The organism is Streptomyces saintjeani, assembly GCF_055409605.1.
The window spans coordinates 4,745,975-4,802,679 of record NZ_CP189624.1; the positions used below are offsets into that span (position 1 = coordinate 4,745,975).

Sequence of the window (56,705 nt, forward strand, 5' to 3'; positions counted from 1 at the left end):
TGGCCGCCGAGGGCGAGGCCGTTCCGGTACGGCAACTGCGGCGCGACGTCTGGGGGTTGGCCGACGAGCCGCGCCATCTGGCCCAGCGCAACCGCAACGAGGTGCAGAAACGCGTGCTGGAGCTGCGGCGCGCCCTCGACCCCCGGCAGGACGGCACCGGCGCCCGCGTCCTGCGCACCGAGCAGCACGTCACCGTGCACGGCACGGAGTCGGCCTACCGGCTGGCGCTGCGGCCCGGGGAACTGGACAGCGCGCGGTTCACCGACATCGTCCGCGCCGCGCTGCTCGACCCGCCCGCCACCGCCGCGCACCGGCTCGACGAGGCGCTGTCCCTGCTCTACGGCCGTCCGCTGGCCGAGGTCGACGGCGAGGGGTTCGCGGAGCCCTTCATCCGCCGCCTCACCGCTCTGCGGGACGCCGCCCGCCGTGAACTCGTGAGCGTCCAGGCCGACTTGGGGCATCCCGAACTCGCCCTGCCGGTCGCCGAGTCGATCGTCCGCGACCATCCCGACGACGCCGGGGCCGCGCGCACCCTGGATGCCCTGCGGGCCGCGCTGCGGGCCCGGCACGGTGCCGAACTCATGCGTCATCGGGTGCCGTTGCCGGGGCAGCGGGCCGATGTCGTGCTGGTCCGGGGCGACTTGTTCGAGCAGACGGACTCCAACCTCGTGGTCGGTTTCACGGACACCTTCGACACCGAGTCCGATCAGTCGATCGTCATCAGCAGCGAGAGTGTGCAGAGTCAGCTCGTGGAACGGCTGTTCGCCGGGGAGCGCCGGCTTCTGGACGAGAAGCTCAGGTCCGGGCTGCGTACGGTTCGGGCCGTCGCGACCGAGAGTGCTCGGGCCAAGCCCCGGGGGCGGCGCGTGCGGTATCCGGTGGGTACCACCGTCGTCGTCCCCGTGGACGGTGGACGGCGGGTGTTCGCGACGGCGTACTCGCGGCTCGGCAACGACCTGGTGGCCCACTCCGGGCATGACGATCTGCGCGTCAGCCTGGAGAGTCTGTGGGCGTCGGTCGCGGTGCACGGGCTGTTCAAACCGGTCGCCGTTCCGCTCATCGGGTCCGGGCTCGCGCGGGTCACCGATCTCGACCGGGGGCAGCTTGTGGGGCTGATCGTCGACTCGTTCATCGACGCGTGTCGCCGTTATCCCGCGCTCACGCCCGAACTCCGCATCGTGGTGCGCCCGGAGGATCTGGCGAGAACCGATCTCTCGCCGGTCGAGAGACGGTTCCAGGAGTTGGTGCCGGATCTGGAGCGGGGCTCGGACGGGCCGACTCTGGCTTGCTGAACGGGGTTCGGCTGAAGGGGGTTCGGCTGAGCGGGGTTCGGCTGGACAGGGTTTGACTGAACGGGGTTTGGCTGAGCGGGGTTCGGCTGGACGGGGTTCGGCTGGACGGGGTTTGGCTGAGCCGGCGTCGTCGTACCGTCCGTTTCGGTCCCAAGGTGAGGCCGGGCGGCGGGTGTTGGTTCCCGCTCCCCGGTCCGGTGGGTTCCTCCGCATCTCTGGGCTCCCCGTCCGCGGCGTCGTCCCACCGGTCACGCGGTCCGCCACCGCCGCCCGGCCTCACCGGACTCCACTGCACCGCACCCGCCGCTTCCGCGGGCACCCGCCTTCCGCTTCCGAACCGATTCCGATGTGTGGGGTCGGGCGGTGTCGGCTGGGCCGGGTCTACCGGCGGCGCGTGCCGAACTCGCACCACACCACTTTCCCCGGGTGCCTGCGCTCCGCGCCCCACTTGTCCGCCAGCGCCGCGACGAGCAGCAGGCCCCTCCCGCCGTCCTCCCTCGGCACGGGGACGACCGGCAACGCGCCGTCCCCGCTGTCGTGCACCTCCACCCTGACGCCGGCGTCTCCGTGTGGGCGCAGGCGGAGCAGGAAGTAGCGGCCCGGGGGGACGCCGTACCGGAGCGCGTTCGTGGTGAGTTCGCTGACGCACAGGAGTACGTCGTCGAGGGGGGCCTTAGTGTTCCACGTGGTCAGCGTGGTGCGGGTGAAGTCGCGGGCCGCGGGGATCGAGCGGCGGGTTCGCGAGTAGAGGCGTTCGCGGGTGGTGGGGAGGTGGGTTTCCACGTTCATGGGACGAGGGTTGCGAGTGGTGGTCATCATGTGGCAGTGGCCTGGCTGGTACATCGCGTTTGTACCAGCGCGCGCCAGTGAGAAATGGCGTGCGGATGGGGAGTTGGGCGGCATGGGAGCGAAGAAGCCCCGGCGTAATGCCACGGCACACAAGATGGTCGGTTCCGCGCTGGCCGCGCTGCGGCACAAGGCCGGGTACACGCAGGAAAAACTAGCGCAGGCGTTCGGTATCAGTTTGGGCAGCCTGACGTCGTACGAGCAAGGGAGACGGCCGCTTCCGTTGGATACGGCGGAACAACTCGATGGGTTCCTCAATACGGGCGGGGTGTTGGCCCGGTTGGTGCAGCATCTGCCTGAGGTGGATCTGATCGCGTTGTGGGCGGAGGAGTTCCTCAAGGAGGAGATGAGGGCACTCTTCATCTCCTCGTACGAGGTTCAGGTGATCCCTGGCCTGCTTCAGACCGATCGCTACGCGGAGACGATGTTCCGCAGCCGCGTACCGGTTTACAGCGAGGAGAAGATCGCGGAGCTGGTGGCAGAACGCGCCGAGCGTCGAGCGATCCTGCTCCGCAAGGAGCCGCCGATCTCGTGCTTCGTGATCTGGGAGGCTGCGGTGAGGGCACGTGTCGGAGGGCCGGACGTTTGGCGGGAGCAGTTGCAGCACCTCCGGGAATGCTGCGATCTACCCAACATCATGATTCAGATCCTGCCGATGGACCGAGCGAGTCACGCGGGGTTCGGCGGCTCGTTCGTCCTGCTGGAGACCCCGGATAACGACCGGCTCGCCTACACGGAAGGACAGCGCGGCAACCAACTGATCTCGAACTCGGAGGACATCGCTCTGCTCACTCAGAAGTATGGGATGCTGCGTTCACAGGCCCTCAACCCCGATGAGACGAGGGCAGAGCTGGACCAGATTCTGGGAGAGCAAGGGCGATGAGCAGCACGGCACTTCGGTGGGCCAAGTCCAGCTACAGCAGTGGCGAGGGCGTGAACTGCGTGGAAGTCGCCTGCGACTGGGTCAAGTCGAGCTACAGCACCGACGAGGGCGCCAACTGCGTCGAGGTTGCCGCCCACACCGCCGCGATCCACATCCGCGACTCCAAGACCCCCGAAGCGCCGTACCTCACCATCGATCCCGTCACCTGGACCGCGTTCCTCCACAGCACGGCCAACTGATCAGCCCCGCGCCCCTTCGCGTGCGGCCACCTCATGCTTCCGCTCGGCGTCGGCCATCTCCGCCTTGATGGCCTCGATGCGCTCGCGCTGCTCGGGGGTGATGTCGGCCGTCAGGTCGGCCATGGTGCCGAGTCTCATCTGTCCTGGTCCTCCTTGGCGGGCTCTCACACGATCCAGGTGTAGTTCTCGTCCGTGACAGGGTCCGACAGAGCAGCCAGCGCGGGGCCGATCGGCGGGAAGAGCGGGACGGCTGCGGTCGTACGGTAGTTGACCCACTCGATGGTGCCGATCTCGTACGTGCCGTCGGGCTGTTCGTCCAACTCCCGGTCTCAGGACGTCAGGGGTTCTCGCGGGTCTTTCGGAGGCGGGCGCCCAGCAACTCGGCGATATCGTCGCCGAGTCCGAGATCGGGATAGATGCCGAGCCAGGCGTCCAGCTCAGCGGAGAGGTCCGTATCGATGACCTTTCCCTGGAACCAGCGCACTTTGAACAGCAGGTTGCTTATCGCGTTGAGGTCGTCGCCTCCCTCGACACGGACCGCGCGGTCGAACTCTTCCTCCTCCAGGCCGGCGGTCAGCGCCTCCAGGTAGCGTTCGCGTTCCTCTGCGGCGATCTGCAACGCCCGTGTGCGGGTGAGTGAGAAAAGCTCAAGTGCTCGCCCGACTATGTAGTCCGCTTGCAGGTTCGGGGGAATCTCCTGTGCGCCGTCCTCCATCGCCTTGCGCGCGAAATTCACGTACTCGTGGGCGATGAGATCCCAGCGGGGGATCTCCAACTGGCGGTCGATGAAGTCGAGCAGCCGTGACGCGAACCAGACCCGCATCGTGGTATCGACGTCCGGTTCCTCGTTGACCGGGTAGGAGTCCGTGATGGCGATGTCCAGCATGACGAGAACCCAGCGAGCTCGGCGCCCCGGAGGCAGCGGCGGCGACAACCGCCACAGGGCAGCCGAGAGTTCGGAGGGGTCGAGCCGGATGAGCATCCGGTAGTCGGTGATCAGACTGTTCATGAAGTGGTCACTGTGCGTAGGGCTGGATGGCTCCGCCAGGAACCGGTACGCCCGCCCGGCGGAAAGCGTCGACGCCTGACTGAAGGAAAGAGTCAGGGACGTCGAGATCCAGCAAGGGATAGTAGTGACCACTCTGGTCGCTTATCATTTTGACCTTTCCATTCTCGAAGATCACGTCTCCGGCCCCCTGCACCGGCTTCCCTCGGAACATCACCGAGTGCTTGATCTTGCCGGACGCTTCGTAGAGGATGCGCAGTTTTCCGTTGGCCCCGACGGCCCACAGGTATTTTCCACCGCTTGTCACTGCCTCGTCGAACGCCTTCGTTCCCGCATCGACGGGTGCCACTCCCGCCGCCTCGGCATCGGCCAGTTCTCGGGCAAGGTACTCCGCGTCGTCGAATTGGTTGGGGAAGAGACGCGGCTGCTTCCCCGCGTTCTCCACCGCCGACAGCGCGGAGGGTGAACCACCGGAGAAGATGCCTGACAGGCCGCCGCCGAGTGCGCCGAACAGCAGGTCGCCGGGGGTGACCGGCTCGCACATGGCTGTGTCGAACGCCCAGGCGTACGCTGCGCCGACGCCAGCGTTTACCGTGGCGGAGGTCACGGTGGCCGCGGTGGTGCCCGCTTCGAGGCCCAGGAATTCCACAGCAGCGGCGCCCGAGGCGGGCATGAGGAGGCCGGCTCCGATGCCGTAGAGCGCGCTCTTTCCGGCGGCCCTGCCGAGGCCGCTCCAGCTGAAGTCGTTCTGGTGGCCGAGGGTATAGCTGATGCCGCCGAAGACGCCTCCGACGATGCCGCCGACCGCCGCACTCACGCATGAGGGGCAGGCACCGGAGGGGTCGGTGAGCGTGGTCGGGTCGTCGTCGGCGTACGCATACGCCGAGATGGCCGGTTCAGCCAGGGAGCTTCCGGCGGGGTCGGTGCTGGTGAATCGGCCGGTGCTCGGGTCGTAGGTGCGGGCCCGGAGTTGATAGCCGAGTGCTGTGCCCGCGGGGTCCTGGTACTGGCCGGTGTAGGCGAAGGGGTTGGCGGGCGCGCTGGTGGTCAGTGCGGTCGTCTTGGTGGTGCCGTAGGCGTCGTACGCGTAGGTGTACTGGTCGACCCCGGCCGCGCTCGTCAGGTCGGTGACGGAGCCGGACAGGCCGTGGTGGTCGTAGAAGTTCCCAGCGCTTGTGTGGAGCAGCTCGGGTTCGCCGAGCGGGTCGTAGCGGTAGTCGGCGATCAGCGTGCCGGAGCCATTTGCCTCGTCTGAGACCTGGGGCAGCGGGTTGTTGACATCCCAGTGGGTGGTGCGGGAGAGAGTGCCGTCGGTGCGGGTCGTGGTGCGGTTGCCGGTGGCGTCGTAGGTGTAGGCGTAGGTGTGGGAGCCGACGGTGGCGGTGGTGAGCTGTCCGGCGGCGTTGTAGGCGAAGGTGTTCGCGCCTGCGGTGGTCTGGGCGCCGTCGGCGTTGTATTTGTAGGGCGTGGTGGTGGAGCCGGTGGTGCTGGAGGTCAGTTCGTCGGCCGCGTCGTAGGCGTAGGACGTGCTGGTGGTGGTGGCCGAGGTGCTGGCCGTCTTGGTGAGGCGGTTGCCGACCTTGTCGTAGGTGTAGGTGTTCTTCGACGAGCCGGTGGGGCAGCTGGTGGAGCCTGAAGGGGCGGTGCACTCGGACAGCAGCCGGCCGTTGGCGTCGTAGCCGTAACTGGTCGGCGGCGCGGTCGTGCCGCTCCGTACGGGCGACACGGTGGTGAGCCGGCCGTTCGCATCCCGGGCGGTGGTCCAACTTGCCAGAGTGGCAGTGGAGTTGGCCGATCCGATGGTGGCGAGCCGTCCGGCCCGGTCGTAGGTGCGCGACTCTGTATATCCGTTGGTCGTGGGGAGTGCGGTGGTGAGCAGGTTTCCGGCGGCGTCGTACGTGTGTCTGACGGTGGCCGAGTGCGCGGTCTGGGCCGTGATCTCGTCGTCGGAGTTGTAGGCAGTGGCGGTGGTGCCGTCACTGTAGGTCGTCCCGGTCGGCAGGCCTCTGCCGTTGTAGGCGGTGGTGATTGTCTGGCCGCGAGCGTTGGTCGTGATGGTCGGGTTGCCGTCCACGTCGTAGGCCTGGGAGACGCTGCGGCTGAGCGGGTCGGTGGTTTTCGTCAGGCGGTGGGCGGCGTCGTAGGCGTAGGCGGTGGCCTTGCCGAGAGCGTTGGTCGCGCTGGTGATGTTGCCGTCGGCGTCGTAGGAGCGGTGCGCGGTGGCGCCGGTCGGATCGGTGACGCCGATCACGCGCGTGCCCTACCGTGACGCCATGAGCGATCACCCCGAAGCCCCTGTCCCCGCCTTCGAACCCCCTTACTACGTCTCCGTGTTCACCACCGTCCGGGCTCAGGATCAGGACGGCTACGCCGAAACCAGCGCCCGGATGGAGGAGTTGGTGAAGGGCATCCCCGGTTATCTGGGGATGGAGCACGCGCAGACCCCGGGCGGGCTCGGGATCACCGTCGGGTACTTCCGGGATGCCGAGGCCCTCACCGAGTGGCGGAACGACGAGGAGCACCGCGCCGCGCAGAAGCGGGGGCGGGAGCAGTGGTACGAGAGTTACTCGCTGCATATCGCCAAGGTGGAGCGGAGCAGCGGGTTCACGCGGGGATAGAAGTGGGCCGGACCGCGAACGGGCGGAACATCGCCCGGAGGGTTTCGTGGTCCGGGGTCCAAGGGGTGCCGGGGCGGGTGCGGGTGAAGTGCTGGGGGTTGTTGAGGAAGGGGACGTAGACGCCTAGGGTCAGGTCCAGGAGGGGGTCCACGGATGTGTAAGTGGGCGGCGGAGCCTGGCAGTTGGCGAACAGCGCCGTGAGGAGCGCGCTCGTCGAGGGAGGTGTGGGGTTCGTGAGGTGGTGGATGCCGGTCACGCCCAGGTCGCTCAACTCGTGGGCCTCGGCCGCCACATGGTCGACGGGGACGATGTCGAAGGGCTCGTCGGGGAGCGCCCGGACGCAGGGGCGAACCGTGGGCGGCACCGCCCGGTAGTACGCCGAGAGGAGTTGCTGGATCTTGTACGCCCCGCTCGGCGTCCCGGGATACGCCAACGTCCCGCTGTGCCCCACGACCACCGACGGCCGCAGCACCCGTACGGGAACGTCCCGCACCTCCAACAGCATCCGCTCAGCGGCGATCTTGCTCAACTCGTACGGCGTCCGCGCCGCCGAGGGCGCCGCCGGGACCTCCCCGACCGCGCCGGTCGCCGTGCCCGCGACGTACGCCGTACTCAGGTAGTTGAACCCCTCGGCGTCCACGGCACGCGCCAACTCCAGCATGCGGCGCGTGCCTTGGACGTTGGTGCGGAAGGTCGTGCGCCAGGTGGAGTAGCGGAAGTGGAGGACGGCGGCGCAGTGCCAGACCTCGACGCGGGCCCGCCCCAGCGGGAACGGCGTCGTGAGGTCGCCCTCCACCACCCGGGTACGTCTCAACGCCCCTGCCAGGACGCCGGATCCGACCCCGTACGCCGACGCCGCGCGTCTCAGCGTGTCGTGCAGACGCGACCCCGGTGCCCGGACCAGGCACACGAACTCGTCGTCCGTGTGCTCGGCCAGCCGCAGCAGAAGTGCCGCGCCGATCAAGCCGGTTGAGCCGGTGATGACGTGAGTCTTGGACATCAGTGCTCCCAACTGCGCAGAACCAGAGCCGTGTTGTGCCCCCCGAAACCGAAGGAGTGGCTGACGGCGACCGCCGGTGAAGCGCTGCGGGCGGCGGTCACGAGGTCGAGGTCGGCCGCGTCGGGCGTCGACAGCCCGGCGATCGGAGGGACTTGGCCGTACGTCAGGGTCAGCGCCGTAAGCGCCGCCTCCACCGCCCCCGCAGCGCCCAGCAGATGCCCCAGCGCCCCCTTCGCGGAGGTCACCGAGGGCCCGTGCGGAAAGCAGCGGGCGATCACCGAAGCCTCCGCCCTGTCGTTCAACGGGGTTGACGTGCCATGGGAGTTGATGTGGCCGACGTCGGAGGCGCCCACTCCGGCCGACGCCAACGCCCCGCGCACCGCCCGCTCAGCACCTCTCCCCGTCGGGTCCGGCGCCACGGCATGATGCGCGTCGCCACTCGCGCCGTACCCGGCGAGGACCGCGTACCCCCGCCGCCCCCGCTCCCGAGCGTCAACCGCCCGCTCCAGCACGAGAATCCCGGCCCCCTCCCCCATCACGAACCCGTCCCGCGCGGCGTCGAAGGGCCGTGACTCCCCGCGCCGCGACAACGCCCCCATGCTGTCGAACCCGGCGATCCACAGGGGGTGGACGGCCGCGTCCGTGCCCCCGGCGAGGGCGACGTCGCAGACACCGTCCCGCAGCAGCCCCATCGCCGTACCGATCGCCGTGGCCCCCGAAGCGCAGGCCGTGGAGACCCCGGAGACCGGCCCGCGCGCCCCGATCCGCAGGGCGACCTGTGCCGCGGCCATGTTGGGCAGGAACATCGGCACCAGGTACGGAGACACCTGGGCGCCGGACAACAGCCTTTCATGCTGGCCGAGTTGGGACTCCGTCCCGCCGAACGCGGTCCCGACGACCACGGCGACCCGGTCCCCGTCCCAGCCCCCGGGAGCCAGCCCCGCATCGGCAAGCGCCTCGTCGGCGGCGGCGAGAGCGAACCGGGTGTGGCGGTCGTACTGCCAACTCTGCTTCAGCGGAGGCGGGTCGGAGATCGTGCACGCGAACTCGGCGTTGAGGCCCTTGAGCTGGGGGACGCGAACCGCCGTCGCCCGCCCCTCAAGGACCGTACGCCACGTGGCCTCACGACCAGTGCCCCCCGGCGTCACCAGCCCGATCCCGGTGACCGCGACCTCAACTCCGTTCATTGCGCGCCTTCTCCACCAGCGCGGCCGTCGCCGCGACCGTCAGCCCGGGGTCCGCCTCCGTGTCCGGCAGGACGATCGACCAGTGGTCGGAGAGGGTGACGAACAGCTCCACGACCGCGAGGGAGTCGAGGTCGAGATCGGTGAACGTGGCTTCGGGAGTGGGGGAGTTGACGTCGAACTTCGTCGTCAGGAGGTGCACGAGGTGGTCGTACACGGCGGATTCGGTGGTCGTCATGGCAGGCTCCTTCTTCGGATCGGGCCAGGTCAGCGCGGCGGAGCCCCAGGTCAGGCCGCCGCCGAACGCGGTGAGGAGAGTGCGGGTGCCGGGTGGTACGGCGCGGCGTGCCACGACGTCCGCGAGGACCAGGGGGATGGAGGCGGCGGCCGTGTTGCCGACGTCGTGGATGTTGCCGTGGCGGTGCTCGGCGCCGATGCCGAGGCGGTCGGCTACGGCGTCGAGGATGCGCTGGTTGGCCTGGTGGCCGATGAACGCGCCGACCGAGCTTGCGGGCCAGTCGAGTTGGGCCAGCGTCCGGTGCGCCGAGGCCGTCATGCGGCGTACGGCCTGGCCGTACACCTCGCGCCCCTTCATCCGCAGCGTGTGCGCGGCCGTGCCGTCCAGTCGCGCCGGGTCGGGCCAGCGGGAGCCGCCCGCCTCGATCATCACGTGGTCCGCGCCGGTGCCGTCGCTGCCGAGGTCGGTGGCGAGGATCGCGCCGGGTTCGTCGCGGGTGCCGAGGCTCAGGACGACCGCGCCGGCGCCGTCGCCGAACAGGATCGCCGTGTTGCGGTCGGCGGGGTCGATGATCGTGGAGTACGTCTCCGCGCCGATGACCAGCGCGGATGTGGCCGCGCCGGCGCGGATCCAGGCGTCGGCGGTGGCCAGGGCGTACACGAAGCCGGAGCAGACCGCCGCGAGGTCGAAGGCGGGGATGGGGCCCAGGCCGAGCCTGCTCGCCACCTCCGGGGCGGTGGCCGGGCAGGGGTGGTCCGGGGTGGTGGTCGCGAGGACGAGGAGTTGTGGTCGGGGGAGACCGGCAAGCGCTTCCTTCGCGGCTGCCGTCGCCAGGTCACCCGTACTCGTACCGGGGGTGACCCTGCGTCTCGCCGCGATACCCGTACGGGTCCTGATCCAGTCGTCCGACGTGTTCAGCCCGCCGTCGACCAAGTCACCGTTCGTCACGGTGAGTTCGGGCAGGCAGGCGCCGACACCTCGGATCACCGAGGCGGGGGTGGGGGACATGCGGTGACTCGCTCCGTGAGTGGGAGGAATTCCGGGTTCCAGGAAAGCGGTTGTGGACACCGGGAGTCATCACTCACACGGGGGGCGGTCGGGGCGCCAAGGGAGGTGCGGCGGGGTTCGTAGACTGCCGTCATGGCATGCCGGATCAGCGAACTCGTCATCGACTGTGTCGACCCCGAGGGGCTCGCCGTGTTCTGGGGGGACGTTCTCGGGTACGTCGAGGTGGGGCGGGAGGAGGACGGGAGTATCGAGATCGGGCCGCCGGGGGCGGGGTTCGGGGGGCCGCAGCCGACGGTCGTGCTCAGTCCGACCGGTGATGCCCGGCCCGTGAAGCTCCGTCTCCATATCGACGTGAGCCCTACGGACCGGGATCAAGAGGCCGAGCTGGAGCGGCTGTTGGCGCTCGGGGCGCGGCATGCGGAGATCGGGCAGACCGGGGAGGAGAGCTGGTATCCGCTGGTCGATCCCGAGGGGAACGAGTTCTGTCTGCTGCGGCGGCGGATCGCGGCTGGGTGAGGGGGCGGTCATTCGCCGCCCGAGAACCACCGCGTTGCTGTCGAGGCACTGGTTCGCGTACGCCCGCTCGATCTGCGAGCCGACCCGGGCCCACAGCTGGGAGAGGTCGCCGGAGCGGCAGGTCTGGCCGGAGACCGCGCTGTTGGGGGCCGCGGTGATGCAGCAGCCGGTCGTGGAGCTGCGGATCCAGGTGTTGCCCGCGGTGGGGGCGAACAGGGCCGCGTTGGCAACGGCCAGGGCGATCGTGCCAGCGGGGCCCCGCTTCGGCTCTGTCCTTTCGAACGCCACCCGGCGGACGGCCTTGCCGGCCACGCTCACGTGGTCGGCGCACATCCCCGAACCTGAGAAAACCGACCGACCGAGGTGCTGCGCTCACGCCAACGGGAGGATGTCCTGGAACGGAATCCCGAACGCCGGTGGAGAGGGCCGCCGTCGGGGGTCCCCCTGCTGCATGACCATTACCTACCCCTGACTGGCGCATGGCGCTCCTTTGACCTCATCCCCCTATGGTCGAAGCCGCGTCGGAGACGCAGATGCGAACGGGGGAGCACGAGATGGCCGACGGCAAGGACCCCACCGAGGTCCTCGACATCAAGACCGCCGACATCAAAGCGGCAGCACCCGCCTTCCACCAGGGCGCGGTGGATCTGAGCAAGGCCCTCACCACCCTCGTGCAGACCCTCGACAGCCTGGGCGAGCCCTGGGGGCACGACGATCAGGGCAACACGTTCGGCAATGCCTACACTCCCCAGCGCAAGAAGCTGGAGAGCGCGGCGGGCATCCTGATCCTCGGCCTGACAAGCATCCACGAGGCGATGGTCGACCTCTCGGACGGCCACGTCGACAACGACCTGCTCGTCGGAGGCATGTTCACGGAAGTGAAGACAGGCCGGCAGGGGGACAGCGCAGGTGAGCGTTGAGGACGAAGCCCGCAAGATCCTCCTGAAGCTCGGCATGTGGTGGCCGGAGGCCGACTCCGGAAAACTGCGTGCCGCCGCGACGGCTTGGCGTGCCTTCGCCGATGCGGTCGACGACGTCCGTGCCCCGGTCCACCGTTCCGCCTCCGGGATCATCCACCACAACACCGGTGAATCCATCGCGACGTTCACCAAGTTCTGGGACCGCTACGCCAAGAACCAGGACGGTGGTTGGCTGAGCGATCTCGCCGCCTCCGCACGACAGATGGCCACAGCACTCGACAAGTTCGCCGATGCCGTCGACGACGCGATCAACAAGCTGTGGACGCAGATCGGCATCGACGCGGCCGTGATCGCGGGCGGCGTGGCCCTAGCCTTCTTCACCGCGGGCCTGGCCTCCGGCGCAGCGGCGGCAGCGGCCGAGGCGTTGGTCGAGTTCGGTGTCACGATGGGCGTCGCGGTCTCCGCCACCGTCGCCGAGATCGTCGGCGGCACCCTGGTCGCCGCCTCCTTCGCGGGCATCGAGTCGGTCACCGTCGATCTCGCGGTCGCCCAGCCCTTGAAGATGGCCACCGGCCTCCAGCACGGTCTGAGCCTCGACGAGGTCAACCAGGCGGCCAAGGACGGCGTGCTCTTCGGCGGCGTCCTCGGAGCCGGCACCGGCGTCCTCAGAGCGGGCGCGGAAGGCGCCCTGAGCGACACCGCTCCGCTGTTCCTGCGCCCTCCGTCGATCCGTCCCGACCTGGTCGAACTGGGCACGGCAGCCCGTACGGCGGACCGCACCCCCTGTGTGGGCGAACCCATCGACGTGGCAACCGGCGCCATGCTGATGACCGCCACGGACCTGACCCTCCCCGGTGCTCTCCCGCTGGCCTTCACCCGCACCCACCTCTCCTCCTACCGAGGGGGCGTCCACTACGGCCCGACCTGGATCTCCCCTCTCGACGAATACCTTCAGATCGACGGCGACGGCGTCGTCCTCGCCGCCTCGGACGGCATGCGTCTGGTCTACCCGGTGCCCGAACCGGGCGTCCCCACCCTGCCGTTGAAGGGTGCCCGCCTGCCCCTGGAGTGGGACGGCAAACCCGACAGCCCCATGACGGTGACCGATCCCGCCACCGGCATCACCCGCACCTTCGGCGCCCCTGTCCCCTCGCAGTCCTTCGGTGTCTTCCATCTCCCCCTGGAGTCCTGGTCCGACCGCAACGGAAACCGCGTCGACATCGAACGCGACGCGGACGGCATCCCGTACGGACTGTGCCACTCGGGCGGCTACTACGTCGCCGTGGACACCCAGGGTCCTCGCATCACCGCTCTGCGCCTTCTCTCCGAACCCCCGTCCCGCTATCACCCGGGCACCTCGGCCGACGAGGGCACCGTCGTGATGCGCTACGCCTATGACGCCTCCGGCAACCTCACCGAGGTCATCGACTCCAGCGGCACGCCCCTGCGCTTCGCCTACGACTCCGAAGGCCGGGTGACCCGCTGGACCGACCGCAACGGCACCTGGTTCTCGTACACCTACGACGCACAGGGCCGCGTCACCCGTACCGACGGCATCGACGGCATCCTCTCCGGCACCCTCGTCTACGACGACACCGCCCGCACCACCACGTACACGGACTCCCAGGGCCACGCCTCCACTCACCGCTACAACACCGACGGCCTGGTCATCGAGGAGACCGATCCCCTCGGCCACACCACCCGCACCGAATGGGACGAGTACGGAGCCGCGCCGCTCGCGGTGACGGACCCGCTGGGACATACGACGCGGTACGCGTACGACGGCGCCGGCAACCTCACCGGCGTAACCCTCCCCGACGGTACGTCGGCCCGTGCCTCCTACAACACGCTCGCCCTGCCGACGGAAGTCGTCGAACCAGGCGGCACGGTATGGCGGCACAGCTACGACCAGCGCGGCAACCTGTTGACGACGGTCGACCCGTTGGGCGCCGAGACACGGTACGCGTACGACGACGCGGGCCACCTGACGCGGAGTACGAACGCGCTGGGGCACATCCGGGCCACGACGTGGAACTCCGCCGGGCTCCCCCTGTCGGTCACCGACGAACTCGGACACACCACCACGCTCCGTCGGGACGCCTTCGGGCGCATTACCGAGGTCACCGATCCGCTCGGGGCCACGACACGGACGAGTTGGACGGTCGAGGGCAAACCTTCCTGGCGTGAACTCCCCGACGGTGCCCGGGAGTCGTGGACCTGGGACGGCGAAGGCAACCTCCTCACCCATACCGACCCCCTGGGGAACACCACCCGGCACACGCCTGGCCTGTTCGACGTCCCCGCCTCGCGCACCGATCCCGACGGCGCCCACCACGCCTTCACCTACGACACCGAACTACGCCTCACGGCTGTCACCGACTCCCAGGGAAACCGCTGGAGCTACTCCTACGACGCGGCAGGCCGGCTCACCGCGGAGACCGATTTCAACGGTCGTCGCCTCACCTACACGCACGATGCGGCGGGTCAGCTCACCGCCCGCACCAACGGAGCGGACGAGTCCCTCCGCTACACCAGGGACACCCTGGGCCGAGTCGCCGAACAGCGCACCGGGACGGACGGCATCACCGCGTACGCCTACGGTCCCGACGGCCGACTGAGTCGCGTGGCCGACGCGAGTACCGAAGTCGTGCTGGAGTACGACGCGTTGGGCCGTCTGCTGTCGGACAGCGTCAACAGCCGCACCATGGCGTACGAGTACGACGCTCTGGGCCAGCGCACCCGCAGTGTCACGCCCAGCGGCCTGGTCACGGACTGGACGTACGACCCGGCGGGACGCCTCGTCGCACTCCATTCGCAACACGGCTCGCTGGCTTTTTCCTACGATGCCGCAGGACGCGAGATCCGGCGCCGTGTCGACGACGGCGTGATCCTCACCCAGACCTGGGACACGGCCGATCGCCTCACCACCCAGATCCTGACCTCCCCCTCGACACCCCAACGCGCGGAAACGCTGCTCCAGTACCGCACTTATGCCTACCGCCCTGACGGATACGTCCGTGAAATCCGTGAACTCGCCTCCGGCACCCGTCGCTTCGACCTCGACGTGGCCGGCCGGACCACAGCGGTCCGCGCCCTCGGCTGGTCCGAGACCTACGCGTACGACACCGCGGGCAACCTCACACACGCCACCGCGCCGGGCCACCCGGAACCCGACGGGCGCTCCTTCACCGGCACCCTCCTGCGGGCCACGGCTCGTACCGCGTACGACCACGACTCCCAAGGCAGGCTGGTCCGCAAGTCTCGCAGACTGCTCAATGGCCAGACCCGCACCTGGACCTACTCCTGGAACGCGGAGGACCGCCTCACCTCGGTGATCACCCCGGGCGGAGAGCACTGGCACTACACCTACGACCCGCTCGGCCGACGCATCGCCAAACACCGCGCCGCCACCGACGGCCACACCGCTGTGACAACGGAGTTCACCTGGGACGGCACCCGGCTGACGGAACAGGCCGGGGCGGACGGGCGGGCTGTCACATGGACCTATGCTCCTGGAACTCACCGCCCGCTCACCCAGACCGATCACTGGTACCACGCACGCACCCCGGAGAGGTCTTTCCTCGCCCAACTCGCCGAGGACACGGTTCAGGATCGCGGCATCCGCTTCTGCACGACCGTCACCGATGCCGTAGGGACGCCCACCGAACTGGTGACCGCCGACGGCGAGGTGATGTGGCAACACCGCACCACGCTGTGGGGAACCGATTTCCCCGCCTCGGCAGACGGGCGGGCGACCGTGGACTGCCCGCTCCGCTTCCCCGGGCAGTACGCCGACGCGGAAACCGGTCTGAACCACAACCACCTCCGCTACTACGATCCCGAGAGCGCCCGGTATCTCAGCCCCGACCCTCTGGGCCTCGATCCCGCGCCCAACCACCACACGTATGTGGCATCACCACTGTCACTGTCGGACCCTCTCGGGCTGACCCCCTGCGGCGTCTCCTCGGTGCCGGGCCCCGCCGGGGAGACTCTGCCGCTGCCCAAGGGAGCAACCGGAACACCGGTCCAGACAGGAAAAGGCTGGGCTTACGATATTCCGGCCGGTACCACAGGATTGGATCCTCGTGTCACACAGGTTCGTGTCATGGATCCGGTGACAACGGGAAAATACCAATACCCCAATGGATACGTCGTCTACATGAACAAAGCAGGGCAGTCAGTAAATCCACTGACCGGCCAGACGGTCGGCAAAGCCGACCCTTACAACCACATCAGAATTCCATGATCTCAGTGAACAGCCTCGTCGCGTCGAGGCATGACTTTTCCGCTTCTGTCCAGGCTGCCGAGCCCGATCCCCTGCGGGAGGTCGATGCGCTGCAGGAAGCTCAGTTGCTCGACTCGCGTGTGTGCCAGCTGACCTCGACGGCCGCGCTCCTCTTCGAGCTGCGTACCTCGTTGCAGTTCGACGCCGGGAACGCCGCGCTGCTCGTCGTGCGGGGGCTGCGTTCCTTCGCGTGGAGTTCCTCGGTGGTGCCGGTTCCGTTCGCGGCGCTGACCGTGGTGTCCGGCCTGCCCGATCCAGCTGCCGACGTATTTCGCGCGAGGTTCGATTTCTTCCCTGCCGCACGGCTTGACGTCATGGGCTCGCGGGCTGATTTCTACGTCCTGGAAGTGGACGGGATCGGCGATGTCCCGCCCGACTATTCGGGTGCGGACCATGAGCGCATCGCGCGGGAACTGCCCTCGTGGTCCTCCCTGTGCCGCCCGGTCCAGGTGTCGACCGCCTAGCTCTGGCCTTTTCCTTACGACTCCGACTTCCCCACCGGAATCCACAGCGCCGCGTCCGCCCCCGCCTCCCGCAGAGCGACCCGCAGAATCGGGGCCGACTGCCGCAGCTGATGGGCGAGCAGGTGTTCGCCGAGGCCGGGCTTGGCGCCCCCGAGAGCGTCGAAAGCTCCAGCAGCGGATTGTCCACCTCGAACAGGACCATGCCGACGGGAAGTTGAAGCTCGACGAAGCCCTGGAAGACCTGGAGGCCGCCCGGGCGGCTAACCGTGCGCTGACCCGGGTTGTGGACCAGCCGGGCTGAGACGACCAGGGTAGCCATGCCCAGGCGGTTCGAACACACGGCTGAGCACGTTTCTCCGCACGTTCCCGGTGCAGGTAACGGACCGTCCCGGGCTTGTTCTCCCTCGTCGTCTTCAGCTGCACAGTTCCAGACGGCGGTGCAAGTTTGCGATTGGGCTTCTGTTGGCTTAAACCGCCGGTTCCTTTGGAAGCATGAGCATGACTAAAGACGTCAGGGGGGCTGATGGGCGCGTTAGACGAAATCGCTTCTACCGTGGTGCAGTTGATGGCGACCGCCACCACAGCAGCGGCTACCGGTGCGGGCAACGCCGCTGCAACGCTGATGGGCGACATGGTCCGTGGTCGACTCACAGGCGCGGGACAGGATTCGGCGGTGGCCGCGTTCGACGCGGCACCGCAGGATCCCGCGGCCCAGGCCGTCCTCCAAACCGCGCTGGTGACCGTCATGGCTGCCGATCAGCCCTTCACCGTCCAACTCACCGCCGCCGTACCCGCCGCAGGCCCGACACTGGGGCCCGCTCCTGCCCCACCCTCACATGTCGCCTCCGGAGGGGGCGTCACCATCCAGGGGACGGGACACAAGGTCCGGGGCAACTTCGCCGGCCGCGACCAGATCATCAACAACATCCGCAACGGCGACGTCCGAACCCTCGTGGTCCTCGCCCTGGTCATCCTCGTCCTGGCTCTCGCCAGCTACGGCGGGGTCCAGGTCATCAGCGGCGGAGACTCCCAGCCGACGACGGGGAAGTCCGCGACCGGTGCGGCCCCCGGCACCACGGGCGGGCACACAGGCGAAGCCAGCGTGCAGCCTGCAGCACCGGCGACGGTGCGGCCCACCGAGCTGTGGTCGATCCCGGAACCTCCTTGGTCATTCGCGTCCCCCGTCGTGAATGACGGCAAGATCTACTACCTGAACTACACCTACACGGCGGGGACGGAGCTCCTGGTCGTCGACGCGGCGACCGGAACCGTACGATCCAGGCTCCTGCTGGACGCAGATGAGTTCGGATCGACCAGCGAACTGGCTGTCTCCAACGGGCGCTTCTACCTCGTCGGCGAGGACGGTGTCCTGCACGCCGGGGGCGAGACGGGATTCCTCTGGAAATACCCCACCGGCACCGCCATCGGCTCCTCCCTGATGAAGGCACCCACGGTCGTCGACCGCACGGTGTACGTCGGCGGCAGGAACGGCATCCACGCCGTGGACGCCGACACAGGAACCGAACGCTGGTCGTTCGCCACCACAGGCGGGATCCTCTCCTCACCAACCGTGAGCAACGGCGTCGTCTACACCAGCACCGACGACGGCCACCTCTACGCGCTCGCCGCCACAGACGGACATCAGCTGTGGGCCCGCCCGGTCGGCAACAGGTTCTACACGTCCTCTCCCATCGTCGCCAGCGACAGCGTCTTCATCGGCGGGGACGAGGGCACCTTCTACGCGCTGAATGCCGCGGACGGCTCAGAGCGCTGGAAGTTCACGACCGACGGAGGCGACCGGATCGCCTCCGCCCCCCTCGTCTCCAACGGGCTGGTCTATTTCGGCAGCGCGAACCACACCCTCTACGCCCTCTACGAGAGTGTCGGAACGAAACGCTGGTCCGTCACCACCGACGGAGCCATCTTCTCCGGACCCGTCCTGGCTGACGGAGTCGTCTACTTCGGCAGCGAAGACGGCAAGCTTCGCGCCGTCGACGCAGCCACAGGCTCGGAGCGCTGGACGTATACCACCGAGGGGCGGATACCGAGAAGCCCGGCCATAAGCAAAGACACCGTCATCATCGCCACCGAGACCGACCCTGGTTCATCCAGGACAGGTCACCTGATCGCCCTGCGCCGCTTCTAAAGGCCCTGGCCAAACCGCGAAGGAGGACGGGCAGACCGCCGATCACGTCCCGCCCCACACGGCGCACAGGGCAGGGCCATCCTCCCCACCACCCGGAACTCCCCCTTCTCCACGATCCGGTACCGCATGCTGCTGCTCCCTTCGACGACGAGCCGGAAGGACAGCCGGGGCTGGGAGCACAGCGCCGCACCCGTACGGCGGGCCTCGCCCGGGCCCACGCCGTGCATCGCGCGGAACGCCCGCGCGAAGGACTCGCCCGAGCCGTAGCCGTACGTCGTCGCGATGTCGAGGAGCGTCCGCCCGCCCGCGAGGACCTCCGCGCCGGCCACGGTCAGCCGCCTGCGCCGGATGTACTCCGACAGGGGCTGGCCCGCGAGGGCCGAGAAGAGGCGGCGCAGGTGGTACTCGGAGGTCAGGGCGATCCTCGCGAGGTCGGCGGCGTCGATGTCCTGGTCGAGGCGGGCCTCGATGTGGTCCATCGCCTGGTTGAGGTGCTCCAGCATGTCCGGTGTCCTTCCTGGTTACGGGTCCACGGTAGGAAGGGGACCGGGGCCGGACCCGACATTCCGTGCCCGGTCAGGTCAGGTCCAGTTTGGGCTCGTCGGTCCAGTCCAGGATCAGACGCACCACCGGCGCCGAGACCAGCACGATCAGGGGCGGGGCCAGCCACCACGGCATGCCGGTCCAGGCCCCACCGATCCCCACGGCGCCCGCCACCGCGCCCACGCCGAGGGCGAGACGGCGCGGGTACGGCGGCGGCAGGAAACGCGGGTGCCTGCGGGGGCGTACGAGGCGGACCGCGCCGAGCGCGAGGAGGAGCCCGGCGAGGAGGACGCCGTACGTGCCGATCGCCGCCTGCGGCTGGGGTTCGTCGCGGGGCTCGTCCGAGGTGTGCCGGCGGACCTCGCCCTGCGCGATCCCGACGAGGCTGCCCCGCCAGGTCGTACCGGTGATCCGGTCGCCCTTGTGCAGCTCGTCCGCGAGGGGGCCGTTGTCGCCGAAGGACGTCTCGTACGTCCAGAACGGGGCCTCGGTCGTCGTCGCCGTCAGCTGCCTGCCGCCTCTGTGCCCCCGTTTGATCGCGTCGACTCTCATGGGGACGTCCCGCAGGCAGTCGTCCCCCGCCCGGACCGGGCCGTCGCACACGCTCGTCGCGCGGTACGCGGCGTACTCCTCGGCCGACGACGGCATCCACAGCGCGAACACCGCCCAGGCGACGACCGCGGGCACCCCTGCCAGCAGGACGAGGAGGGCACCCCTCACCCGGGCACGCCCCGCGCTGAACTCCCTCCCGGCCTTGCCCCGGGCCGTTCCGGTCACCGGCATGCGTACCCCCCCTCCTTGTCCCGCGGACCATCATCGGCGGCGGTGGCGGGTGGGGGTGAGGTGGGAGGGCGGCAGTGTGCGCGGGCGTCGGGCTGCCGGGGTCCGGCAGTTTTCTGCAAGGGATTCCTGCACCAAGTTGCAGCGAAAGCCATTGCGTGGCCACAGATCGCTCTGGAAATATTCACGACGTCAGCAGCCGACGTCAGAGCCAGAAGTCGCCGTCCGGGGGGAAAGAATGGACTACTCGATATTGGTGCCATTTCTGCCGCGCCGGACGGAACAGGTTCTTCCTTTCGCGGCGCTGGTGGAATGGACCGGAGCCGCCAGGCTCTGGCAGGGGCAGAGTCTCCTGATGGAGCCTTTCCAGAGTTTCTCCGCGGTCGCCGGTGCCGGATTCCGGGTGCCGACGGGGCTCGGGGTCACCCTGATGCCGCTGCGGCACCCCTTCGAGGCCGCGCACAAGGTCAAGACCCTGGCGATGGCGACCGGCGAGGAGGTCGTGGCCGGCTTCGGGCCGGGCGCGAAGACGCTCCAGCAGAGCCTGCTCGGCGCCCCGTACCGCAGCCAGCTCGGGGCGGTACGCGAGTACATGACGGTCGTCCGGGGGCTGCTCAGCGGCGAACCGGTCGACTTCGACGGCGAGTACTACACCTGCCACGCGGGGATGGGACCGGCGATGTCCGCGCCCGTACGCCTCGGGCTCGGCGTGCTGCGGCCCGGCATGGCCCGCCTCGCGGGCGAGGTCGCGGACGTGGCGATCACCTGGCTCACGCCCGCCGCCTACCTCGACGGCGTCGTCCGCCCCGCGCTGCGGGAGGGGGCGAGCCAGGCCGGCCGGGCCGCGCCGAAGATCGCGGCGATGGTGCCGGTGGCGCTGGAACGGCCCGACCGGGACGTCTCCGAATTCGTGCTGGCGAGTAATTCCGCGCATATGCAGGCGCCGCACTACATCGACATGCTCGGGAAAGCGGGGATCGACTTCGCCGAACGCGATCCGAAATCCGCCGGGCGGATCATGGCGGATTCCGGGGCGTTCGTCCACGGGAATCTCGATCAGATCGTGAAGCAGTTGGACGAATATCGGGATGCCGGGGTCGATGAAATCGTGCTGAACCTGACGGGTGTGTGCCGGCTTTACGGGGCCAGTGCCGCAATGGACGACGTGAAGAAGATTCTGGCCGCGGTCGGCGCGGATCGGAGGGACTCCGGTGAATGAGGAACTGATCGCCCGGGTGGGACACCATCTGCGGTCCTGGGTCACCGGGCGCCCGCTGGGTGGCGACGCCGCCACCGTCGTACTGGAAGACGCGGCCGGTCTGGACACGCTGCTCGGCTCCGACGTCGTCGGACCGGGGACGCTCGTCCTCGCCCCCGAGGCGCGGCACCACGACGGCGCCACGATCGTCGGGTACGAGGGCTCGCTGAGCGGCTCGGAGGGGGACGCGTCGGTCGACGACGTGCTGTTCCTCCAGATCCAGGACTACGGGGTCAGCCCGTACATGTCGCTGCTCGGGACGACGCTGGTGCGGATGTCCGGCGCCACGGACTTCGAGCTGTTCCTCGCGGATGCCGACGCGGCGCGGGCGGAGGGGCGGTTCGCCTCCTTCGCGGTCAGCCCCGCCGTGCAGCTCGCCGACCTTTCCGCGCTCGGTGCGCGGGTTCCCGGCGACGGGCCGGGGACCAGGCTGTACGTGGGCGGGGACGGAGGCGTGTCCGTCTCGCCGCAGGGGTCGCGGCTGGGGACCGTCGGTGACTCTGCGGCCGACCTCCGCGCGGAGTGGGAGCGGCTCAACGCGGCGAGCGAGGTGCCGGGTGCGGTTCCGCTCGGTGCGGCTGTGCCGGAGTCGCTGCGGGGGCCTGCGGTGCATGAACGCCCTTGGCTCGCCCGCTACTTGGTGACGCTCGATGTCCTGCGCGATCTCCAGACGCGCGGCATCACGGAGCCCAGGGTCTCGGGGTTCGGGCACCGGCTCGTGCCTGAACTCGCGGAGTTCCAGGGGGCGTTGGGCGATCCCGAGGCGCCGATCCTGTGCTGGACGCCGGAGCAGGCGTACGTCAGGGTCCCCGGCCTCGACCGGACCTTCCAACTCGGGCGCCGGGCTGCGGAGATCACGGAGCTGTTGCTGGTGCTCGGCGCCGCCGGTGCCGTGGCGCATCACTCGAATCGGGCCGAGGTCGAGCGGGTGCTCGCGTTCTTCGCCGACAAGGGAGTCGTCGTCGGCAAGGAAGTCGTCGTGGGCAAGGAAGCCCCCTCGCCCGAACTCGGCAAGGAAGTCCCCTCGCCCGAACCCGTGTTGGAGGCGACCCCATGACGACGCCCCAACTCACCGCCGTCCCCGGCCTCGCCGGAGAGATCCTCGCCGGTTACGGCGACCGGGCCCGCGTACACGACCTCTACGACGAAGCCGGCGCCCCCGTCTACCACGACCTCGCCGCCGCCGACACCACCGAGATCCGGGAGTTGACGCGGTCCGTCCGCGCCGTCCCCGGCAAGGTGCTCGAACTCGCCGCCGGTTCAGGCCGGTTGACGCTCCCCCTGCTCGCGCTGGGCCGTGAGGTCACCGCCCTGGAGCTGAAGGAGAGCATGGTGGCCCTCCTCAAGGAGCGGCTCGCCGAGGCCCCGGCGGGCATCGGGGCACGCTGCACCGTGGTCCAAGGAGACATGTCCGCCTTCGAGTTGGGCGCCCGTTTCGCCGTGGTCGTCCTCGGCACCACGTCCATCTCGCTGCTCGACGCCGACGGCAGGGCCGGGCTCTACGCGGCCGTACGCACCCACCTCGAACCCGGCGGCAGGTTCCTGCTCTCGACCGTCGATGTGGCCGACGACGGCGGGGACCTGGACCTGGAAGCCTCGGGTGCCAGTGGCCGGCGGTACCGGATGATCGAGCACTGGCGTGCTGGTCAGGAGGTCCGCAAGGTGACCATTCTGGCCCCGGAGCGGGAGACGCCGGAGGCCGGACCGGTACCGGTGTTCACCACCGCGATCCGGGTTCTGCCGCCCGATGACCTCACGAGGGAGCTGGCGGCAGCGGGTCTGCGCGTCGTCGCGCGGCACCCCCTGCCCGCCGCGTCCGCCCGCCACACCGGCGTACTCCTGGAAGCGGAGGCCGCGTGATGCTGTGGCCCTCCCTGCTCGAACCCCGTCTGCACGGCGCGGACGAGCTGTGCGCCGTGTCGGCGGACGGCGTCCGAGTCCGCTTCCTGGACGGCCGTGAACTGCTCGACGGCTCCAGCGGCCTGTGGAACGTGAACCTCGGTTACGGCAACGAGGCCATCACCGACGCCTGCGCGGACGCCCTGCGCGACGCCTCCTACCTGTCGGTGTTCCGCTACGAGAACGTCTACGCCAGGCGTGCGGCGCGGGCGCTGGTCGAGGCGGCGGGCGCGGACCACTACGGCCGGGTCGTCTTCTCGACGTCCGGAGGCGCCGCGAACGACCTGGTGATGAAGCTGGCCCGGCACTACCACGCCCTGCGCGGGGAGGGTGCGCGCAAGCTCGTCGTGGGCCTGCGGGACAGCTATCACGGCCTGACGTTCGGCGGGTTCGCGCTCACCGGCGAGAACCTCGGGCAGGCCGTGTACGGGGTCGACCAGCGGCTCGTACGTCATGTCGCCCCGAACTCCATTGACGAGATGACCCAGTTGGCGGCCCAGCAGGGCGGCCGGATCGCGGCGGTCGTCGTGGAGCCGGTGCTCGGCAGCGGGGCGGTGCCGCTCACCCCGGAGTACGTGGCGGCGCTGCTCGAACTCCGGGACCGGTACGGCTTCCTCCTGGTCGCCGACGAGGTCGCCACGGGCTTCGGCCGCACCGGGGACTTCTTCGCCTCCCAGCGCTGGCCCGCTCCACCGGATCTGCTGATCACCTCGAAGGGCCTGACCAACGGTACGCAGGCGGCGGCGGCCGTCCTGCTGCCCAGCGCGCTCGCCGAACCCTTCGACACGGCCGGCGACATCCTCGTCCACGCCGAGACACAGGCCGGAACGCCGGTCACCTGCGCGGCGATCCTGGCCACGGTCGAGGAGATGCGGCGGCTCGACGCGGTCGCCTCCGCGCGGCGGCTGTCGGCGGTGCTGGACGAGAGGCTCGCGGAGCTGGTCGCCGCCGAGCCGCTGGTCGCGGCGACGACGGGCCTCGGCTGCTTCCGGTCCATCCGGCTGCTGACGCCCGGTGGGGAGCCGTTGCCGCAGCGGGAGGTGCCGGAGGTCGTCGCCGCGATCCGTGCGGCGGGCGCGATCGTGCACCCCAGCGTCAACGGGGTGCAGATCCTCCCGGCGCTCGTCTACACCGACGACGAGGTCACCGAACTCCTCGACTGCGTACGGGCCGGGGTGGCCGCGCACGCCCGCCAGACCGAGGTGGTCTGAGTGGACGCCGTGTGGAACCTCAGCCCCCGCCGCCCCACCCAAGTGGTGCACGGCATCGGCGGATTGGCCAAGTGGCTGACCCACCAGAAGGGCCGCACCCTGACCCTCCTCGCGGACCCCGCCGTCGCCGACTCGGAGACGGTCGACCGGATCGCCGCCTGCGCGCAGTGGGCGGACCGGACGGTGGAGCGGTACGTCCCCGACGGTCCCGGCACGCTGGAGAGCGTGACGGAGCTGGCGGAACGCCTCCGCGCGAGCGAACTCGTCGTGGCCGTCGGCGGCGGCACCCTGCTCGACCAGGCCAAGCTGGCGGCGCTGATGAGCGCGGCCCCCGTCGTACGGGACCGGCTGGCGGCGCGCGGCCGGAGCGGTCTTGTGCTGCTCCCCGCCGAGGCCGAACCCGCCGTACCCGTCGTCACCGTGCCGACCACCGTCGGCACCGGCAGCGAACTCAGCGGCGGTGCCTGTCTCGCCGGGCCGCAGGGCAAGCGGCTGGTGCTCGGGGGCGGGCTCCAGCCGGACGTGGCGGTGCTCGACCCGGTCGCCACCCGGACGCTGCCCGTGGAGCTGCTCGCCGAGGGCGTCTTCGAGGTGTTCTTCCGGGTCGCCGGGATGTACGTCGGGGACCCGCAGGACCTGCCCACGGAGGACGCGTTCACGCTGACGCTGCTGCGGCGGATGACCGAGCTGGGCGCCGAGCTGGCGTCGGTCCGGCGGGCCGGGGCGGCACCCGGTGACGCGCTGCGGCTGGAGATCGCCAAGCTCAGCGGCGTGAGCCACGGACCGTGGTTCAACGCCGGCCGCGACCCCTCCGCCTGCAAGGGCTGGTACCTCGCCAACGAGCTGTCCACCGGGCTCGGCCTGCGCAAGATGACGGCCGCCGCCGCCGTACTGCCACCCCTGTGGCGCCGCATCGCGGAGGGCGACGTCCACTGGGGCTCGGCGCCCCGGCTGCGCCGCCTCTGGCAGGCCGTCACCTCGGCCCACCGCCCGGCACTGCCCGAGGACCCGGTCGAGGGGATCGAGGCACTGCTCGACACCTGGCTGATCGGACGCGCCGTCGAGGCGGACGAGGAGCGTACGGAGCTGATCGCCCGGTCCACGCTGCGCGCGTGGGGCGACGGGCTGCCCACGCTGGGCGCGCTCACGCTCACGGACGTACGGCGGGTGATGGACGGAGCCGTCCGTCAGCCGCACACCACAGACTTCCGCCGGTAAAAGCCTGCGGACGACCCGAAACACCAAAGGGAGGGGGAAACACCATGCAGACCGTGAACACCACGTCCGCGCCCCTGGAGCTGGCTCTCCAGGAGCTGGACCAGCAGCTCGACATGCGGGAGATGGAGGCGCTCGACGCCCCGGACTTCAGCTGGAGCGCGGCGCTCAGCGCCATCGGCGGCCTGAGCGCGGGGGGCGTCATCTCGTACGTCTCCATCGTCACGCTCGCCACCTGAGCCGGCTGAAGTGGCTGAGCCACTGAGCCATCGAGCCGCTCAGCCACTGATCCACGCCGCCCGTCACCGAGACCCCCGAAGGAGGTGAAAGAAATGAAGGAGAACACGAACCCCGCTCTGGAACTGGCCATGCAGGAGCTGTCCATGGAGGAGCTGGAGGGCATGGAGGCCCCCGACTGGTGGGACAGCTTCCTCGCCAGCGCCGCCATCTCGGCCGGCGTCAGCGCCGCCTACAGCACCATCGCCGTCACCTCGGTCATCGCGACCTGAGTCCGAACGGACACCGCCCTGCTCCGGAGGCCGGCCATTGGCCTCCGGAGCAGGGCCGCTCCGAACGAATATACGTGCGGCCCCGAGCCGCAGGGGAGGACATGGCGTGACCGACGCCATCGACATCACAGGACTCACGAAGCGTTACGGCGACCGCACCGCCGTCGAGGACGTGTCCTTCACCGTCCGTTCGGGCCGGGTGGTGGGCCTCCTCGGACGCAACGGGGCCGGCAAGACCACGACCCTGCGGATGCTGCTGGGGCTCGCGCGCCCCACGGAAGGCACCGCCACGATCTTCGGCCACCCGTACGCCCGACTGCCGCGCGCAGCGCACCGCGTGGGCGTCAGCATCGACGGCATCGGCCCCTCCGCCGCCGCCTCGGGCCGGGCCGACCTGCGGATCTGGGCCCAGGCCATCGGCCTGCCCCGGACCCGCGTCGACGACGTCCTCGAACAGGTCGGGCTCGCCTCCGACGCCCACCGCAAGGTCCGCGACTACTCGCAGGGCATGCGGCAGCGGCACGCGCTGGCCACCGCGCTCCTCGCGGACCCCGAGCTGCTCATCCTCGACGAACCCGCCAACGGCCTCGACCCCGACGGCATCCGCTGGCTGCGCGAACTCCTGCGCTCCCTCGCGGCCGAGGGGCGCACGGTGCTGGTCTCCAGCCACATCCTCGCGGAGGTCGAGCAGATGGCCGACGACATCGTCATCCTCCAGCGGACGCTGCGTTACAGCGGCAGCATCGCCGAGCTGACGCGCGACGGTGAACTCAGCCTGGAGAGCCGCTTCTTCGACCTCGCCGGTTCCGCTGTGAAGGAGGACGTCCGTGCGTGACCTGATCGGCGCCGAGTGGCGCAAGATCTGGACCGGGCGCGCCTGGTGGGGAGTTGCCGCGTTCATCGTCCTCATGTGTGTGATGGCGGACGCCGGGTTCGTCCAGCAGGACGACGCGAAGAGCGGCGCCAACGGGGACATCACCTCCACCCTCGTACAGGGCTGGTTCATGGTCGAACTCGCCGCCGCCGTGGTCGCGATGCTCGCGGTGACGCGGGAGTTCGGGAACGGCGCGATCAGCCGGTCCGTGCTGCTGGGCGGGGGGCGGGCGCGGCTGCTGACGGCCAAGCTGGTCGCCGTCGTCGGCTGCGGCGCGGTGTTCGCGCTGGCCGCCGGGGCGCTGGCCGCCGTCAGCCCGTGGCTGTTCCTCGCCGGGCGCGACCGGGGGCCCGAGTGGACGGCGACCACGACGTGGACGCTGCTCGGGGTGATGCTGACGATCGTGGTGGGCGCGGTGTGGGGGGCGCTGCTCGGGCTGCTGATACGGCAGCAGGTGGCCGCGATCCTCGTCCTGTTGGTGAGTACGTGGCTGGTCGGGGAGGGGCTGCTGAGGGTCGTCCCGGCGGTCGGCAGGCTGACCATCGACGAGGCCATGGCGTCCGTGTACCGGGGCGGCAACGAGAACCTGCTGCCGATTCCGTGGGCGCTGCTGGTGCTCGCGGTGTGGATCGGCGCGGGGACGTTCGCCGCCCGGACCCTGTTCCTGCGCCGGGATCTGCCGTGAGAACGACGCTGAAGCGGGGCGGCGAGGAGACTCCGGGGCGCGGCCGGGGCCAGGAGGAGACGCCCGACGGTGTTGCCGGAGGTCGCCGCCGGGGCTTCAAGTGGGCACCCGGCGACGGGAGTCGACTGAAGCGGGCCCAGGAGGAGAAACCCCCGGCCCCCCTCCCCGAGCGTCCTCGCCTGGCCCCCGACGTCCGCGTCCACGAGCCCGTCGAGGACGGCGCCCCCTGGCTCGTCCAGTCCGGCTCCCAGCGCTACCTGCGCGTCGCCGCCGGGATGGCGAGGCTCCTGACGCTCGCCGACGGCACCCGCGACGCCGGGGACCTGGCGAGGGAGCTGGGCTGGTCGGCCGAGCTGGTCGGCGAGGGGCTGCTACGCGCCCAGCGTGGGCGGCTCCTGGAGGACGCGTCGCAGAAGCCGCGCCGGGAGCGCCGGATCACCTTCGTCCCGCCGCTCACGATCCAGTTCACCGTGGTCCGCCCGGAACGCATGATGAACGTGTTCCGCCCGCTCACCGCCCGCCTGGCGCACCGGAGTTGGGGGATCGTCGCGGCGGTCCTCGCCGGGGCGGGGCTGCTGGCCCTCGTCGTACAGGCGCAGACGACGATCGCCGCGCTGTCCGAGCCGATCTCCTGGCCCGCGCTGCTCGCGCTGCTCGTCGTCACGTACTGCGGCACCATGCTGCACGAGCTGTCCCACGGCCTGGTCCTGAGCCACTACGGCGGCCGGCCCAGCCGGATGGGCTTCATGCTCTTCTACCTGACGCCCGCGTTCTTCTGCGACGTCTCCGACGGCTGGCGGCTGCCGAGGAACCGGCAGCGCGTCCGGGTCGCCCTCGCGGGGATCGCCACGCAGAGCCTCATCGCCGGGCTCGCGGGCGTCAGTTCGGTCGTCGTGGCGCTGGCCGGGGGCTCTCCCGCGCTCCGCGATTTCCTGCTCCTCCTCACCGTCACCAACTACGTCTCCGGCCTCTTCAACACCATCCCGTTCGTCAAGCTCGACGGCTACCTGGCGCTGATGAGCCACCTGGACATCTCCCACCTGCGGGACCGGTCCATCACGGACGCCCGCCGCCTCGTCGCCCGGCTGCTGTTCGGCGGGCGGTACGAGCGGGCGCTGCCCGGCGTCGAGTGGGCGCCGCTGTTCGGGCTGGCCTGCATGCTGTTCCCGCTGTACGTCGTCAGCATGGCGTTCAGCCTCTGGGGCTCGATCCTGGAGAGCGCGGGCATGGTGGGCGCCGTCCTCGTCTCGATCGCCCTCGGCTATCTGTCGCTGCGCGTGTACGCCGGTGTCCTCAAGCTGCTCGCGGAGGCGCGGACGGCGGGGTCGGCGACCTGGCGGCGCGTCACCGTCTCCCTCGCGGCGGCCGGGGTCGTCGCGGCGGCCCTGCTCGGGATCTCCGTGCCGTACACCGTCACCGGCGGATTCGTCGGCGAACAGGGGCGGACGGTCCTCGTGGCGACCGGGACGACCGACCGGGACGCGATCTCGCCCGGCGCCGAGGTGAAGTTGCTCAGCGGGGGCGTCGTCCTCCAGAAACAGCTGGGTACGGGGACGGTCGCGGCCGGCGGGTTCGTGGATCTGTCGGTGCCGTTCTCCGCGTTCGTGCCGGTGACCGGGCTCGATGCGCTGAAGGTGCCGGTCGACGGGGTCGTCCTCGACGGGGCGCGGCTCGCGCCCGGCACCACCGGGCAGGCCGTGGTCGACGCGGGGGAGCGGAGCCTCGGTGACTGGCTGTACCTGAAGTATGTGGCGCCGTTCTGGCGCTGAGCCGCTCTTTAGACCGACTGAACTCCCGTACTCCTGAAAGCGGTTGAACCTGACATGGACGCGTATCGGCGTGTGATGTTCCTGGCGCCGGGAACCCCCTTCTTCGACCGGACCGAGGCCGACACCTCCGACCCGGACGACGACTTCCTCGCGTCCGAGCCGCCCGCCGACTGGTCCTGCCACACCGGCACGGACTGGACGATGCTCACCCCGCACGGCTGTCAACTCCCCGCGCAGGGCTGGAAGGTGCACGTCTCGGCGACCTCCGAGAACGCGCGCACCGTCCTCGACCGGTCCTGGGAGTGGCTCGTCGGGCAGCGCATGGCGTTCAAGTTCATCCGCAGCAGGCAGGTGCTGTCGCGTCGCAACGGGAAGTACGGCGACCGGGGCGCCAGCGGCAAGTTCATCACCATCTACCCCGAGGACGAGGCCCGACTGGCCTCCGTCCTGGGCGAGTTGGGCGAACTCCTCGACGGGGAGCGCGGCCCGTACATCCTCAGCGACCTCCGCTGGCGGTCCGGCCCCCTCTACGTGCGGTACGGCGGGTTCGTCGCGCGCGTGATGAAGACGGCGAAGGGCGAGACAGTCCCCTGCATCGAGGACCCGGACGGCAACCTGGTCCCGGACGTACGCGGGCCCTCCTTCCGGCCGCCGGAGTGGGTGGCGATCCCCGAGTGCCTCGCACCGGCCCTGGAGGCGCGCAACGCGGGTACGCTGCACGACTTCCCCTACCGCGCCGAACGCGCCCTGCACTTCTCCAACGGCGGCGGGGTGTACCGGGGGACCGACACGCGTACGGGTGAGCCGGTCCTGCTGCGGGAGGCCCGCCCCCTCGCCGGGATCGACACGCACGGGGAGGACGCGGTCGCCCGCCTCCAGCGCGAGCGCGACTGCCTGGAGCGGCTCGCCGGGCTCCCCTGGGTCCCCCGCCTGATCGAGGCCCGGGTGGGCCACGAACACCACTTCCTGGTACGGGAGTTCGTCGAGGGCGAGACGCTCGCGATACGCACCACCCGCGACAACCCGGCGTCCCCGGCGGCGGACCCGTCCCGGACGGCGGAGTACACGCGCTGGGCGGTCGACGCGCTGGACCAGATCGACGAGGGCGTCCGCGCGATGCACGCCCGGGGCGTCGTCTTCGGCGACCTCCACCCCGGCAACATCCTGGTCCGCCCGGACGACTCGATCGCGTTCATCGACCTGGAAACGGCGACGACGGACCTGACGTCCCGCCAGATCCACGCGGCACCGGGTTTCGCGGCACCGCCCACCCACCGGGGCACGGCGATCGACCGCTACGCGCTGGGCTGCTTGCGGATAGCCCTGTTCACCCCGCTGACCAGCCTGCTGGCATGGGGCCCGGAGAAGCTGGACCACCTGATCGAACTGATCGAGTCGAGGTACCCGGTACCGGGGGACTTCGGCGCGAAGACACGCGCGGACCTGGACGTGGCTCCGGAGGGGGACGACGGGGAGGTGCGCGCGGGCCTCGGCGCTGACGCGCATGACCGGGCACCCGGCGAGCGACTCACGGCCTTGACCGGCGCCGGCACCCAGCACCTGGCGTCCACTGAGCGGTCCACGGCTGCGGTCGGCTCCGGCGTCCCCACAGCTCCGGCGGGTGCCGGTGTCCAGGGCCCGGCGCCTGCCGGACGGTCCAAGGCCCTGGTCGGTCACGGCGTCTCCGCGACGGCGGTCGGCCCCGGCGTCCCCACGGCCTCGGCCGGTGCCGGTGCCCAGAACCCGGCGTCCGCCGAGCGGCCCATGCCCCCGGTCCGCCCCCTCACGCCCTCGGTCGACGCCGGCGCGCTCGCCCCAGCGGTCGACACCCCCTCCCCCACCGCCATAGCCCAAGGCATCCTCGCCACCGCCACCCCCACCCGCCAAGACCGCCTCTACCCCGGCGACACCGCCCAGTTCCTCCTCCCCGAGGGCGGCACCTGTCTCGCCTACGGTGCCGCCGGGGTGCTGTGGGCCCTCGCCGAGGCCGGCGTCGAGGTTCCCGCCGCGCACGTCGACTGGCTGGCGGAGGCCGCGCGGCGGGCCGTACATCCGGCGCCCGGGCTCTACACCGGCACCTCCGGTGTCGCCTGTGTCCTGCACCGCTTCGGGCGTACCGACGATGCCGCCGCCCTTCTGAAGGACGTGGGGGAACCCGTCGACGACACCCTTCTCGACGGCCGTGCCGGACTCGCCCTCGCCCAGCTCTACTTCGCGCGCGCCACCGGCGACGACGCCGCCCTCAAACAGGCCACCCTCCTCGCGGAGCGCCTGGTGGAGAGCGCGGCGGGCCGTCCGCCCCGGCGTGGTGAGGCCGGGCTGTTGCGCGGCCGGGCCGGTACCGCGCTGCTTCTGCTGCGCCTGCACGCCCACACCCCCGACACCGCCCTCCTCGACGCCGCCCACGACCTCCTGGACGCCGACCTGCGCGCCCTCGGCTGGACCGACGACGGCTGGACGCCCGGCTCCGCCGGCACCCGGCCCACGTTCGCGGCGGGCAGTGGCGGCACGGCCATGGTCCTCAAGCAGTATCTCGACCAACGCCCCGATGCACAGTACGAGTTGGCCTGCGACACCGTCCTGCGGTCGGCCCTCGACTGCGTACCCCACACCGTCGGCCTCTTCCACGGCTTCGCGGGCGTCCTGCTGACCGCCACCCGGCTGGGCGGCACCACGCAGGCGCGCCACCTCCGCCTGTACGAGGTCCCCCACGAGGGCGCCCCCGCGTTCCTCGGCCTGGAGAACGTCCGCCTGACGACGGACCTGGCGACCGGCGCGGCAGGCGTCCTGCTGGCCAGCGGCGCCTCAACTCCCCTGGCGTTCCTGTGACTCCGCTCGTGTCGGTGATCTGCCCGACGTACAACAGGTCGCGGAAGATCACCGAAACCATCGACTCGGTCCGCGCCCAGACCGTCCAGGACTGGGAGTTGCTCGTCGTCTCGGACGGCTCCGACGACGACACGGACGACCGCGTACGGGACTCGGCGCGCCAGGACCCCCGCGTACGACTCCACCGCCTCGACCGCACCGGCCACCCCAGCGCCCCCCGCAACGCCGGACTGGCTCTGGCCCGGGGCGAGTTCATCGCCTACCTCGACCACGACGACCTCTGGCGCCCCGACCACCTCACGGTCCTGCTCCAACTGCTGCGCACCGGCGCGGACTTCGCGGTGACGGGCTGCACGTACCACGACGCGACCGGCGAGGAAGCCGCCGAGTTCGCCCCGCTGTCCGCCTTCTGGCACCCCCAACTCCAGCTCCTGGGCCCGATGTTCGAGCCGTCGAGGGCGGGTCACCGGCGGGGTGTCGTGGAGGGTGTCGGCGGCTGGCGCGGCGGCGCGGGCCTGGAGGACTGGGACCTGTGGCTGCGGATCGCCGACGCGGGCCACAGCTTTCGTACCGCCGTGGAACCGACGGCGGCCCTGCTGATGGACGGCGGCACCCGCAGGAACCGTATGGCGCGCCCGCACCGCCTGCCCCTGGCGGTCGTGGACGACGCGCGCAGGGCGCACGAGCTGCTGGGCGAACTCCGCTCCGGCCGGTACGACGAGGCGTTCCGCGCGGCCGTGTTCGCGGACACGCGGGACTGGTACCGGCGGATGGACGCGTCCGGCGAACTGGTGAAACCCGCCGACTGGAGCGGGGATCTGGACGAGGAGATCCGCCGCGTGGTCTCGGGCGAGGTACGCCTCTTCGACGAACTCGTCCTGGTCCCGGAGCGGGGCGGTTACGCCATCGCCCGCAACCTCCTCTGCTCCCGGGCCGAACACGCCCGCCGAGCGGCCAGACTGGTGCCCTCGGTCCAGCCGCGTGTGCTGCGGCTGGTGAGGGACCTGGCCGAGGGCGAGCCCGGCGGGCGTACCTCAGATGAGGCCCAACTCCTTCGCCCGTAGCGCCGCCTGGAACCGCGTCGCCGCCTGGAGGTGCTTCAGCAGCTCCGCGACCCGCCCCCGGTACGTACGGACGGAGATGCCGAGTTCGCGCGCGCCGACCTCGTCCTTGTCGGCGTGCGCCATGGCCTGGAGCACCTTCAGATGCGTGCCGTCCAGCAGGACGGGGTCGAGCAGCGTCGCCGCGTCCACCGCCTTCGACCAGCACAGGTCGAAGAACGACAGGAGGACGCCGGCCAGCGCCCCCTGCTCGACGAGCGCGCCGTCCGGCGCGGTGTCCTGTTCCGCCTGGACGAGGGCGGTCTCCCGGTCGGCGATCAGCACACGCTGGAACTCGCCGTCCAGCAGCCGCACTTGCGCACCGTGCCGGATCAGCTCGGCGAAGAGCGCGGACGCGGCCTCGTCCTTCAGGGCCCGCCGCTGCGCCAGGACCTTCACGCTCACCCCGCGCCGCAGGCAGGCCACACCGACACGGCGCGCGGCGAGGATCGCCTCCGGCGTCAGGGTCCGGTCGGGCTGCATCGTCAGGACTTCGCGCCGGGCCCGGTCCGTGAGGTCCATGGCCCAGTCGCACACGCTCCGGTCGTCCTTCTGCAACTCCCCGGCGGGATGCCGCAGAAGAGACTGCCGGATCAGCGAGTAGCCGAACGACAGGATCTCCCGCTGCTCCGCGTGGAGCTTTCTGAGCCGCTCGTCCAGCAGCCGTCCGACGCTTTCGATGTCCTCGCCGGTCTCCGGCAGGAGCGGCGATTGTACGGAGACACTCATGACTGTTTCCCCCGTGGTCGAGTCGAGTGGTGGTGCGGGTGGTTACCGCTGGTCGGTCAGAGGGCGGCCGTGGCGATGACCGCCGTGAGCGCGCCGATCGTGGTCCGGATCGCGTCGCCCAGTTCGGCCGCCTGCGCCTGGCCCTCGGTGAGCGCGGTCAGCCGCTCGTCGAAGCCCTGCGGGAGGACGGCCGTGAGCCCCGAGTGGCGCAGGACGGCGAGCAGGACGGCCGTACGCTCGTCCGGCTCCTGCCCCTCCGCGAGGACGGCGGTCAACCGCCCGCGCAGCGCGACGAGTTCCGACGGGTCGGTGACCGGGTGCTTCACCGAGCCGAACGCGCCGAGGACGCGCCGGCCCTGCTGCTCGACGATCCCCTTCTCCAGGAGCCCCTGGTACGCCGCGTCGAGCGCGGGCTCGCGTACGGCCAGCAGCCATTCCCGGGGCGTCTCGTCGGGGTGGGCGCGCTTGTGCTCGTCCATGAGGCCGGCCGCCGCGCTCCCCGCCCCGGGCAGTTCCAGCTCCAGCAGGGCCGCCGCCGAGACCGCGAGGGACACCCGGAGCGGGGCCTCCCGCAGTTCGCCGGTCTTCTCGTCGAGCGCGAGCAGCACGATCTGCTCGCCGATGGTCAGATTCGTGGTCATTGAATCCCCCGGTATTTCACATAGAGGTATACGAACGGAGTCGGAGGGAGGTCCCGGCGGCAGAGATACGCGGTTCACCGGCCCTCCGAGACGCCTTGCGCCCCGGTGGACGCACAGGAGGGGGCCGGGCCGAGGCCGTCGGGCAGTGCCCGGACGCTCGCCGCCGTGTCGGCGACCGGTGCGGCGAAAGCCTGCGGGGTCGCCAGGGCGAGCGGGACGGCGGGCAGCGTGCCCACCACCGTCCTTCTTATTGAGCTGTGCACTTCAATCCCCCTTGCCTGTGACGCCAAGAACAGGATCGCTGCGGCGTCGTCGAGCGGGGTTGGTCGTCCCCGGCGGTGGAGGTGTACCCCTCCACCAGCCACCCCGGCCCGCCCGCAGGCCCGTGTGTGGGGCCGTCTGTGGGCACTCGAAGGGGTGCTCTTCGGCCAGGTTACGTGCGCGACTCGGCCACGATCAACGAGATGCCGGGTGAAAACATCGTCAAGCGCCGTGTTACACGGTGTTGGCATGACCGAAACGAAGACCGAAGAACGGAACCGAAGTTGGAAGCCTCGTCCCCGCAGGGAACCATGATCGGCCTCTTCTGGATCGAGGAGACCCGGCTCTGCCTGGGCGCGCCGCCCGCCGAGGGGATCACCGGGGTGTTCCTCTTCCCCACGGAACTCTCGATCACGGGCCAGGACCCCCGCGTCCTGCCCTGGACGGACATCACGGACGTCCAGGTCCAGGACATCCCCGTCCGCTCCACCCCCGCCCGCTGGGCGATCCGCGCGGCGACGGTCGCGGCGGCGGCACTGGACGTCTGGTCACCGGGAGACCCACCCGCCCTGACGGTCGTGATCCACACCGGCGACCACCGCATCGAGGCATCGGTCCCCTCCGCCGCGGCCACGGCGTACACCCAACGCGAGGTCGACCTCTCCCTCGCCCTGCTCTCCCACTTCGTACGCGGCACGGCCTCCCCCGCGACGCTGACCGCGTGGTGGACGCAGACCCGCCCCACGGAAACCCTCCACTCCCGCGACCGCGAAACGATCCTGGAGGGGTGGGTGGAGCCGCTGCTGTGACGTACGTCAGGGCAGGAGGCTCGTGAGGTCGAGGTCCAGGGGGAAGGGGGCGGCGGTCTTGAGGCGGTCTCGGTAGATGCCGGTGGCGACGTACGCGCTGGTCAGGGTGTCGAGTTCGTACGTGTGCACAGTCGGCGCCCCTCCCTCGTCCTCGACCCGCCAGAAGTGGGGGATCCCGGCCTGGGCGTACTTGATGGGCTTGAGGGAACGGTCCCGGGCCGCCGACTCCGCGGACACGACCTCGACGACCAGGACGACGTCCTCGGGGGCGAACCAGGTGAGATCGGGATCGTACGCGGCGGTGGTGACCAGGACGTCGGGCTCGAAACGGCTCCTCCTGTCGAGCCGCACCGTCATCTCCCCCGCGACCTGGAACCCACTCGGAACCGACCGCCCCAGCTCATGCGCCAGATGGTCCACGAGCCGGGAGTGCCAGGACCGTTGGGGCCACAGCCTGAAGAGCAGAGCGCCGTCGACGAGTTCGGTGTGGCGCGGGGCCTGGGGAAGATGGTCGAGATCGTCCGCTTCCCAGCCGCCTGCCCTGGGCGGCGTCATCCACTCGGGAAGTCCTTCGAGCACGGGGCCCTCCAGGCGCGCCGGGTCGTACGGCGGCCAGCGTAGTGGAGCCCGCCCCTGTGGCCGCCTCAGCGGAGGGCCTCCCGAACGTGCCGTCGGAGCGTCGCGTCGGTGAGGTCGGTCAAGGGGCGCCAGGCGGAGCCGCTCACTTCCTCCGCCTGCAAGGTGACGCCACGGTCTCCGGCCAGCCGGAACAGGTACCGGAAGTCGAAATGCTGGTGCGCGGGTTCGTTCTTGGCGGGGTTGGCCGGGATGGCGTGGAGATCGATATGGACCGGCAGCGGCAGGAGCGGGGCGACACCGGCGGAGATGCCGGTCTCCTCGGCGAGTTCGCGCAGGGCGGCGTCCAGGAGGGTGCCGTCCTCGGGCTCCAGGTGACCGCCCGGGGTGAGCCAGATACCGAGGGCGTTGTGGTGGACGAGCAGGACTTCCGCGTCGTCGTCGACGAGTACGGCCCCGGCGGTGACGTGCCCCCGGAACTCCTTGCGGCCGGCCAACTCGGCGTCGGTACCGAGGAGTTCCACGACCGGCGCGAGGGACTCCTTCTCACCGGGGCGGGCGTCGACGTACGCGGCGAGGGTCTCGCGGATGTGGTCGCGGGTGATGGCCATGGGCTGCTCCTTGAAGGAAGGGGCTTCATGCCTACCGGATTCCGGGGCTCCTCGGCGCCCGGTGGCACGCCCTGTTTATGCGAGAACGCGCATAGCGGCGGCCCGGCGTGGACGCCGACCTCCGCTCTGTCTAACGTCGTCGAGCAGGCGACCCGACCAGGGTCCGGGCAAGGGGGTTGGTATGTCCGAGCGTTCGGAACTCATCCGGCTCACGGGGAACGGCGAAGGCGAGTGCGGGGAGAAGGACTGCCCGAACGTGTACCGCACGGCGACAGGGTCGATCATCGTGCAGGGTGACGTGTGCGACGTGTTCACTCCGCCCGCCGGGGAAGGACTCGTCGAGATTCCGGAATCGGTGTTGAGGGAGGCGTTCCGTGCTCTTGGATGGTGACGCGTGGAACGACTGCTTCGACTCGATGCGGAGCGAGGCGTGGCGGCTGGAGACGCTGTCCACGTACACGATGCCGCAGGAAGCGGAGAAACTGGCGAGGTTCCTCGCGGGGGAGAAGTCGCCGGACGACTACGCGTCCGCGTGGATGGACGAGGTCCGCGCATGGACCGCTGAGGGCAAGTACGTCGGCCGCGTCCACATCCTCACCCGCCCCCTCTCCGACTACCTCCGCTTCGAGTTCGAGTACTACTACCGCCACCACGTGACCGCCGGCGAGGACATCCGCATCCTCGACCTCACCGACCGCCCGAACCCCGGCCTCCCGGCCCAGGACTTCTGGATGTTCGACGAGTCCAAGGTCGTCCTGATGAACTACCGCCCGGACGGCACGCAGATCGGACGTGAGCTGTACGAGGGCGACCCGGAGCCGTACCGGAGATGGCGACGGCTCGCTGTCGCGGAGTCGGTGCCGTTCCTGGAGTACGTGAGCGGGTGACGTTCGACCCCGAGCAACTGGGACGGCAGAAGGAGGAACTCGCCGCCCGACTCAAGGAATTGCGCGGACGAGCCGGTCTCACAGGGGACCGGCTCGCTCTGCGTTGCAACATGTCCCAATCGAAGATCAGCCGTATAGAGAACGGTAAAGCACAGCCGACGCTGCTCGATCTGGAGCGAATTCTCCGAGCCGTCGCGGCCCCGCCCGAGATCGCCGAAGAGATCATCGCCCTCGCGAGACTGGCCAACACCGAATGGCAGGACCTTCGCTCACTACGTCGAAGGGGCCTGGAGAAGAAGCAGATCGAGCTTGCCGCCTTGGAGTCGTCGGCCACCGAGTTCCGCTTCTTCCTCCTGTCGATGATCACGGGACTGCTGTCGACCCCCGAGTACATCAGGGCGAGCCTCGCCCGTTCCCCGGCCGACGTCAGCAGGACGATCGTGAGGAAACTGGAGCGTCAGGAAGTCCTGTACGACACGACGAAGCAGTTCACCTTCATCCTCACCGAACAGGCCGTACGGTGGCCCCTCCTGCCGCCGGCCGCGATGGCGATGCAGATCGACCGGCTTGCTTCACTGACCCACCTGACGAATGTGCGGCTGGGTGTCATTCCGACGGCGGGACACAAACCCGTTGCTCCGATGGACACCTTCACTGTCTACGACCGCACCTTGGTCACTGTGGAGAACACGACCGGTGTTGTGATCCTGAAGGACCCCCGGGACATCGATATGCACCTGGAACTTTTCTCCGTACTGGAGGGGTATGCGGTGTTCGGTGAAAAAGCGAGGGGTCTGCTCGTGGAGTGGTCTGCGCACTGCCGTTCATGATCTTTAGTCAATTACGTGAAATAAAAAGCCAAGTGCTTCTTCTCGGGGCAACCTGGAGAAATGGATATGCCGCAGCAGTACGACGTACTGGGGAACGAGGAGCAAACCGATCTCTTCGCCCCACCCGCAGTGATTGTTCTGGGCGATGCCGCCACCCTCACTCGGGGAAGCGACAACAACAGCACCGAGTCGAAGCAGACCCCGTATGACTGATCCAGGCAGCTGGCGACGATGGTTCGGCGGATGCGCGCCAGGCGGAGGGACTGTCGTACCGGAAGGTGCTCGCCTGGTCTGGGACGGCCCGCTGTTGTGGGTTGTCGGTGACTGGGCACAGGGACAGGTGCAGACAGCGGAACGCGACGGCGTCAGGATCGCCGTCCTCGGGCCGTGCTCCGCGACGACACCTGAGATCGGGTACGCCACAGCCAGTTCCGACCTTGCCGCAGCGGCGCGTTCGTGGGCTGGTTCGTTCACGGTGGTGCGCGTGGACGGCGGAGGCGGAGTCGGAGTGCTGGCCGATGCGGCCGGTTCCTGTCCCCTCTACACAGTGGCCGCGCCTGGCCGTCTGGTGTGGGGGTCGAGTTCGCTCGCGCTGTCTGCGTTGACGGGCAGGAGTGCGGATGCCGAGTGGCTCGCCTCCTACCTGCGCGAGAGGAACGCGCCGGACCTCCGAAGGAGCGCGTGGTGCGGAGTGGACCCGGTACCGGCCGGACACCGCTTGGCCTTGGGACTGGATGGCGAAACCTCGCTGTCCGAGTGGTGGACCCCGTGCAAACGTCCGACGAGGGATGCGCTCCAGGCACTTCGGCACGCGCTCGGCGAAGGGGTGCGAGCGCGTGTCGAGGGTGCTGCGGTCACCTCGGATCTGGCGGGCATGGACTCGACGACGGTGGCGCTCCTGGCGGCACGCCACGGCCCGGTCACGGGCGTGACGCTCCACCCGTCCGGCGTTACGCGGGGCGGCGACCTCCAGTACGCGCGGGCGCTGGACGTACCCGGGCTGAACCGCACGTACTTTCCGCTGGAGACGTGTCATCTGCCGTTCACGGTCACCGACGAGCCACTGCCCGCCACCGACGCGCCCGCCCCGTCGACCGGCGTATGGGCCATGCTCTCCGCGCAGCTGCGGACGACGGCCGCCGACGGATCGGCGCGTCACCTGACCGGCGACGGCGGCGACAACCTGTTCCTGCCCGCCCCTGCCCACCTGGCCGACCTGGCCAGAAGCGGGCATTGGCTGCGCGTCGTCGGTGACGCGACGGACTGGGCGCGGCTGCGCAAGCAGAGCCCCGTTCCGCTGATCGCACAGGCGTTTCGCGGGGACGCGGCGCGTATCGGCCGCCCGGTCCGGCCCCGCCCCGCGTGGCTCAAGGCACCTGCACCCGATCCCGCACCCGTCGCAGGGGACGCTGACACGGTGCTCGTGGCATCCGTCAGGAACGTGGCACGAGCCGTCCAGGCTGACAACCAGCTGGCCGACTCAGTGGGGATCGAGCTGCACAACCCCTACTTCGACGCGGCTGTACTCGCGGCGGTGGTGTCCGCACCGGCCGCTGAACGGTTTTCCGCTCGCCGTTACAAACCCCTCCTCGCCGATGCCTTCGCCGGTCTGCTTCCCGAAGCACATCGGCAGCGGGCGTCCAAAGGGCTGTTCGCAGGGGACTTCCACCGAGGGGTGCGCACCAATCTGCGGCGCGTTCTCGGACTCGCGGACGGCCGACTCGCCGCCATGGGCATCATCGACCCCGCGCCACTGCGGGCCACGGTGCACGCGGCGGCGCTCGGCGCGCAGACGGTATGGCCTCCACTGCTGAGCGTGCTTGCCGCTGAGATGTGGCTGGAGGCCGTCGAGAACACGGCGCCTGTCGAGTGGACCGTAGCGGCCCCGGCGGGCGCGCGGTGAGTCACGCCAAAACCGTGGTCGCGCTTACCGCTCACGCCTGCGTGCTCATCGACTACGACACCGGCCACACCGAACTGCGTCCCGCCTCCGAGGCTGCGGCATCCATGGGTGCGACGGTCGTACGGCTCCAGGACGCGGCACCCTCATGGGGAACCGTCGACGTGCCTGCGGTCCTGCCGCCCCTGGCGCACGTCCCGGTCCGGTGGCGTGCCGGAGCGGCCCTCGCCGTTCTCGTCACCACGGCGGCCTGGGCACTCGGACCTCGCGGCAAACGGTTCTCCCGCCTCGTACGGCTGGCCTGCGCGGGGCGTTCCCTGCCGCCCGCGACGGCGTGGCAGGCCCGCTACGCTGTGTGCGCGGTGCGCTGGGCCTCACGGCCGGTCCCCGTGCGCTGGGCCTGCCTGGAGCAGTCGACCGCCGCCGCCGTGCTCCTCGCGATGGCGGGGCGCCGTGCCGAGTGGCGACACGGCGTGGCCACCGACCCGATACGGCTGCACGCGTGGATCGCCGATGCGGAAGGCAAGCCCGTCGAAGAACCGGACGACACCGCGCTCTACACCGCCACCTGCACATCCGACGGCCCCGGCCCCCTGACCAGGGCCGAAAGGAAGTTTCACCGTGAGTGACCTGCACATCCTCCTGGCCGGCGAGAGCCTCGCACTGGCCATGCCCCGTCGCGACATGCTGCCCGAGTACCACCGCTGGGAGAACGACGCCCGGACGATCCTCGGGTACGGCAATCAGTGGGCGCAGGCGTGGGAAGTCCGCGAGTCCGGATGGGAACGGCAGCGCGGGAACAGCCGCTACCAGCAGTTCGAGGTCGTACGGCTGACGGACCGACAGGCCATCGGGGTAACCGTGTTGCAGGTCAACACCTTCGTGCGGACCGCCGAATTCGTGATCGTCCTGGCCCCGGAGGCACGCGGGAAGGGCTACGCGTCCGAGGCGACCCGCCTCACCCTGGACTGGGCGTTCCACCTGGGCGCGCTGCGCATGGTGTGGCTCAAGGTGCTGGAACCCAACCGCGCGGGAATCGCCGCCTACGAGAAAGCCGGTTTCCGCCGGTCCGGGCGCCTGCGCAAGTCCGGCTACTGGCTCGGACAGCCCGTGGACGAAGTCCTCATGGACGCTCTCCCCGAGGATTTCCCGGGTCCTTCGGCCGTGACCGCTGCCATCGGTGGCTGACGGCCATGACGTCGGAGACGGGAGCTGACCGGCCGGGCATCGCGGCTGCGGTCGTTGTGCAGGACGGGTGTGTGCTGCTCGTCCGGCGGCGGGTGCGGGAAGGGGAGTTGTCCTGGCAGTTTCCGGCGGGGGAGGTGGAGGCCGGGGAGTCGGAGGGGGAGGCGGCTGTGCGGGAGACGTGGGAGGAGACCGGGGTGGTGGTGAAGGTGGTGCGGGGGCTTGGGGAGCGGGTTCATCCTGCGACGGGTCGGCGGATGTCGTACACGGCCTGCGAGGTTGTCTCGGGGAAGGCGTACGTCGCGGACCGGGAAGAGTTGGCCGAGGTGGCGTGGTGTGGGGCGGGGGAGGTCGCCGAGTATGTGCCGTGCGGGTTCTACGGGCCGGTGCAGGCCTATCTCGACCGGGTGTTGGGCTCGTAGTATGCGGCGGCGAGCCGGTCTAGGGTCAGGCCCACGCGTACGAGGTTCTGGGCGAGGTCGACATCGATGAACTCTTGCCCTGGGCATCGCGATACGCGGCTGATGCGGACGTCCAGGGCAGGGGCGCCGCTTTCGCCGACAACCCTACGGAGCCTCGATGACTGCTCGGCCCGCACATGACCCTTCCGTCACCGACCGCGGCCTTCTCTCCACCAAGGCGTACGGCACGGGTGAGCACCTTGCCGCCCGTCAGGCCCTGTACCGGTGGCAGACCCCGCGCCACGATCTTCCGGGCATCGTCGTGGACGAACTGGCCGGCGTACGCGGCGCGGTCGCGGACGTCGGGTGTGGCAACGGGAAGTTCGTCGCTCGGGTGCGGAGGGACCGGCCCGACCTGGCCGTGCTTCCCATGGACGTCTCTCCCGGAATCCTCAGCGCCGTCCCCGGGGCCGTCGTCGCGGACGTTCAGCGACTGCCCGTCGCCGATGGGGCCCTCGGTGCGGTTCTGGCGCTGCACATGCTGTACCACGTCGAGGATCAGGCCCGCGCGGTACGGGAGTTGGGCCGCGTCCTCGCGCCCGGCGGTGTCGCGGTCGTCTCCACCAACAGCCGTACCGACAAGCGGGAACTGGAGCAGCTCTGGCGCCGGGCCGCAGGTGATGTGCTCGGCGTCGAGGAGGGACCGGGCCGAGTGCTGCTCTCCGCCCGCTTCACTCTGGAGGACGCTCCGGCGGTTCTCGGCCAGGTCTTCGGTGACCTTCGTGCGATCCCTCTCCCCGGGGTGATCGAGGTGACCGAGGCTGAACCGGTCGTCGCGTACCTGGCCTCCTACGAAGCCTGGGCGGACCAGGCGGGCGTTCCGTTCCGGGAGACGGTCGAGCGTGCGCGAGAGCGGGTCGAGGCGGTCATCGAGGCGGAGGGCTCGTTTCGCATCAACTGCCTGGGAGGCATCCTCGTCTGCCGGGGGCCCGAGGGGGTGTCTTAGAGGGAGGCGAGGAAGGCGGTGAAGGCGGGGGTGGGGATGTGGAGGGTGGGGGCGTTGGGGAGGGATTTGGAGTCGCGGATGAGGGTGGTGGTGGGGGTGGGGGAGATTTCTACGCAGGCGCCGCCGTTGTCGCTGTGCGTGGATTTGTGCCAGGTGGCGACTTGGACGCAGGCGCCTCCGTTGCTGCTGTAGGAGGAGGTGCGCCAGGCGGAGGTGGCTACCTCGACGCATTGGCCGCCGTTGTCGCTGTACGAGGACTTTCGCCAGGTCAGTGGTGTAAGGGTCATGGAGCCCCATGCTGCGTGGTCGCATGGGGCTCCGACAGGTCAGATTCCGCCGAACTCCGGGGAGTTGAGGGCGGAGAGGAAGGTGGCGAAGGCTTCCGCGCGGACGTTCAGGGCAGGACCCGCCTGGTTCTTCGAGTCGCGGAGCGGGACCGTGCCGTGGGACGCGGCGAGGTTGATGGCGACCTCGACGCACTGGCCGCCGTTCTCGCTGTACGAGGAGGTGAACCAACGGGGAGCTTCGGTGTTCACGGGGTGCCCTTTCGCAACTCTCTGATCATGGCCACGGAATCCGCCTGGGAAAGCGCTTCGGCCTGTAGCTGATAGTAGGCCGTCAGCAGGGGTGTGACGAAGGTGATGTCGCGCTCGACATGGCCCTTCAGCGCGGATTCGGCGTACGCCACGACCGTGCGGTCAGGCAGTGTCACCAGGGTGATCGGCAGGCTGACCGGTCGGCGCTCACCCATGTCGAACGGGGCGATCTGGAGGTGGGTGTTCGGCAGCTCCGCGAACTCCAGCAGGCGGTCCAACTGGGCCTTCATGACAGAGGGATCGCCCATGGGCCGACGAAGACAGCTCTCGTCCAGCACCGCGAAGATCTGCGGCACAGGCGTGCGGGTCAGCGTGCGTTGGCGTTCTGCGATGAGAGCTATCCGCTCGTCCATCTGCGTGCTCGTGATCGCTCCGCGCTGCATGGCGCTTCGCGCGGAGACCTCTGCGTACTCGGGTGCCTGGAGCAGTCCGGGGATGACCCCCACCTCGTACAGGCGGATCTCGACCGCTCTCGCCTCGTCGCCCAGGAACTGCTGGAACCCCTCCAGCAACCCTCCTTTCTTCATCTTCCGCCACTTGCGCTCGAACATGTCTCCGGTCCTCAGAGCTACGTCAACGCTTCTGGCTAGCGGAAGAGTTGGCTTCTTGCGAGCCGTCTCGACCGCCGAGATGTGGGAGCTGGAGAAATTCGTACGGAAGGCGAGTTCCTCCTGCGTCAGGCCCTGCTTCTCGCGTTCTTCACGGAGAAGCGCGCCGAACGCCGCCTCGGGCGAACTGTCGGGATCGAGTTTCTTCCGGTTCAACGGCTGGTCCACCGTCCTTCCAATCCGGCCGGGTCAGTTGAAGGGTTCCCGGCCGCTCGGTCACTCTGAGGCTCACGGTAGTGGACGTGTTACGGAGAGGAGCGGTCGTGTCCGGAAAAAGTGCTGAACCAGAGCCCGAAGTGCCGCCGCCCGTACCGGAGATCGGGACCTTGTACCTGGATTCCGTACGGGAGTTGGTGGGGGAGTTCAGGGGCACGTGGGCGGGACGGTGGTTGTTGCGGCCCGTGAAGGGCGGGGTGGAGTGGGAGGTGGAGCCGGGCGACGTACGCGCGTTGAACGCCGAGCAGCGCTTACGGGCACAGGTCGGGAAGGTCAACGCGCGCAGTCGGGGGGAGGTGCTGTGAGGGAACGGGTGCTGGCGGAAAGGGAGTTGGTGGTCCGGCGGTACCGGGAGGGCATCCCGCTCAGCCGGCTCGCGGAGGAGTACGGGGTCAGCGCCGGGTGGTTGGGGCGGCGCTTCGACGAATGGGGCGAGGCGCGGCGGGGGTTGGTCGACGCGCTGCTCTATCGGAGGGCGGGCGCGCGGGTCTTCCGGGGGCGCGCGAGGCGCCGTACCAGTGAAGAAGTTCGCGAAGCGCGCGCGGAGTTCGTGGCAGCGCGGGACAGTGTTGAGGCGCGGTATCGGGAGGGGGTGTCGGCGGCGGCGCTGGCCCGGGAGTTCCGGGTGAGTCCGACGTTCGTCGCGGAGCGGCTGGTCGAGTGGAGGGTGCCGCGCAGGGAGCCGCGGGCCGCCACACCGTCGTACGGAGAATCTCTCAACTGACTTGTGAGGGCGCCATGTTGCAGTGCACCGCCGTGAAGCTTCTGCCCGTGCGGGACGTGTTGGCCTTGCTCAAGGCCAACCGCGAAGAGCCGTACGACCACGCCGAGTTCGCGGACGGGTACGTCTGCTGCGAGCTGGCCGAGGGGCACGAGGGGGACCACGCGGACTTCCTCTGGGACGGGTTCGCGCTCGACGAGGGGCAGTGGTTCCTGTGGGGGGAGGAGGAGTTCAGGTTCACCGTGCTGCGGTGGTGCCCGGCGTCGCACGAGGAGGGCGACGCGTGCGGGCTGTACGACGGGCACCCCCTCGTCCACGCGTGGGAGGTGACCGACCCGACGTCCGACGCGTTGCTCCAGGACCTGATCGAGAACCCGGAGAAGTGGGGACTGCCTCGGGAGTTGTGACCCCTGAACACGGAGAGAGAACGTGGCCGATCCGCAGTTGCTGCTGCCCCCCCGAAGTCCTGCACCGCACGGATGAGGTCGTCGTCGGAGACCGTCGTTGGGGATGAGGGTTCTGCGCGCGGGACTGTAGTGGAGGGTGCCGTAACTGGTGTGCCCCTTGAGGAAGTTCACCCGAAAGAGTGAATGATCGGAATCCTCTTCCTCGCTTGTGTGAGTTGGCCCTACCGTCTGTGACCAACACAAAAAACGCCCCGAGGGATCGCGCCAAACGATCCGACGGGGCTAAGCCGAACCAGCTTGAGCTGAAGGAGCTGATCGACCTATGCGCGATTTTATCGTGCGCGCCCTTCTGAGCGCCCTGCGTATCCTCATCCCCCGTCGCCGTCCCGGACGACACAGCGCGGACCACTTCACCGCCGCCATGCCCCCCACCCCCGTCATCCCCGAAAGCCCCTGGTCACGCCCCTGGAGCAGCCCCTCCAAGGCCGAGGCCGCCGAGATTCTGCGCCACCGGGCCCTGGCCCAGGCGGAAGCGGAAGCGGCGTGGTGGCAGGAGGAGCGCCGACGCCAGAGTGAACGGCTGTACGCCGCCGAGCTGGCCTCCATGGGGATCGACTACCCGTACTCGTACCCGGGCGCACCGTTCACGGAGTTCCCGACGGGCGCCTGAGCGGGGCCTGACGGGGACGCTACGACCCTGGACGCCGGGTGAGCTTCCCGGAACCGGCGTCCACGGCACCCGCCGCGGTGTACGTCTCCGTCGGGCGATCCGTACGGTGTACCCCAGCCCTCGGCCCGCTCACCGAGCCCCCACACCACCGCCTCCGGCACCCGCACCCGCGCCTTCAACTCCGCCTCCTCGTCACCCACCGGGACGGCGCGCAGGCCGGACAGCACCCAGTTCAGGGCGGGCCCTGTTCGTGCGTGCGTGGACGGCCTCGATGATGGTGAGTGCGCAGATCACGACCTCCATGCCACGGGAACGCGCCTCCGCGATCGCCCTCGTTGTCAGGACGAGCGTCCCCTCGTGACCCAGTTCGCGGCGGGTCGCTGGGGGTCCTCGGCGAACACCTGTCGCGCGTGCCGGCGAGCCTGCTCGGAGATCGGGCCTCTACGGCTCTCGTAGTCCGCCAGGTACTCGTCCAGTTTCTGTCCGCGCAACTCCCGCTCGACGACTGCGGCGACGAACGCGGAGAACTCCCGCTTGCCGACGCGGGTACGGATCGCCTCTACGGTGCCTTCCGGCAGGGAGAGGCTGCCCCTGGTCGCCGGGCCTCCACCGCTGGCACCCCCGGCGTCCGGTCAACCGCGTCGGCTGATGTACAGGACCCGTACCGCCTGGGTGCGGTTGATGCCGAGGTGGTAGTCGAGGGGGCCGTTTTCGGTGGCGTGGCCCGGGCCCGTGCTGGGGCGGTCGATGTGGGTGGTGAGCCAGGTGCGTACGGGGGCGGGGGCGCCGGTTGCCGCTTCGGCGCAGGACAGGAGGAAGCGGGTCGCCTCCTCCACGTCCTTGCCGAACGCCTGGCAGGCCAGGGACGTGAGGGTGTCGGTGGTCGACTTCGTCTCCACCACGCCGATGCGCAGGGACTTCCGCCCCGCGCCGGTGCCCATGCGGCGGTCGGTGCCCGGCATGTCGCGGTACGTCAGGCGCCAGTCCTTGCCGAGCGTCTGCTCGAAGGGGGCGGCGGTGAAGGGCTTCGCGTCGGACCGGTGCTCGTGCGGCGCCGGGGTGCAGGCCGTCGCCGCGAGGAGGAAGAGGGACAGGCAGGCCAGCGTGCGGTGGGGGGTCGGCATGGTCGGAGTCAAGACCCGGGGGTGGTGGCGGCTCGGGCGACACGGTGATCACTGAGGCCGGACGGGGGATTAATCGGACCTACATGATCAATACGCTTAGATTCTGTGCATACCCCTCCTGCTGACGTGTCGTCACGTGACCACAGGCAGGGAACCCGATGTACGAGAAGATCACCCGCTGGCCGGGCCGCACCCTCGCGGCCCTCGTCGTGCTGTTTCTCGGGATCGGGGCGGCGCCTGCGCTGGGTGAACCGACGGGGGTCCGGGATGCGCTGGGGGGCGGGGGCGCGCGGTTGTTGGCGGAGTGGCCGGGTGAGGCGGGGGTGCTGGGGGACTCGCTGAGTGATGGGGGCGGGTATCGGGTGAGGTTTACGCCGGGGGAGGGGGCGCAGGAGGGTGCGGGCGAGGAGCGGGGGGACCAACCTCGTACGGCGCCTCAACCTCGTACGGCGCCTGAGTCTCGTACGGCGCCTCAATCCCGTACGGAACCCGAGCCCGGTACGGAGCCTCAACCGCGTACGCCGGAGCAGCCCCGTACGGAGGAGTCCGGCGCGCGGCGGGAAGCGGCGAAGGCGTCGGTCGTGCCGGAGGGCTCGGTCGAGCCGAAAACCTCTGCCGCAGCCTCTGCCGCGCCGGAGGCGTCCGCTGCGCCGAGGTCGTCCGCCGCTTCTGGGAAGTCCGCCGCGTCCGGGACGTCCGACGACCCCAAAGCCCCCTCCCCCAACCCCCGTTGGCGGACGGTCGAGCTGTCTCGGGAGGTCGCCGGGCGGGACGGTGCGCGGGGGATCGAGCTGCCTGCCGCGCCTCGCGGTCGGCCCTACACCGTGACCTTCACGCTTCCCGAGGCCCGGCCCGCGTGGGTCAGTGTGCTCGGGGACGGGGCGGACGGGGTGTTCGCGGAGGGGGCCCGGCGGGACAACCGGTTCGACCGGCGGGAGCACGGCGCGGACCTGGTGTTCACGCGGGCGGTACGGACGATCGAGCTGACCGTGTCGGAGGGTGCGCCGGAGGGGCTGGTGCTGGCGGGCCCGTTCGGGTCGGTGAGGGACGAGCCCGGTGAGCAGGGCGACCCTGCAAAGGAGCCCGGCGAGGAGGGTGCGCCCTCAAAGAAGCCCCGCGACAAGGCCGTTGAGGCCAAGAAGCCCGGCGTGAAGGCCGGTCACCCCAACCTCGACGCCCCCCGCGTCGCCACCCCCCACCAGACCTCCCGCCGAGCCTCCGCCTGCACCCCCTCCCCCGGTTTCACGAACTGCACCCTCCTCAGCTACACCGGCGCCGACCAGACCTTCTCCGTCCCAACGGGCGTCAGCAGTCTGAACGTTCAGCTGTGGGGCGCGGGCGGCGGCGGCGACAACGCCGCGTACTACACCGGCCAGGTCGGCGGCGCGGGCGGCGGCTACACGACCGGCACCCTCGCGGTCACCGCAGGCCAGAGCTTCACGGTGATGGCCGGCCAGGGCGGCAACGTCAACTCGACGGCGACGACGTACGGCGGCGGCGGCGCGGGCGGCGCCTCCCCCTTCACCCCCGGCGCGGTCGGCGCGAGCGGCGGCGGCATGTCCGCCCTGTGGAGCGGCGCGAGTTTCTCGACTCCCTTGCTGATCGCGGGCGGTGGCGGCGGCGCCTCGCCGGGAGCGGACACGCAGAACCCGAAACCGGGCGGCGGCGGTGGCGTGAGCGGCGGCGGCGACGGCAACCGCAACACCTCGGGCCAGGGCGGCACGCAGACCGCGGGCGGCACGGCCGGCGCGTACGGCAGCCAGTGCGGGGCGACCAGTAACACGGCGGGCCGCCAGTGGTTCGGCGGCAACGGCTACAACACCCTGCCCACCCGTGGCGGCGAGGGCGGCGGCGGTGGCGGCGGCGGTTACTTCGGTGGTGGCGGCGGCGCCTGCCAGCCGAGCGCACCGACCCTGAACCCCAACGGCCCCGGCGGCGGCGGTTCCGGCTACATCGGCGGCGCCGGGATCACGGGCGTCTCGACGGCCAACGGCTCCAGCCCGACCGCCAACAACCAGGGCGGCGCGGCGGCCGGTACGGGCTCGGCGCAGTACCCGGCGGGCGTCGGGGTGGGCGGCTCCGACTCCCGGAGCGGCGGCAACGGCGCCGTCGTCATCCAGTGGGTGACCCAGACCAAGTTGAGCGTGACGAAGACGGCTTCGCCGAATCCGTACGTCCCCGGCAACCCCGTCACCTACACGATCACCGTCGCCAACGCGGGCCCGGCCCCGGCGACGAACGCGAGGATCACGGACACGATCCCGGCGGGCCTGACCGGCACCACCTGGACCTGTACGGCATCCAACGGCAGCTCCTGCGGCGCGAGTTCGGGCACCGGCAACACCCTGAACACGACGGCGACCCTCGCGGCGAACGGCACGGCCACCTACACGGTGACCGGCACCACCTCCCCCTCCGCGACCGCCGCCCTCACCAACACGGCGACCGTCACCCCGCCGACCGGCGTCAACGACACGACCTGCGGGGCGAGTTGCTCCGCGACGGCGACGACCCCGGCGGCACCCCGCGCCGACCTCGCCGCGACGAAGACGGCGAGCACGGCGAACGTGTCGCCGGGCCAGACGTACACGTACACGCTGACCGGCACGAACAACGGCCCGTCCACCGCGACGAACGTGCGGATGACCGACACGCTGCCCAACAACGTGACGTTCCAGTCCGGTTCGGGCTGCACGGCGTCCGGGCAGAGTGTCACCTGCGGTCCCGTCGCCTCGCTCGCGCCCGGTGCCACCCAGTCCTGGACGATCACCGTCAAGCTCGCGTCCTCGTACAAGGGGACCGGCTCCGACATCGGGAACACGGCGACCGTCGCTTCCGACACGACCGACCCCAACTCGGCCAACAACACGGCGACTTCGGGGCCGCCGCCGATCGTCGCGCAGTCCGACTACGACGTGACGCCGAGCGGTCCGGGCGGGACGGTCGCGCCGGGGCGGACGACGACGATCCCGGTCGTCGTGAAGAACAACGGGCCCGCCGACGCGGCCGGGAACGTCACGGTGACGGTCACGCTGCCGACGGGGGTGACGGCCTCGGGGACGCAGCCGTCGGGGTGCACGGCCAACTCGGCGGGGACGGTGGTGACTTGTACGGTCGCCTCGCTGGACGCCGGGTCCTCGCTGAACCTGCCGGTCAGCGTGCTCGTCTCGCCGAGCGCGGCGCCCAACAGCACGCTCACCCAGACCGGCGGGATCGTCGTCAGCGGGCCCAACGACAACGTGACCGGCAACAACGCCGCTGACGTGGTGGTACGGACGACCGGCGGGGTCAGTGATCTGGCCGTCACCAAGACCGCGAGCCCGACGAACGTCAACTACGGCGAGAACACGGTCTTCACGGTCACCGTCACCAACAACGGGCCCAGCGACGCGGCGAACGTGCAGGTGAGCGATCAGCTGCCGAGCGGGCTCACCTATGTGAGCGACGACTCCAACGGGGCGTATTCCGGGGGAGTTTGGAGGCCCGGGACCGTCGGGGCGGGCAAGAGCGTCACGCTGAGGATCACGGCCAGGGTGAGCAGTACGACGGCTCAGACCAACACGGTCACGCAGGCGACGTCCGACTCGACCGATCCGACGCCCTGTTCGGGGAACTGCGCGTCGGCGACCGTCACGCCGATCGCCGCCGACGTGGCGACGACGAAGACGGCCACGGGGACGCCGATCGCGCCGGGGGAGACGTTCCAGTACGACATCAAGGTCACGAACAACGGACCGTCGGCCGCTGCGGCGGTCGCCGTCACGGACACGCTTCCGTCCCAACTGACCTTTGTCTCCTCGGCGTCCGGCTGTACGGCCGCCGGTCAGAACGTCACCTGTCCGCAGATCGCGTCGCTCGCGAACGGGGCGAGCCAGACGTTCACGATCACCGTGCGGCTCGCGTCCACCTACACCGGGAACGGGTCCGACGTCGCCAACACGGCCACCTCGACCTCGACCACGCCCGACCAGACGCCGGGGAACAACACGTCTCCACCCGCGTCTCCGCAGGTCACAGCGGTCAAGACGGGGCTGACCGTGTCCAAGACCGGGTCCTCCACCTCGTACCAGCCCGGTGAGACCTTCTCGTACACGGTGACCGTGAGGAACGCGGGGCCGTCGACCGCGCTGCCGACCGTGACGGACACGCTGCCCGCCGGGTTCGCCGGCTTCGGGTGGAACTGCGCGGCCACGAACGGGAGTTCGTGCGGGGCCGGTTCCGGGAGCGGGAACATCTCCGACAGGCCGAGCGTCGCGCCGGGTGGGACGATCACGTACACGATCAGTGGGACGGTGCCCGCCTCCACGTCCGGGAACCAGACCAACTCGGCGACGGTGACGCCGGGTTCGGGGTCGACGGACGCCGGGTGTTCGCCCTCGTGCACGTCGTCGGTGGTGACCAACGGGCCCAGCGTGCAGGTGTCGAAGACCTCGGCGCCGGCTCCCGCCAAGGCCGGGCAGACGGTGACCTACACGATCACGTTGAAGAACAGCGGTACCGGGGACGCGAGTTCGTTCACGTACACCGACGACTTGAGCGACGTGGTGGACGACGCGTCGTTCGTGGCGGGGTCGATCACGTCAACTCCGGCCGGTGGCACGGGGAGCTACGACTCCGGGGCGAAGAAGCTGACGTGGACCGGGGCCGTCGCGGCGGGGGCGACCGTACGCGTGACGTATCAGGTGACCGTGGGGAATCCGCCCGGCGGGAACCAGGTGCTGAAGAACGTGGTCACGGCGCCGGGCACCAACTGCGCTGCCGGGTCCACCGATTCGGCCTGTTCCGACGACAACGGGGGTGGCATTCCCCGGCTCGCGATCAGCAAGGCCAGTGACGCGGGCGGGACGGTACATCCGGGGCAGAAGGTCACGTACACGGTGACGGTGCGGAATCCGGGGACGGCCACCTATAGAGGTGCGCAGTGGTCGGATGATCTGACCGACGTCCTCGACGACGCGACGTACGGCGGTGACGCCACGGCGTCGGCCGGGTCCATGTCGTACGTGGCACCGAAGTTGAGCTGGAGCGGGAACCTCGCGGCGGGGGCGTCGGCGACGATCACGTACTCGGTGACCGTGGGCTCGCCGGATGCCGGGAACAACAGGCTGGTCAACCAGGTCACGTCCAGCACGGACGCGGATTGCTCGGCGTGTACGACGACCAACGGTGTGGCCGGGCTGAAGATCTCGAAGTCCGTGTCCAGCGCGCATCCGAAGCCGGGGTCGAAGGTGACGTACACGGTCACCGCGACGAACACGGGGTCGGTGACGTACACCGGGGCCTCGTGGTCGGACGACCTGACCGGGGTTCTGGACGACGCCGCGTACGGGGGTGACGCCTCGGCGTCCTCCGGGACGGTGTCGTACGCGGCGCCGGTCGTGCGGTGGACCGGCGATCTGGCGGCGGGGGCGACCGCGACGGTCACCTACTCCGTGACGGTGGACAACCCTGACGCCGGGGACAAGAAGCTCACCAACTCCGTTACCGGGCCCGCCGGTTCGACCTGCGATCCCTGTACGACGACCAGTTCCGTACCGCAGCTCAAGCTGACGAAGACGTCCTCGCCGGCCAACCCGGCGGCGGGGCAGACGGTCACGTACACGGTGGTCGCGGAGAACACCGGGGCGGCTGTGTACAGCGGGGCGACCTGGTCCGACGACCTGTCCGACCTGATCGACGACGGGACGTACGCGGGCGATGCGGCGGCTTCTTCCGGTGAGGTGTCGTACGCGGCGCCGGTCGTGCGGTGGACCGGCGACCTCGACCCCGGCGACAAGGCGACCACCACCTACTCCGTGAAGCTCGCCAACCCGCTCTCCGGCAACAAGCGGCTGGTCAACAAGGTCGTGTCGACCACGGACACCAACTGCGCCTCCGGATCGACGAGTTCGGCCTGTGGTGACCAAACGCCGGTCACCGTCCGTGAGTTGACCATGAAGAAGGCGGCGTCCAACACGGCGCCGAAGCCCGGCGACACGATCACGTACACGGTGACCGTGGAGAACACGGGGACGGCCGCGTACCCGGGCGCCACCTGGTCCGACACCCTGGTCAACGTGCTCGACGACGGGACGTACAACGGGGACGCCTCAGCCACTTCCGGTTCGGTGTCGTACGCCTCTCCGAAGCTCACCTGGACCGGCGACCTCGCCGTGGGCGCCACCGCGACGGTCACCTACACCGTCACCCTCGCCGACCCCGACGAGGGCGACCAGGTCATCAGGAACACGCTCGTCTCGACCTCCGACGGCTCCAACTGCCAGGCGGACAGCACCGATCCGGCGTGTACGGCGGGCCCGTACGGCATCCCCTCGCTGATTCTCTCCAAGGCGGTATCCCCCGAGCACCCGCTCCCCGGCGACACCCTCACCTACACGATCAAGCTGGTGAACAGCGGCGCGACCGACTACCCGGGCGCGAGCTTCAGCGACGACCTGACCGGGGTCCTGGACGAGGGGACGTGGGCGAACCGGACGACGGCGAGCACGGGAACGGTCGGCTACACAGCGCCAGTTGTGCGCTGGACCGGCACCGTCCCCGCCGGGACCACGCAGACGGTCACCTACCAGCTCAAGCTCAACGACCCCCGCACCGGCGACGGCACGATGGTCAACACCGTTGTCGGACCGGCCGGTTCGAACTGCAAGCAGGGTTCCACCGACAACCGCTGCTCCAGCGACGTCGGCGGTCTGCCCGAGCTGCACATCACCAAGACGCAGTCCCCGGCGAACCCGGTCGCCGGGCAGCGGGTCACATACACGGTGGCCGTCGAGAACACCGGCAACGCCGCTTACAACGGGGCGACTTGGTCCGACGACCTGAGCGCGGTGCTGGACGACGCGGTGTACGGGAACGACGCCTCGGCCTCGGCCGGTTCGGTGTCGTACGCGGCGCCGGTCGTGAAGTGGTCCGGCGATCTCCCGGCGGGTGCGTCGGCGACGGTCACCTACAGCGTGAGCGTCAACGCGCCCGTCACCGGCGACCAGAAACTCACCAACTCCGTGGCGGGGCCGCAGGGTTCCAACTGTTCCACCAGTTTGACGGACGACGACTGCTCGGCGTCCAGCGGGATCGGCGTACTGAAGATCGCCAAGAGCTACAGCCCGCAGGTCGCGACGCCGGGGTCGGTGATCACGTACACGGTGACCGTCGAGAACACCGGCACCGGGACCTACCTGGGCGCCTCCGGGTACGACGACCTGACCGGCGTCCTCGATGACGCGGTCTACAACGACGACGCCTCGACGGACGGGGGCTCGATCAAGTACGAGGCCCCGAAGCTGACTTGGCGCGGCGACCTGGCCGCCGGGGAGAAGGCGACCGTCACCTACAGCGTCACCGTGAACGACCCGGACACCGGTGACAAGAAGCTCGCGAACGCGGTGACCGGTCCGGCGGGGTCCAACTGTGCCGCTGGTTCGGTGGACCCGGCTTGCGCGCCGACGCCCGCCGGGGTACCGACGCTGGCGATCAGCAAGACGGCGTCCAGCAACCGGCCCACGCCGGGGTCGAAGGTGACGTACACGGTGACCGTGTCGAACGCGGGGACGGCCGCCTATACGGGCGCCTCGTGGTCGGACGACCTCACGGACGTCATCGACGACGCGACGTACGGCAACGACGCGGCGGCGTCTTCGGGTGCGGTGTCGTACGCGGCGCCGGTCGTGAAGTGGACCGGCGATCTCGCGGCCGGTGCCTCCGCGACCGTCACCTACTCCGTCACGGTCAAGGCCCCGCTCGCCGGGAACGGCAAGCTGGCCAACGCGGTCACCGGGCCCGCCGGGTCCAACTGCCAGTCGGGCAAGCAGAGTTCGGAGTGCTCGACCGGTGAGGATCCCGGCGACGGGATTCCACAGCTCACGCTGACCAAGACGTCGAGCCCGGCGAACCCGGTGCCGGGGACGACGGTCACGTACACGGTCGTCGCGAAGAACACGGGGACGGCGGTGTACAGCGGGGCGACGTGGTCGGACGACCTGAGCGGCGTCCTCGACGACGCGACGTACGGCGGTGACGCGGTGGCGTCTTCGGGTGTGGTGTCGTACGCGGCGCCGGTCGTGAAGTGGACCGGCGATCTCGCGGCGGGCGCCTCCGCGACCACCACCTACTCCGCCACCGTCAACGCCCCCGACACCGGCGACCTCGCCTTGAAGAACGCGGTCACCGGCCCCAACGGCACGGAATGCACGGCCTGTTCGACCTCCAGCGGCGTCGGCGTCCTCAAGCTCAGCAAGACCTACACGCCGGACACGGCGACCCCGGGCTCGAAGCTGACGTACACGGTGACCGTCGAGAACACCGGCACCGGCACCTACCCCGGCGCCTCGTGGACCGACGACCTGACCGGGGTCCTGGACGACGCGACGTACGGCGACGACGCGGCGGCTTCGGCGGGCAGCGTCCACTACGCGGCGCCGAAGCTGACTTGGACCGGTGACCTGGCGGCGGGCGCCTCCGCGACCACCACCTACACCGTCACCGTCAACGACCCCGACACCGGCGACAAGAAGCTCGGCAACGCCGTCGTCGGCCCCAAGGGCTCCAACTGCGCGGCCGGTTCGACCGACCCGGCCTGCACACCGACCCCGGCGGGCGTCCCGACCCTGTCGATCACCAAGACGGCGTCCGAGAACCGGCCCACACCGGGATCGAAGGTCACGTACAAGGTGGTCGTCGAGAACACGGGGACGGCCGCCTACCGGGGCGCGTCCTGGTCGGACGACCTCACGGACGTCGTGGACGACGCGACGTACGGGGACGACGCCTCGGCCTCTTCCGGTGACGTGAAGTACGCGGCGCCGAAGCTGAGTTGGACCGGCGACCTGGCGGCGGGCGCCTCCGCGACCGTCACCTACTCCGTCACCGTCAAGTCCCCCCTCTCCGGCAACGGCAAGCTCGCCAACGCGGTCACCGGCCCCGCCGGTTCCAACTGCCAGGCCGGCAGCAAGGCGCCCGAGTGCTCGACCGGCGACAGGACCGGCGACGGGATTCCCCAACTCACCCTGAACAAGACGGTGTCGGAGGCCAACCCGAAGCCGGGCACGACGGTGACGTACACGGTCGTCGCGAAGAACACGGGGACGGCGGTGTACACCGGGGCGACCTGGTCCGACGACCTGACCGGGGTTCTGGACGACGCGGTGTACGGCAACGACGCGACAGCGACGGCCGGTTCGGTGTCGTACGCCTCGCCCGTCGTGAAGTGGACCG

Annotated in this window: 55 protein-coding genes and 2 pseudogenes (2 of these 57 running past the window's edge); 36 read left to right on the plus strand and 21 right to left on the minus strand. The window is 70.1% G+C overall.

All coding sequences use genetic code 11. The features are described from left to right. Positions 1–1,292: the 3' portion of a macro domain-containing protein gene (locus tag ACQCO7_RS21535; protein ID WP_464073373.1), read on the plus strand. 115 nt of this gene lie to the left of the window's left edge; only the last 1,292 of its 1,407 coding nucleotides appear in the window; its start codon lies off the left edge, out of view; it ends in the stop codon at positions 1,290–1,292. Positions 1,293–1,673: 381 nt separating this feature from the next. Here the strand turns inward: ACQCO7_RS21535 and ACQCO7_RS21540 are convergent, their stop codons facing one another. After that, on the minus strand, positions 1,674–2,081 hold the full coding sequence (locus tag ACQCO7_RS21540; RefSeq protein ID WP_464073374.1) for an ATP-binding protein: 408 nt from the start codon (positions 2,079–2,081) through the stop codon (positions 1,674–1,676). Positions 2,082–2,193: 112 nt separating this feature from the next. Here ACQCO7_RS21540 and ACQCO7_RS21545 point away from each other — a divergent pair, with 112 nt between their 5' ends. Together ACQCO7_RS21545 and ACQCO7_RS21550 are read left to right on the plus strand one after the other, a co-directional pair. Next, positions 2,194–3,021, plus strand: a complete 828-nt coding sequence (locus ACQCO7_RS21545) for a helix-turn-helix domain-containing protein (protein WP_464073375.1) — start codon at positions 2,194–2,196, stop codon at positions 3,019–3,021. Further along, complete coding sequence (locus tag ACQCO7_RS21550; protein WP_464073376.1) at positions 3,018–3,260, plus strand: DUF397 domain-containing protein; 243 nt, start codon at positions 3,018–3,020, stop codon at positions 3,258–3,260. The genes ACQCO7_RS21545 and ACQCO7_RS21550 overlap by 4 nt, the downstream gene beginning before the upstream one ends. Here ACQCO7_RS21550 and ACQCO7_RS21555 read toward each other — a convergent pair whose 3' ends face one another. Genes ACQCO7_RS21555 through ACQCO7_RS21570 form a run of 4 tightly spaced genes read right to left on the minus strand, consistent with a single transcriptional unit; the run spans position 3,261 to position 6,517 of the window. Beyond that, positions 3,261–3,398 carry a hypothetical protein gene (locus ACQCO7_RS21555; protein WP_464073377.1) on the minus strand — a complete coding sequence of 46 codons (138 nt, stop codon included), beginning with the start codon at positions 3,396–3,398 and terminating at the stop codon, positions 3,261–3,263. A 26-nt stretch (positions 3,399–3,424) separates the two neighbouring features. Beyond that, positions 3,425–3,580, minus strand: coding sequence for a hypothetical protein (locus ACQCO7_RS21560; protein WP_464073378.1), 156 nt, complete (start codon positions 3,578–3,580; stop codon positions 3,425–3,427). A 17-nt stretch (positions 3,581–3,597) separates the two neighbouring features. Continuing rightward, positions 3,598–4,269 (minus strand): hypothetical protein, encoded by a 672-nt coding sequence (locus ACQCO7_RS21565; protein WP_464073379.1) that lies wholly within the window; start codon positions 4,267–4,269, stop codon positions 3,598–3,600. A 7-nt stretch (positions 4,270–4,276) separates the two neighbouring features. Continuing rightward, positions 4,277–6,517: an RHS repeat-associated core domain-containing protein gene (locus ACQCO7_RS21570; RefSeq protein ID WP_464073380.1), complete on the minus strand. Its 2,241-nt coding sequence runs from the start codon at positions 6,515–6,517 to the stop codon at positions 4,277–4,279. A gap of 22 nt (positions 6,518–6,539) precedes the next feature. Between ACQCO7_RS21570 and ACQCO7_RS21575 the strand changes: the two genes are divergently transcribed. Continuing rightward, a complete protein-coding gene (locus ACQCO7_RS21575; protein ID WP_464073381.1) occupies positions 6,540–6,884 on the plus strand; it encodes an antibiotic biosynthesis monooxygenase family protein in 345 nt (114 codons plus the stop codon). Here the strand turns inward: ACQCO7_RS21575 and ACQCO7_RS21580 are convergent. The 3 genes from ACQCO7_RS21580 to ACQCO7_RS21590 are packed head-to-tail and all read right to left on the minus strand — an operon-like array spanning position 6,871 to position 10,314. Then, positions 6,871–7,884, minus strand: a complete 1,014-nt coding sequence (locus ACQCO7_RS21580) for an SDR family oxidoreductase (protein WP_464073382.1) — start codon at positions 7,882–7,884, stop codon at positions 6,871–6,873. The two genes, ACQCO7_RS21575 and ACQCO7_RS21580, sit on opposite strands and share 14 nt — an antisense overlap. After that, positions 7,884–9,071: a beta-ketoacyl-[acyl-carrier-protein] synthase family protein gene (locus ACQCO7_RS21585; protein WP_464073383.1), complete on the minus strand. Its 1,188-nt coding sequence runs from the start codon at positions 9,069–9,071 to the stop codon at positions 7,884–7,886. The genes ACQCO7_RS21580 and ACQCO7_RS21585 overlap by 1 nt, the downstream gene beginning before the upstream one ends. Then, positions 9,058–10,314 carry a beta-ketoacyl-ACP synthase 3 gene (locus tag ACQCO7_RS21590; protein WP_464073384.1) on the minus strand — a complete coding sequence of 419 codons (1,257 nt, stop codon included), beginning with the start codon at positions 10,312–10,314 and terminating at the stop codon, positions 9,058–9,060. The genes ACQCO7_RS21585 and ACQCO7_RS21590 overlap by 14 nt, the downstream gene beginning before the upstream one ends. Before the next feature lie 132 nt (positions 10,315–10,446). On the opposite strand from ACQCO7_RS21590, the gene ACQCO7_RS21595 reads away from it, so the two are divergent. The 5 genes from ACQCO7_RS21595 (at position 10,447) to ACQCO7_RS21615 (ending at position 18,645) form a co-directional block, all read left to right on the plus strand. Next, entirely contained in the window at positions 10,447–10,830 is a 384-nt protein-coding gene (locus ACQCO7_RS21595) for a VOC family protein (protein ID WP_464073385.1), read from the plus strand. Between the two features lie 533 nt (positions 10,831–11,363). After that, positions 11,364–11,750, plus strand: a complete 387-nt coding sequence (locus ACQCO7_RS21600) for a hypothetical protein (RefSeq protein ID WP_464073386.1) — start codon at positions 11,364–11,366, stop codon at positions 11,748–11,750. After that, positions 11,740–15,996, plus strand: a complete 4,257-nt coding sequence (locus ACQCO7_RS21605; protein ID WP_464073387.1) for a DUF6531 domain-containing protein — start codon at positions 11,740–11,742, stop codon at positions 15,994–15,996. Before ACQCO7_RS21600 ends, ACQCO7_RS21605 begins: the two co-directional genes overlap by 11 nt. Before the next feature lie 5 nt (positions 15,997–16,001). Continuing rightward, the gene (locus tag ACQCO7_RS21610) at positions 16,002–16,499 is read left to right on the plus strand and encodes a hypothetical protein (protein ID WP_464073388.1); all 498 of its coding nucleotides are present in this window, start codon (positions 16,002–16,004) and stop codon (positions 16,497–16,499) included. 565 nt (positions 16,500–17,064) lie between these two features. Beyond that, entirely contained in the window at positions 17,065–18,645 is a 1,581-nt protein-coding gene (locus ACQCO7_RS21615) for an outer membrane protein assembly factor BamB family protein (protein ID WP_464073389.1), read from the plus strand. A gap of 74 nt (positions 18,646–18,719) precedes the next feature. On the opposite strand, the pseudogene ACQCO7_RS21620 reads toward ACQCO7_RS21615, so the two are convergent. Both ACQCO7_RS21620 and ACQCO7_RS21625 read right to left on the minus strand, forming a co-directional pair. Continuing rightward, positions 18,720–19,148: pseudogene (locus ACQCO7_RS21620) on the minus strand (helix-turn-helix transcriptional regulator); the annotation flags it as partial. Between the two features lie 73 nt (positions 19,149–19,221). Continuing rightward, entirely contained in the window at positions 19,222–19,971 is a 750-nt protein-coding gene (locus ACQCO7_RS21625; protein WP_464073390.1) for a hypothetical protein, read from the minus strand. 235 nt (positions 19,972–20,206) lie between these two features. Here ACQCO7_RS21625 and ACQCO7_RS21630 point away from each other — a divergent pair, with 235 nt between their 5' ends. The 12 genes from ACQCO7_RS21630 to ACQCO7_RS21685 all read left to right on the plus strand — a co-directional run bounded on the left by ACQCO7_RS21630 (position 20,207) and on the right by ACQCO7_RS21685 (position 33,281). Continuing rightward, positions 20,207–21,187 (plus strand): LLM class flavin-dependent oxidoreductase, encoded by a 981-nt coding sequence (locus ACQCO7_RS21630; RefSeq protein ID WP_464073391.1) that lies wholly within the window; start codon positions 20,207–20,209, stop codon positions 21,185–21,187. Then, on the plus strand, positions 21,180–22,283 hold the full coding sequence (gene mpaB, locus ACQCO7_RS21635; RefSeq protein WP_464073392.1) for a daptide biosynthesis RiPP recognition protein: 1,104 nt from the start codon (positions 21,180–21,182) through the stop codon (positions 22,281–22,283). Before ACQCO7_RS21630 ends, mpaB begins: the two co-directional genes overlap by 8 nt. After that, positions 22,280–23,086, plus strand: a complete 807-nt coding sequence (gene mpaM / locus ACQCO7_RS21640; protein WP_464073393.1) for a daptide-type RiPP biosynthesis methyltransferase — start codon at positions 22,280–22,282, stop codon at positions 23,084–23,086. Before mpaB ends, mpaM begins: the two co-directional genes overlap by 4 nt. Then, positions 23,086–24,336, plus strand: coding sequence for a daptide-type RiPP biosynthesis aminotransferase (mpaD, locus tag ACQCO7_RS21645; protein ID WP_464073394.1), 1,251 nt, complete (start codon positions 23,086–23,088; stop codon positions 24,334–24,336). Before mpaM ends, mpaD begins: the two co-directional genes overlap by 1 nt. Then, on the plus strand, positions 24,337–25,554 hold the full coding sequence (mpaC, locus tag ACQCO7_RS21650; protein WP_464073395.1) for a daptide-type RiPP biosynthesis dehydogenase: 1,218 nt from the start codon (positions 24,337–24,339) through the stop codon (positions 25,552–25,554). It abuts the gene before it with no gap. Between the two features lie 44 nt (positions 25,555–25,598). Continuing rightward, entirely contained in the window at positions 25,599–25,790 is a 192-nt protein-coding gene (locus ACQCO7_RS21655; protein ID WP_010360164.1) for a hypothetical protein, read from the plus strand. A gap of 93 nt (positions 25,791–25,883) precedes the next feature. Beyond that, positions 25,884–26,060: a daptide-type RiPP gene (locus ACQCO7_RS21660; RefSeq protein ID WP_158002849.1), complete on the plus strand. Its 177-nt coding sequence runs from the start codon at positions 25,884–25,886 to the stop codon at positions 26,058–26,060. Positions 26,061–26,166: 106 nt separating this feature from the next. Next, on the plus strand, positions 26,167–26,895 hold the full coding sequence (locus tag ACQCO7_RS21665; RefSeq protein ID WP_464073396.1) for an ABC transporter ATP-binding protein: 729 nt from the start codon (positions 26,167–26,169) through the stop codon (positions 26,893–26,895). Continuing rightward, positions 26,888–27,619: an ABC transporter permease gene (locus tag ACQCO7_RS21670; protein ID WP_464073397.1), complete on the plus strand. Its 732-nt coding sequence runs from the start codon at positions 26,888–26,890 to the stop codon at positions 27,617–27,619. Before ACQCO7_RS21665 ends, ACQCO7_RS21670 begins: the two co-directional genes overlap by 8 nt. Beyond that, positions 27,616–29,388, plus strand: a complete 1,773-nt coding sequence (mpaP, locus tag ACQCO7_RS21675) for a daptide biosynthesis intramembrane metalloprotease (protein ID WP_464073398.1) — start codon at positions 27,616–27,618, stop codon at positions 29,386–29,388. The genes ACQCO7_RS21670 and mpaP overlap by 4 nt, the downstream gene beginning before the upstream one ends. A 54-nt stretch (positions 29,389–29,442) precedes the next feature. Then, positions 29,443–32,217, plus strand: a complete 2,775-nt coding sequence (gene lanKC / locus ACQCO7_RS21680; RefSeq protein ID WP_464073399.1) for a class III lanthionine synthetase LanKC — start codon at positions 29,443–29,445, stop codon at positions 32,215–32,217. Further along, positions 32,214–33,281: a glycosyltransferase family 2 protein gene (locus ACQCO7_RS21685; RefSeq protein ID WP_464073400.1), complete on the plus strand. Its 1,068-nt coding sequence runs from the start codon at positions 32,214–32,216 to the stop codon at positions 33,279–33,281. Before lanKC ends, ACQCO7_RS21685 begins: the two co-directional genes overlap by 4 nt. Here the strand turns inward: ACQCO7_RS21685 and ACQCO7_RS21690 are convergent. The 3 genes from ACQCO7_RS21690 to ACQCO7_RS21700 all read right to left on the minus strand — a co-directional run bounded on the left by ACQCO7_RS21690 (position 33,252) and on the right by ACQCO7_RS21700 (position 34,923). Next, positions 33,252–34,046 (minus strand): hypothetical protein, encoded by a 795-nt coding sequence (locus tag ACQCO7_RS21690; protein ID WP_464073401.1) that lies wholly within the window; start codon positions 34,044–34,046, stop codon positions 33,252–33,254. The genes ACQCO7_RS21685 and ACQCO7_RS21690 overlap by 30 nt on opposite strands. A 56-nt stretch (positions 34,047–34,102) precedes the next feature. After that, a complete protein-coding gene (locus ACQCO7_RS21695; RefSeq protein WP_464073402.1) occupies positions 34,103–34,687 on the minus strand; it encodes a GOLPH3/VPS74 family protein in 585 nt (194 codons plus the stop codon). Positions 34,688–34,761: 74 nt separating this feature from the next. After that, positions 34,762–34,923, minus strand: a complete 162-nt coding sequence (locus tag ACQCO7_RS21700; RefSeq protein ID WP_464073403.1) for a hypothetical protein — start codon at positions 34,921–34,923, stop codon at positions 34,762–34,764. A gap of 336 nt (positions 34,924–35,259) precedes the next feature. Here ACQCO7_RS21700 and ACQCO7_RS21705 point away from each other — a divergent pair, with 336 nt between their 5' ends. Next, positions 35,260–35,757 (plus strand): hypothetical protein, encoded by a 498-nt coding sequence (locus ACQCO7_RS21705; RefSeq protein ID WP_464073404.1) that lies wholly within the window; start codon positions 35,260–35,262, stop codon positions 35,755–35,757. Positions 35,758–35,763: 6 nt separating this feature from the next. Here ACQCO7_RS21705 and ACQCO7_RS21710 read toward each other — a convergent pair whose 3' ends face one another. Both ACQCO7_RS21710 and ACQCO7_RS21715 read right to left on the minus strand, forming a co-directional pair. Continuing rightward, a complete protein-coding gene (locus ACQCO7_RS21710; protein ID WP_464077260.1) occupies positions 35,764–36,312 on the minus strand; it encodes a Uma2 family endonuclease in 549 nt (182 codons plus the stop codon). Between the two features lie 89 nt (positions 36,313–36,401). After that, positions 36,402–36,944: an NUDIX hydrolase gene (locus ACQCO7_RS21715; protein WP_464073405.1), complete on the minus strand. Its 543-nt coding sequence runs from the start codon at positions 36,942–36,944 to the stop codon at positions 36,402–36,404. 181 nt (positions 36,945–37,125) lie between these two features. Here ACQCO7_RS21715 and ACQCO7_RS21720 point away from each other — a divergent pair, with 181 nt between their 5' ends. From ACQCO7_RS21720 to ACQCO7_RS21760, 9 genes are all read left to right on the plus strand, one after another. Continuing rightward, positions 37,126–37,335 (plus strand): hypothetical protein, encoded by a 210-nt coding sequence (locus tag ACQCO7_RS21720; RefSeq protein ID WP_464073406.1) that lies wholly within the window; start codon positions 37,126–37,128, stop codon positions 37,333–37,335. After that, positions 37,319–37,831: a DUF6879 family protein gene (locus ACQCO7_RS21725; RefSeq protein WP_464073407.1), complete on the plus strand. Its 513-nt coding sequence runs from the start codon at positions 37,319–37,321 to the stop codon at positions 37,829–37,831. Before ACQCO7_RS21720 ends, ACQCO7_RS21725 begins: the two co-directional genes overlap by 17 nt. Next, positions 37,828–38,661 carry a helix-turn-helix domain-containing protein gene (locus tag ACQCO7_RS21730; protein ID WP_464073408.1) on the plus strand — a complete coding sequence of 278 codons (834 nt, stop codon included), beginning with the start codon at positions 37,828–37,830 and terminating at the stop codon, positions 38,659–38,661. The genes ACQCO7_RS21725 and ACQCO7_RS21730 overlap by 4 nt, the downstream gene beginning before the upstream one ends. A gap of 66 nt (positions 38,662–38,727) precedes the next feature. Then, on the plus strand, positions 38,728–38,874 hold the full coding sequence (locus tag ACQCO7_RS21735) for an albusnodin family lasso peptide (RefSeq protein ID WP_464073409.1): 147 nt from the start codon (positions 38,728–38,730) through the stop codon (positions 38,872–38,874). Next, on the plus strand, positions 38,867–40,564 hold the full coding sequence (locus ACQCO7_RS21740) for an albusnodin/ikarugamycin family macrolactam cyclase (RefSeq protein ID WP_464073410.1): 1,698 nt from the start codon (positions 38,867–38,869) through the stop codon (positions 40,562–40,564). Before ACQCO7_RS21735 ends, ACQCO7_RS21740 begins: the two co-directional genes overlap by 8 nt. A 14-nt stretch (positions 40,565–40,578) precedes the next feature. After that, the gene (locus tag ACQCO7_RS21745) at positions 40,579–41,190 is read left to right on the plus strand and encodes a lasso peptide biosynthesis B2 protein (protein WP_464073411.1); all 612 of its coding nucleotides are present in this window, start codon (positions 40,579–40,581) and stop codon (positions 41,188–41,190) included. Beyond that, positions 41,183–41,749, plus strand: coding sequence for a GNAT family N-acetyltransferase (locus ACQCO7_RS21750; protein ID WP_464073412.1), 567 nt, complete (start codon positions 41,183–41,185; stop codon positions 41,747–41,749). The genes ACQCO7_RS21745 and ACQCO7_RS21750 overlap by 8 nt, the downstream gene beginning before the upstream one ends. 5 nt (positions 41,750–41,754) lie before the next feature. Continuing rightward, the gene (locus tag ACQCO7_RS21755) at positions 41,755–42,168 is read left to right on the plus strand and encodes an NUDIX hydrolase (RefSeq protein ID WP_464073413.1); all 414 of its coding nucleotides are present in this window, start codon (positions 41,755–41,757) and stop codon (positions 42,166–42,168) included. A 157-nt stretch (positions 42,169–42,325) separates the two neighbouring features. Then, positions 42,326–43,153, plus strand: coding sequence for a class I SAM-dependent methyltransferase (locus ACQCO7_RS21760; protein ID WP_464073414.1), 828 nt, complete (start codon positions 42,326–42,328; stop codon positions 43,151–43,153). On the opposite strand, the gene ACQCO7_RS21765 is transcribed toward ACQCO7_RS21760, so the two are convergent. The 3 genes from ACQCO7_RS21765 to ACQCO7_RS21775 are packed head-to-tail and all read right to left on the minus strand — an operon-like array spanning position 43,150 to position 44,525. Further along, positions 43,150–43,440, minus strand: a complete 291-nt coding sequence (locus tag ACQCO7_RS21765) for a DUF397 domain-containing protein (protein ID WP_464073415.1) — start codon at positions 43,438–43,440, stop codon at positions 43,150–43,152. The genes ACQCO7_RS21760 and ACQCO7_RS21765 overlap by 4 nt on opposite strands. A 39-nt stretch (positions 43,441–43,479) precedes the next feature. Then, positions 43,480–43,689, minus strand: a complete 210-nt coding sequence (locus ACQCO7_RS21770; protein WP_464073416.1) for a DUF397 domain-containing protein — start codon at positions 43,687–43,689, stop codon at positions 43,480–43,482. Further along, positions 43,686–44,525 (minus strand): helix-turn-helix domain-containing protein, encoded by an 840-nt coding sequence (locus ACQCO7_RS21775; protein WP_464073417.1) that lies wholly within the window; start codon positions 44,523–44,525, stop codon positions 43,686–43,688. Before ACQCO7_RS21775 ends, ACQCO7_RS21770 begins: the two co-directional genes overlap by 4 nt. Before the next feature lie 95 nt (positions 44,526–44,620). On the opposite strand from ACQCO7_RS21775, the gene ACQCO7_RS21780 reads away from it, so the two are divergent. The 4 genes from ACQCO7_RS21780 (at position 44,621) to ACQCO7_RS21795 (ending at position 46,371) form a co-directional block, all read left to right on the plus strand. After that, positions 44,621–44,878 (plus strand): hypothetical protein, encoded by a 258-nt coding sequence (locus ACQCO7_RS21780; RefSeq protein ID WP_464073418.1) that lies wholly within the window; start codon positions 44,621–44,623, stop codon positions 44,876–44,878. After that, complete coding sequence (locus ACQCO7_RS21785; RefSeq protein ID WP_464073419.1) at positions 44,875–45,297, plus strand: hypothetical protein; 423 nt, start codon at positions 44,875–44,877, stop codon at positions 45,295–45,297. The genes ACQCO7_RS21780 and ACQCO7_RS21785 overlap by 4 nt, the downstream gene beginning before the upstream one ends. 32 nt (positions 45,298–45,329) lie before the next feature. Beyond that, positions 45,330–45,701, plus strand: a complete 372-nt coding sequence (locus tag ACQCO7_RS21790) for a hypothetical protein (RefSeq protein WP_464073420.1) — start codon at positions 45,330–45,332, stop codon at positions 45,699–45,701. 322 nt (positions 45,702–46,023) lie between these two features. Beyond that, positions 46,024–46,371 (plus strand): hypothetical protein, encoded by a 348-nt coding sequence (locus tag ACQCO7_RS21795; protein ID WP_464073421.1) that lies wholly within the window; start codon positions 46,024–46,026, stop codon positions 46,369–46,371. A 164-nt stretch (positions 46,372–46,535) separates the two neighbouring features. Here ACQCO7_RS21795 and ACQCO7_RS21800 read toward each other — a convergent pair. The 3 genes and pseudogenes from ACQCO7_RS21800 to ACQCO7_RS21810 form a co-directional block, all read right to left on the minus strand. Continuing rightward, positions 46,536–46,674, minus strand: a pseudogene (locus ACQCO7_RS21800) (DNA-binding protein); the annotation flags it as partial. Between the two features lie 35 nt (positions 46,675–46,709). Further along, the gene (locus ACQCO7_RS21805; RefSeq protein WP_464077261.1) at positions 46,710–46,949 is read right to left on the minus strand and encodes a hypothetical protein; all 240 of its coding nucleotides are present in this window, start codon (positions 46,947–46,949) and stop codon (positions 46,710–46,712) included. Positions 46,950–47,003: 54 nt separating this feature from the next. Continuing rightward, a complete protein-coding gene (locus ACQCO7_RS21810; protein ID WP_464073422.1) occupies positions 47,004–47,495 on the minus strand; it encodes a hypothetical protein in 492 nt (163 codons plus the stop codon). A gap of 158 nt (positions 47,496–47,653) precedes the next feature. Between ACQCO7_RS21810 and ACQCO7_RS21815 the strand changes: the two genes are divergently transcribed. Further along, on the plus strand, positions 47,654–56,705 hold the 5' portion of the coding sequence (locus tag ACQCO7_RS21815) for a DUF7927 domain-containing protein (protein WP_464073423.1). 5,153 nt of this gene lie beyond the right edge of the window; the window shows 9,052 of its 14,205 coding nt (coding positions 1–9,052); the start codon lies at positions 47,654–47,656; its stop codon lies beyond the right edge, outside the window.

Coding starts and splice junctions, on each gene's coding strand:
- ACQCO7_RS21540 (WP_464073374.1), bottom strand. CDS start 2,081: ATGAACGTGGAAACCCACCTCCCCACCACCCGCGAACGCCTCTACTCG.
- ACQCO7_RS21545 (WP_464073375.1), top strand. CDS start 2,194: ATGGGAGCGAAGAAGCCCCGGCGTAATGCCACGGCACACAAGATGGTC.
- ACQCO7_RS21550 (WP_464073376.1), top strand. CDS start 3,018: ATGAGCAGCACGGCACTTCGGTGGGCCAAGTCCAGCTACAGCAGTGGC.
- ACQCO7_RS21555 (WP_464073377.1), bottom strand. CDS start 3,398: ATGAGACTCGGCACCATGGCCGACCTGACGGCCGACATCACCCCCGAG.
- ACQCO7_RS21565 (WP_464073379.1), bottom strand. CDS start 4,269: ATGAACAGTCTGATCACCGACTACCGGATGCTCATCCGGCTCGACCCC.
- ACQCO7_RS21575 (WP_464073381.1), top strand. CDS start 6,540: ATGAGCGATCACCCCGAAGCCCCTGTCCCCGCCTTCGAACCCCCTTAC.
- ACQCO7_RS21580 (WP_464073382.1), bottom strand. CDS start 7,884: ATGTCCAAGACTCACGTCATCACCGGCTCAACCGGCTTGATCGGCGCG.
- ACQCO7_RS21585 (WP_464073383.1), bottom strand. CDS start 9,071: ATGAACGGAGTTGAGGTCGCGGTCACCGGGATCGGGCTGGTGACGCCG.
- ACQCO7_RS21590 (WP_464073384.1), bottom strand. CDS start 10,314: ATGTCCCCCACCCCCGCCTCGGTGATCCGAGGTGTCGGCGCCTGCCTG.
- ACQCO7_RS21595 (WP_464073385.1), top strand. CDS start 10,447: ATGGCATGCCGGATCAGCGAACTCGTCATCGACTGTGTCGACCCCGAG.
- ACQCO7_RS21600 (WP_464073386.1), top strand. CDS start 11,364: ATGCGAACGGGGGAGCACGAGATGGCCGACGGCAAGGACCCCACCGAG.
- ACQCO7_RS21615 (WP_464073389.1), top strand. CDS start 17,065: ATGGCGACCGCCACCACAGCAGCGGCTACCGGTGCGGGCAACGCCGCT.
- ACQCO7_RS21625 (WP_464073390.1), bottom strand. CDS start 19,971: ATGCCGGTGACCGGAACGGCCCGGGGCAAGGCCGGGAGGGAGTTCAGC.
- ACQCO7_RS21630 (WP_464073391.1), top strand. CDS start 20,207: ATGGACTACTCGATATTGGTGCCATTTCTGCCGCGCCGGACGGAACAG.
- mpaM (WP_464073393.1), top strand. CDS start 22,280: ATGACGACGCCCCAACTCACCGCCGTCCCCGGCCTCGCCGGAGAGATC.
- mpaD (WP_464073394.1), top strand. CDS start 23,086: ATGCTGTGGCCCTCCCTGCTCGAACCCCGTCTGCACGGCGCGGACGAG.
- ACQCO7_RS21655 (WP_010360164.1), top strand. CDS start 25,599: ATGCAGACCGTGAACACCACGTCCGCGCCCCTGGAGCTGGCTCTCCAG.
- ACQCO7_RS21660 (WP_158002849.1), top strand. CDS start 25,884: ATGAAGGAGAACACGAACCCCGCTCTGGAACTGGCCATGCAGGAGCTG.
- lanKC (WP_464073399.1), top strand. CDS start 29,443: ATGGACGCGTATCGGCGTGTGATGTTCCTGGCGCCGGGAACCCCCTTC.
- ACQCO7_RS21690 (WP_464073401.1), bottom strand. CDS start 34,046: ATGAGTGTCTCCGTACAATCGCCGCTCCTGCCGGAGACCGGCGAGGAC.
- ACQCO7_RS21695 (WP_464073402.1), bottom strand. CDS start 34,687: ATGACCACGAATCTGACCATCGGCGAGCAGATCGTGCTGCTCGCGCTC.
- ACQCO7_RS21705 (WP_464073404.1), top strand. CDS start 35,260: ATGATCGGCCTCTTCTGGATCGAGGAGACCCGGCTCTGCCTGGGCGCG.
- ACQCO7_RS21710 (WP_464077260.1), bottom strand. CDS start 36,312: ATGACGCCGCCCAGGGCAGGCGGCTGGGAAGCGGACGATCTCGACCAT.
- ACQCO7_RS21715 (WP_464073405.1), bottom strand. CDS start 36,944: ATGGCCATCACCCGCGACCACATCCGCGAGACCCTCGCCGCGTACGTC.
- ACQCO7_RS21720 (WP_464073406.1), top strand. CDS start 37,126: ATGTCCGAGCGTTCGGAACTCATCCGGCTCACGGGGAACGGCGAAGGC.
- ACQCO7_RS21735 (WP_464073409.1), top strand. CDS start 38,728: ATGCCGCAGCAGTACGACGTACTGGGGAACGAGGAGCAAACCGATCTC.
- ACQCO7_RS21740 (WP_464073410.1), top strand. CDS start 38,867: ATGACTGATCCAGGCAGCTGGCGACGATGGTTCGGCGGATGCGCGCCA.
- ACQCO7_RS21755 (WP_464073413.1), top strand. CDS start 41,755: ATGACGTCGGAGACGGGAGCTGACCGGCCGGGCATCGCGGCTGCGGTC.
- ACQCO7_RS21760 (WP_464073414.1), top strand. CDS start 42,326: ATGACTGCTCGGCCCGCACATGACCCTTCCGTCACCGACCGCGGCCTT.
- ACQCO7_RS21765 (WP_464073415.1), bottom strand. CDS start 43,440: ATGACCCTTACACCACTGACCTGGCGAAAGTCCTCGTACAGCGACAAC.
- ACQCO7_RS21795 (WP_464073421.1), top strand. CDS start 46,024: ATGCGCGATTTTATCGTGCGCGCCCTTCTGAGCGCCCTGCGTATCCTC.
- ACQCO7_RS21810 (WP_464073422.1), bottom strand. CDS start 47,495: ATGCCGACCCCCCACCGCACGCTGGCCTGCCTGTCCCTCTTCCTCCTC.